This is a genomic window from Bacillus sp. AFS031507 (assembly GCF_002584635.1).
GTDB lineage: Bacteria > Bacillota > Bacilli > Bacillales > Cytobacillaceae > Neobacillus.
The window spans coordinates 230,685-273,717 of the sequence record NZ_NUOW01000012.1; the positions used below are offsets into that span (position 1 = coordinate 230,685).

Annotated in this window: 46 protein-coding genes, 1 tRNA gene and 1 other annotated feature (1 of these 48 running past the window's edge); of the genes, 35 read left to right on the plus strand and 12 right to left on the minus strand. The window is 36.9% G+C overall.

The window, feature by feature from the left end; translation table 11 throughout:
* The 8 genes from fabF to COE25_RS12455 all read left to right on the plus strand — a co-directional run.
* Positions 1-310 carry the final stretch of a beta-ketoacyl-ACP synthase II gene (gene fabF / locus COE25_RS12420; protein WP_098932866.1) on the plus strand. The gene continues 929 nt to the left of window position 1, outside the view, so only the last 310 of its 1,239 coding nucleotides appear in the window; its start codon lies off the left edge, out of view; it ends in the stop codon at positions 308-310.
* A gap of 133 nt (positions 311-443) precedes the next feature.
* Entirely contained in the window at positions 444-1,244 is an 801-nt protein-coding gene (locus COE25_RS12425; protein ID WP_098932867.1) for a DUF2268 domain-containing putative Zn-dependent protease, read from the plus strand.
* Between the two features lie 139 nt (positions 1,245-1,383).
* Entirely contained in the window at positions 1,384-2,409 is a 1,026-nt protein-coding gene (locus tag COE25_RS12430) for an ABC transporter ATP-binding protein (RefSeq protein ID WP_098932868.1), read from the plus strand.
* Positions 2,406-3,416 (plus strand): ABC transporter ATP-binding protein, encoded by a 1,011-nt coding sequence (locus COE25_RS12435; protein ID WP_088086067.1) that lies wholly within the window; start codon positions 2,406-2,408, stop codon positions 3,414-3,416. The genes COE25_RS12430 and COE25_RS12435 overlap by 4 nt, the downstream gene beginning before the upstream one ends.
* A 75-nt stretch (positions 3,417-3,491) precedes the next feature.
* Complete coding sequence (gene opp4A, locus COE25_RS12440; RefSeq protein ID WP_098932869.1) at positions 3,492-5,207, plus strand: oligopeptide ABC transporter substrate-binding protein; 1,716 nt, start codon at positions 3,492-3,494, stop codon at positions 5,205-5,207.
* A gap of 164 nt (positions 5,208-5,371) precedes the next feature.
* Positions 5,372-6,337, plus strand: coding sequence for an oligopeptide ABC transporter permease (gene opp4B, locus COE25_RS12445; RefSeq protein ID WP_088086069.1), 966 nt, complete (start codon positions 5,372-5,374; stop codon positions 6,335-6,337).
* Between the two features lie 11 nt (positions 6,338-6,348).
* A complete protein-coding gene (gene opp4C, locus COE25_RS12450) occupies positions 6,349-7,260 on the plus strand; it encodes an oligopeptide ABC transporter permease (RefSeq protein WP_088086070.1) in 912 nt (303 codons plus the stop codon).
* Positions 7,261-7,474: 214 nt separating this feature from the next.
* Positions 7,475-8,221, plus strand: a complete 747-nt coding sequence (locus COE25_RS12455) for a YjbA family protein (RefSeq protein ID WP_088086071.1) — start codon at positions 7,475-7,477, stop codon at positions 8,219-8,221.
* 56 nt (positions 8,222-8,277) lie between these two features.
* Here COE25_RS12455 and trpS read toward each other — a convergent pair whose 3' ends face one another.
* Positions 8,278-9,270, minus strand: a complete 993-nt coding sequence (trpS, locus tag COE25_RS12460) for a tryptophan--tRNA ligase (protein WP_098932894.1) — start codon at positions 9,268-9,270, stop codon at positions 8,278-8,280.
* A gap of 49 nt (positions 9,271-9,319) precedes the next feature.
* Positions 9,320-9,561: a binding site (T-box leader), on the minus strand.
* 634 nt (positions 9,562-10,195) lie between these two features.
* On the opposite strand from trpS, the gene COE25_RS12470 reads away from it, so the two are divergent.
* From COE25_RS12470 to COE25_RS12490, 5 genes are all read left to right on the plus strand, one after another.
* Positions 10,196-11,890 (plus strand): peptide ABC transporter substrate-binding protein, encoded by a 1,695-nt coding sequence (locus COE25_RS12470; protein WP_098932871.1) that lies wholly within the window; start codon positions 10,196-10,198, stop codon positions 11,888-11,890.
* 115 nt (positions 11,891-12,005) lie between these two features.
* Positions 12,006-12,938: an oligopeptide ABC transporter permease gene (gene opp3b, locus COE25_RS12475; RefSeq protein WP_088086074.1), complete on the plus strand. Its 933-nt coding sequence runs from the start codon at positions 12,006-12,008 to the stop codon at positions 12,936-12,938.
* Positions 12,935-13,963 carry an oligopeptide ABC transporter permease gene (gene opp3C / locus COE25_RS12480; protein ID WP_098932872.1) on the plus strand — a complete coding sequence of 343 codons (1,029 nt, stop codon included), beginning with the start codon at positions 12,935-12,937 and terminating at the stop codon, positions 13,961-13,963. The genes opp3b and opp3C overlap by 4 nt, the downstream gene beginning before the upstream one ends.
* A 17-nt stretch (positions 13,964-13,980) precedes the next feature.
* Positions 13,981-15,075, plus strand: coding sequence for an ABC transporter ATP-binding protein (locus COE25_RS12485; RefSeq protein ID WP_098932873.1), 1,095 nt, complete (start codon positions 13,981-13,983; stop codon positions 15,073-15,075).
* Positions 15,076-16,014: an ABC transporter ATP-binding protein gene (locus COE25_RS12490; RefSeq protein ID WP_088086077.1), complete on the plus strand. Its 939-nt coding sequence runs from the start codon at positions 15,076-15,078 to the stop codon at positions 16,012-16,014. It abuts the gene before it with no gap.
* Between the two features lie 45 nt (positions 16,015-16,059).
* Here COE25_RS12490 and COE25_RS12495 read toward each other — a convergent pair whose 3' ends face one another.
* Positions 16,060-16,245 carry a hypothetical protein gene (locus tag COE25_RS12495; RefSeq protein ID WP_088086078.1) on the minus strand — a complete coding sequence of 62 codons (186 nt, stop codon included), beginning with the start codon at positions 16,243-16,245 and terminating at the stop codon, positions 16,060-16,062.
* Between the two features lie 587 nt (positions 16,246-16,832).
* Between COE25_RS12495 and spxA the strand changes: the two genes are divergently transcribed.
* The 5 genes from spxA to pepF all read left to right on the plus strand — a co-directional run bounded on the left by spxA (position 16,833) and on the right by pepF (position 23,065).
* Complete coding sequence (gene spxA, locus COE25_RS12500; protein ID WP_026566143.1) at positions 16,833-17,228, plus strand: transcriptional regulator SpxA; 396 nt, start codon at positions 16,833-16,835, stop codon at positions 17,226-17,228.
* 304 nt (positions 17,229-17,532) lie between these two features.
* Entirely contained in the window at positions 17,533-18,204 is a 672-nt protein-coding gene (gene mecA / locus COE25_RS12505) for an adaptor protein MecA (RefSeq protein ID WP_088086079.1), read from the plus strand.
* 79 nt (positions 18,205-18,283) lie between these two features.
* Positions 18,284-19,795: a cardiolipin synthase gene (cls, locus tag COE25_RS12510; RefSeq protein WP_088090336.1), complete on the plus strand. Its 1,512-nt coding sequence runs from the start codon at positions 18,284-18,286 to the stop codon at positions 19,793-19,795.
* Between the two features lie 103 nt (positions 19,796-19,898).
* Entirely contained in the window at positions 19,899-21,095 is a 1,197-nt protein-coding gene (locus COE25_RS12515; RefSeq protein ID WP_098932874.1) for a competence protein CoiA, read from the plus strand.
* A 146-nt stretch (positions 21,096-21,241) separates the two neighbouring features.
* Entirely contained in the window at positions 21,242-23,065 is a 1,824-nt protein-coding gene (pepF, locus tag COE25_RS12520) for an oligoendopeptidase F (protein ID WP_088086081.1), read from the plus strand.
* A gap of 602 nt (positions 23,066-23,667) precedes the next feature.
* On the opposite strand, the gene COE25_RS12525 is transcribed toward pepF, so the two are convergent.
* The 3 genes from COE25_RS12525 to COE25_RS12535 all read right to left on the minus strand — a co-directional run bounded on the left by COE25_RS12525 (position 23,668) and on the right by COE25_RS12535 (position 25,734).
* Positions 23,668-24,537, minus strand: a complete 870-nt coding sequence (locus COE25_RS12525; RefSeq protein ID WP_256942279.1) for a ClpXP adapter SpxH family protein — start codon at positions 24,535-24,537, stop codon at positions 23,668-23,670.
* The gene (locus COE25_RS12530; RefSeq protein WP_098932875.1) at positions 24,530-24,937 is read right to left on the minus strand and encodes a globin domain-containing protein; all 408 of its coding nucleotides are present in this window, start codon (positions 24,935-24,937) and stop codon (positions 24,530-24,532) included. The genes COE25_RS12525 and COE25_RS12530 overlap by 8 nt, the downstream gene beginning before the upstream one ends.
* A 206-nt stretch (positions 24,938-25,143) precedes the next feature.
* Complete coding sequence (locus COE25_RS12535; protein WP_098932876.1) at positions 25,144-25,734, minus strand: CYTH domain-containing protein; 591 nt, start codon at positions 25,732-25,734, stop codon at positions 25,144-25,146.
* A 120-nt stretch (positions 25,735-25,854) separates the two neighbouring features.
* Between COE25_RS12535 and COE25_RS12540 the strand changes: the two genes are divergently transcribed.
* From COE25_RS12540 to COE25_RS12555, 4 genes are read left to right on the plus strand one after another with little or no spacing between them, the layout of a single operon-like run.
* The gene (locus tag COE25_RS12540; RefSeq protein ID WP_098932877.1) at positions 25,855-26,220 is read left to right on the plus strand and encodes a UPF0738 family protein; all 366 of its coding nucleotides are present in this window, start codon (positions 25,855-25,857) and stop codon (positions 26,218-26,220) included.
* A gap of 19 nt (positions 26,221-26,239) precedes the next feature.
* A complete protein-coding gene (gene yjbM, locus COE25_RS12545; protein ID WP_098932878.1) occupies positions 26,240-26,878 on the plus strand; it encodes a GTP diphosphokinase in 639 nt (212 codons plus the stop codon).
* Positions 26,879-26,931: 53 nt separating this feature from the next.
* Complete coding sequence (locus tag COE25_RS12550; protein WP_088086086.1) at positions 26,932-27,726, plus strand: NAD kinase; 795 nt, start codon at positions 26,932-26,934, stop codon at positions 27,724-27,726.
* 18 nt (positions 27,727-27,744) lie between these two features.
* A complete protein-coding gene (locus COE25_RS12555; RefSeq protein ID WP_088086087.1) occupies positions 27,745-28,650 on the plus strand; it encodes an RluA family pseudouridine synthase in 906 nt (301 codons plus the stop codon).
* 49 nt (positions 28,651-28,699) lie between these two features.
* Here COE25_RS12555 and prpE read toward each other — a convergent pair whose 3' ends face one another.
* A complete protein-coding gene (prpE, locus tag COE25_RS12560) occupies positions 28,700-29,440 on the minus strand; it encodes a bis(5'-nucleosyl)-tetraphosphatase PrpE (protein WP_088086088.1) in 741 nt (246 codons plus the stop codon).
* Between the two features lie 94 nt (positions 29,441-29,534).
* Between prpE and COE25_RS12565 the strand changes: the two genes are divergently transcribed.
* The 3 genes from COE25_RS12565 to COE25_RS12575 all read left to right on the plus strand — a co-directional run bounded on the left by COE25_RS12565 (position 29,535) and on the right by COE25_RS12575 (position 32,926).
* Positions 29,535-31,394, plus strand: coding sequence for a monovalent cation:proton antiporter family protein (locus tag COE25_RS12565; protein ID WP_098932879.1), 1,860 nt, complete (start codon positions 29,535-29,537; stop codon positions 31,392-31,394).
* Positions 31,395-31,515: 121 nt separating this feature from the next.
* On the plus strand, positions 31,516-32,286 hold the full coding sequence (gene fabI, locus COE25_RS12570; protein ID WP_088086090.1) for an enoyl-ACP reductase FabI: 771 nt from the start codon (positions 31,516-31,518) through the stop codon (positions 32,284-32,286).
* Positions 32,287-32,416: 130 nt separating this feature from the next.
* On the plus strand, positions 32,417-32,926 hold the full coding sequence (locus tag COE25_RS12575) for a CotO family spore coat protein (RefSeq protein WP_180247497.1): 510 nt from the start codon (positions 32,417-32,419) through the stop codon (positions 32,924-32,926).
* Positions 32,927-32,969: 43 nt separating this feature from the next.
* On the opposite strand, the gene COE25_RS12580 is transcribed toward COE25_RS12575, so the two are convergent.
* Positions 32,970-33,482 carry a CotY/CotZ family spore coat protein gene (locus COE25_RS12580; protein ID WP_088086092.1) on the minus strand — a complete coding sequence of 171 codons (513 nt, stop codon included), beginning with the start codon at positions 33,480-33,482 and terminating at the stop codon, positions 32,970-32,972.
* A 137-nt stretch (positions 33,483-33,619) separates the two neighbouring features.
* On the opposite strand from COE25_RS12580, the gene COE25_RS12585 reads away from it, so the two are divergent.
* From COE25_RS12585 to spoVIF, 8 genes are all read left to right on the plus strand, one after another.
* Complete coding sequence (locus tag COE25_RS12585; protein ID WP_098932881.1) at positions 33,620-33,976, plus strand: DUF1360 domain-containing protein; 357 nt, start codon at positions 33,620-33,622, stop codon at positions 33,974-33,976.
* A gap of 82 nt (positions 33,977-34,058) precedes the next feature.
* Positions 34,059-34,220 carry a hypothetical protein gene (locus COE25_RS30730; RefSeq protein WP_179195738.1) on the plus strand — a complete coding sequence of 54 codons (162 nt, stop codon included), beginning with the start codon at positions 34,059-34,061 and terminating at the stop codon, positions 34,218-34,220.
* 147 nt (positions 34,221-34,367) lie between these two features.
* A complete protein-coding gene (locus tag COE25_RS12590) occupies positions 34,368-34,838 on the plus strand; it encodes a sporulation protein (protein ID WP_098932882.1) in 471 nt (156 codons plus the stop codon).
* 16 nt (positions 34,839-34,854) lie between these two features.
* Positions 34,855-35,334 (plus strand): stage V sporulation protein AC, encoded by a 480-nt coding sequence (spoVAC, locus tag COE25_RS12595; protein WP_088086095.1) that lies wholly within the window; start codon positions 34,855-34,857, stop codon positions 35,332-35,334.
* Positions 35,335-36,360, plus strand: coding sequence for a stage V sporulation protein AD (gene spoVAD / locus COE25_RS12600; protein ID WP_088086096.1), 1,026 nt, complete (start codon positions 35,335-35,337; stop codon positions 36,358-36,360). It abuts the gene before it with no gap.
* Positions 36,361-36,364: 4 nt separating this feature from the next.
* Positions 36,365-36,721, plus strand: a complete 357-nt coding sequence (gene spoVAE, locus COE25_RS12605) for a stage V sporulation protein AE (RefSeq protein WP_088086097.1) — start codon at positions 36,365-36,367, stop codon at positions 36,719-36,721.
* A gap of 109 nt (positions 36,722-36,830) precedes the next feature.
* On the plus strand, positions 36,831-36,953 hold the full coding sequence (locus COE25_RS12610) for a YjcZ family sporulation protein (protein WP_088086098.1): 123 nt from the start codon (positions 36,831-36,833) through the stop codon (positions 36,951-36,953).
* A 176-nt stretch (positions 36,954-37,129) separates the two neighbouring features.
* Positions 37,130-37,384 (plus strand): sporulation-specific transcription regulator SpoVIF, encoded by a 255-nt coding sequence (spoVIF, locus tag COE25_RS12615; RefSeq protein ID WP_098932883.1) that lies wholly within the window; start codon positions 37,130-37,132, stop codon positions 37,382-37,384.
* Between the two features lie 25 nt (positions 37,385-37,409).
* Here spoVIF and COE25_RS12620 read toward each other — a convergent pair whose 3' ends face one another.
* The 5 genes from COE25_RS12620 to COE25_RS12640 form a co-directional block, all read right to left on the minus strand.
* Positions 37,410-39,716 carry a UvrD-helicase domain-containing protein gene (locus tag COE25_RS12620; protein WP_098932884.1) on the minus strand — a complete coding sequence of 769 codons (2,307 nt, stop codon included), beginning with the start codon at positions 39,714-39,716 and terminating at the stop codon, positions 37,410-37,412.
* A 137-nt stretch (positions 39,717-39,853) separates the two neighbouring features.
* Positions 39,854-40,276 (minus strand): GNAT family N-acetyltransferase, encoded by a 423-nt coding sequence (locus COE25_RS12625; RefSeq protein WP_098932885.1) that lies wholly within the window; start codon positions 40,274-40,276, stop codon positions 39,854-39,856.
* 5 nt (positions 40,277-40,281) lie between these two features.
* On the minus strand, positions 40,282-40,794 hold the full coding sequence (locus tag COE25_RS12630; protein WP_098932886.1) for a YjcG family protein: 513 nt from the start codon (positions 40,792-40,794) through the stop codon (positions 40,282-40,284).
* A 121-nt stretch (positions 40,795-40,915) separates the two neighbouring features.
* Entirely contained in the window at positions 40,916-41,638 is a 723-nt protein-coding gene (locus tag COE25_RS12635) for an alpha/beta hydrolase (RefSeq protein WP_098932887.1), read from the minus strand.
* Between the two features lie 114 nt (positions 41,639-41,752).
* Entirely contained in the window at positions 41,753-41,977 is a 225-nt protein-coding gene (locus tag COE25_RS12640; protein ID WP_098932888.1) for a hypothetical protein, read from the minus strand.
* A 192-nt stretch (positions 41,978-42,169) separates the two neighbouring features.
* Here COE25_RS12640 and COE25_RS12645 point away from each other — a divergent pair.
* Positions 42,170-42,241: transfer RNA gene (locus COE25_RS12645), tRNA-Val, on the plus strand.
* Positions 42,242-42,613: 372 nt separating this feature from the next.
* On the plus strand, positions 42,614-42,967 hold the full coding sequence (locus COE25_RS12655) for a DUF6054 family protein (protein ID WP_098932889.1): 354 nt from the start codon (positions 42,614-42,616) through the stop codon (positions 42,965-42,967).
* Positions 42,968-43,033 lie beyond the last annotated feature (66 nt).

The window sequence follows — 43,033 nt, forward strand, 5'->3', positions numbered from 1 at the left end:
TGACAAGTTTGAAACCCTTGCGGTTAAGGAAGTATTTGGCGAACATGCATATAAATTAGCAATCAGCTCAACTAAATCTATGACAGGACACCTTCTAGGTGCAGCAGGTGGTGTAGAAGCGATTTTCACTGTTTTAGCAATAAGAGACAGCATCCTTCCTCCAACTATGAATTATGAAACACCAGACCCTGAATGTGACTTAGATTATGTAGTCAATAAAGCACGTTCGAAAGAAATTAAGGCAGCCATGAGTAATTCGCTAGGCTTTGGCGGCCACAACGCAACGATTGTTTTCAAAAAATATGAATAAGAAAAAAATTCGGCCGGAGATGATTTCTGGTCGAATTTTTTTTGAGATATAATACCTCAGAATTACATGAACCACTTTTGGTTACATTTAATAAACTGATCAGAGGGTGAGTGAAGTTAAATGGGGTGAAGTAATGGGAATCATTCGAACAGAGCAATGGTTAGAGGTGGAGATTGACAGACCAGTTAAGATTTGTGAAAGATTAGAGCCATATTTTAAAAAACAAACCGCAAAGGAAATTTATAATCAATTGATGGATTTTGGGATGTATCGGGCGTCTAGGGCCGCAAGGAACAATCTTGTTCAGATGAAGGAACAAAAAGCATGGGATAAAGTAGAGCGTCTATTTAATAAATATAAACATAAATGGAATGGCCCTGACATACCAATTTTTCTCTTTCCAGTAGCACAGTCAGGAGGTTTTTTTATCAGAGAAGTTAAAAGCAAGGCTGGTGTTTCGTTCCCAGATAAAATGTTTCTTTTTCTCTCTACCTATGATGACCCAAAAGAAGTAGAGGCACTTATGATTCATGAATACCACCACGTCTGCCGGCTTAGGTTGTTAGATAAAAAGCTGGAAGACTATACTTTGCTTGATTCCATTATCATAGAAGGACTGGCAGAATATGCAGTTTTAAAAAATTGTGGACGGGAATATTTAGCACCATGGTGCCGTATGTATAAAGAAAAAGAGTTATTAAATTTTTGGGAGAAATATTTGAAAGAACAGCTAAACACAAAAAAATTTGAAAAGAAACACGATGAATTACTTTATGGTGGAGGAAGACTGCCAAATCTATTAGGTTATGCTGCAGGATATCATTTGGTTGAACATTTTTACAAAAACAATAATTATTCTACAAAACTATCTTTTATAAACCCTGCAATAAAATATCTAGAATACTATAATAAAACCTTCGAAAAAAGCCAGTAAAATAAGGCTTTTTTTAATGGTGAAATAACATATATTAGGAATTGTGCAAAAAAATCTTGCAATTGTAACAATTCTGTAATAGAATTTTATTGAATATATAGAATAAACTGAATAATTCAAAAAAATTGGAAGGTGTACTATGAGCGCAAAAAAATCGCTGCACAAAGAGGCACCATTGCTTGAAGTGAAAAATTTACAGACCGCTTTTGATATTGACGGAAATGATTATAATGCAGTAGAAAATGTTTCTTTCCATGTAATGCCAGGGAAAATTATCGGTATTGTTGGAGAATCTGGTTGTGGTAAGTCTGTTTTGAGCCTTTCCATTATGAAGTTACTACCGAAAGGAAGTGGAAAAATAAAATCAGGAGAAGTCATTTTTGATGGAGTAAATCTTGAGAAAATGTCCGAATCACAAATCAATAAAATTCGCGGGAAAGACGTCTCCATGATTTTCCAAGAACCAATGACCTCATTAAATCCAGTCTTTACAATTGGATATCAACTCCAAGAAGTCCTTTTTAACCATACAAAGATTACTAAAAAAGAGGCTCGGTTAAAATCGATCGCCTTATTGAAAAGTGTTGGCATCTCTCGGCCAGAAAAACTCGTTGATGAGTATCCGCACCAATTATCAGGCGGGATGAGACAACGCGTCATGATCGCCATTGCCATTGCTTGTCAACCCAGATTATTAATTGCTGATGAACCAACCACTGCCCTCGATGTTACCGTTCAAGCCCAAATTCTCGAACTTTTAAAAGATATACAAACCGTAAATGATATGTCTGTTATTTTGATTACACATGATTTGGGTGTAATTGCTGAAATGTGTGACGAAGTAATGGTGATGTATGCTGGAAGGATTGTAGAACGGACCGATGTGGATACACTTTTCCATAATCCTAAACATCCATATACAAGTTTGCTCTTAGGGGCAATCCCGAAAATGGATGGACAAGAAGAACGGTTAAGTTCGATTAAAGGTATCGTCCCATCGCTTATAAATATGCCGAAAATTGGCTGCCGTTTTGCCCATCGATGTCCAAACTCCATGCCTGAATGCACTAAAATTACCCCTTTGCTTGAAGATGTTGAACAAGGCCATGAGGTTGCCTGTTTGCTCTTTGAAACTAGCAAGCCAAGAGAAGGGGTGAAAAAATGAGTACCATTTATATACATAAAAAGGAACCCCATTCTTCCTCTCAATCTGAAAATCTATTAGAGATTAAAAATCTTAAAACCTATTATCCAGTCAAAGGTGGGTTCTTCAAGCGCACTATTGGAAATGTAAAAGCGGTAGATAATATCTCTTTTGAGATAAAAAAAGGAGAAACTCTTGGACTAGTAGGTGAATCCGGATGTGGAAAATCTACGGCAGGGAGAACCATTCTTCGTTTACTTAAACCAACGGGGGGACAAATTCTCTTTAATGGAAAAGACATTACCAAAGTAACTGGTAAATCACTTCGAGAGATTCGAAAAGATATGCAGATGGTCTTTCAGGACCCCTATGCTTCTTTGAATCCCATGCAAATGGTTGGAGATATAATTGCAGAGCCCATTTATAATTTTTCAAAAAAAGATAAAGCTGAGTTAAAACGGGAAGTCATGGATTTGTTAGATAAAGTAGGCTTGCCGCCCGATGCCTATTACAAGTATGCCCATGAATTTTCTGGGGGACAGCGCCAAAGAATTGGAATAGCAAGAGCTCTAGCATTAAAACCCAAATTAATTATTGCCGATGAACCGGTTTCAGCACTAGACGTATCAGTCCAATCACAGGTATTAAACCTGTTAAAGGACTTACAGGAAGAATTTGATCTTACTTTTCTTTTCATTGCGCATGACTTAAGTGTTGTTAAACACATGAGTGACCGAATAGGTGTTATGTACCTAGGGAATATGGTTGAGGTTTCGGATAAAGACCACCTATACGCTGAACCTCTCCATCCATATACACAGGCATTAATTTCAGCTATTCCAACTCCAGATCCCAGGGTGAAAAAGGAGCGGGTCATATTAAAAGGTGATGTGCCAAGCCCTATCAATCCTCCTTCTGGATGCACATTCCATCCTCGCTGCCCAATGGCAATGGAGGAATGTTCTAAAAGTAAGCCAGTATTAAAGGAGGTGAAGCCCTCTCATCGAGTAGCTTGCCACCTTTACTAGAAAAGTGAAAGTGCTTAGGGGCTGGAGCTAGTCATTAGCAAAAGGAAAAATATAAAACAATTAGGGGGGAAACAAATGAAGAAGAGAAGTATGCTTATGTTAGCAGCATTAATGCTGGTTCTTTCCGCATTTTTAGTAGCTTGCAGCGGCGGTGAAAAAGCGGGTACTAAGAAAAATGAAAATGAAGGTAACAGTGGCGAAACATCCGAAAAGCCACAGGATGGCGGCACACTTGTATATGCACTGGATTCGGCACCTGAAGGTAAATTTAACTACTCTTTTTATGGTACACAAACTGATGCATATGTAATTGATTTCTTTGATGAAAACTTAATTGATTATGATGAGAACCTCAAGGCACAACCACATATAGCCTCATGGAAAACAGCAGACAATAAAGTGTTTGACTTCGAAATCAAACAAGGTGTTAAATGGCACAACGGGGACGAATTATCAGTTAAGGATTGGGAATTCGCTTTGAAAGTTGTTGCTGACAAGGATTATGAAGGTCCGCGCTTTGATAACGTAAGAAACATTATGGGTGCACAAGATTATCATGATGGTAAAGCAAAGGAAATCGCTGGTATTAAAGTAGTCGACGATTACCACATTCAAATTACATTCGATAAGGCCCGTGTAAACAACTTGGATAATCTTTGGACATACCCTATGAACCGTACTGCATTTAAAGGAATTGCTGTAAAAGATATGATGGGGTCTGAACAGGTTCGTACAAAGCCAGTTGGTTTAGGACCATTTAAAGTTTCTAAAATTATCCCCGGTGAATCAGTTGAAATGGAGCGCTTTGATGATTACTTCGGAGGCAAACCGCATATCGAAAAAGTCGTTGTTAAAGTGATCGACCCATCTCTTTCCGTAGGAGAACTTAAAAATGGAACGCTTGATATGACTTCTTTCCATCCTAGTATTATTGATCAAGTTAAAGCGCTTGATAATGTAAACGCAGTAACTTATCCTGGCGTAAGCTATTACTATGTTGGTTTCAGATTAGGTACTTGGGATGGCGAGAAAAACGTCATGAACGAACCAAAATACCAAGAGAAAAAGCTTCGTGAAGCAATGTATTATGCAATCAATCGTGAGGAATGGGTTAAGGCGTTCTTCTTTGGTGTAGGTAAGCCTGTAAACCGTCCAATCCCGACAAACCATTGGATTGCAGCACCTAATGAAGATTTAGAGCAATACAAATATGATCCGGAAAAAGCTAAATCACTATTAGATGAAGCAGGCTACAAAGACGTTGATGGCGATGGATTCCGTGAAGATCCAAACGGTAAGAAATTCGTTGTAAACTTCAGCCACTATGCAACGGATAACCCAACTTTTGAATCTCGTGCCAAAGCAATGACTCAATATTGGGAAGCTGTTGGATTGAAAACTAAATTAACGATGACTGATGTAAATCTTTACTATGAAATGCTTGAAAAAGCGGACAAATCAATGGAAGTATTCTTCGGAGGCTGGTCAACTGGTGCAGATCCAGATCCAACTCCACTTTGGGGCTCAAAAGCACTTTGGAACTATCCACGCTGGGTAAATGCGGATAGTGATAAATTGTTGGATCAAGCACTTGATATCAGTGTTGTTGGAACAGATAACGAAAAACGTAAGGATCTATATGTACAATGGCAAAAACTATTCATGCAAGATCTTCCGGCATTACCAATTGCTGAACTAGAAGAAACAATGGCTGTTAGCAAGCGAGTGCAGGAAGTTAAATTTGACGTATCTGGTATGAACCGTCCAAATGAATGGTGGATAAAACAATAGAACAGTTTTCTAAAAAGTTAATACAATTTGTTTTAAAGGCTTACTAATACTGACAACTCAATTTTGAACTTCAAATGGGAGAAGACTTTGCTTCTCCTATTTGAACAAATTAGGCGAGATATACAGCTTGTGGTTACCAAAGCTTATAGACAAGGAGAATGCACATGTTGAAATATGCATTTCGTAGAATATTGGGAATGATTCCAATGTTACTCCTTACTTCCATAGTAGTGTTTTCCTTGGCAAAATTAATGCCGGGGGATTCTCTTAGTGGAGAGATTGATCCAAGAAATACAAATCCAGAATACATCGCAGAAATGCGTGAGAAATTGGGATACAATGATCCGATGCCTCAGCAGTATTTCCGTTGGATTAGTGGTTTCGTGGAGGGGGATTTTGGGAAATCAACACGATTCAAAATTGCTGTATCTGAGGTTATTGGAGAACGTCTCCCTAACACCATACTATTAGGCCTTTCAGCTATCTTAATAACCTACGTCCTTGCATTTTTTATGGGTTCATATGCAGGTCGAAAGCCGTATACCTTAATGGATAACCTAATAGGAGGATTAAACTACATAGGCTTGGCCATTCCATCCTTTATTGCAGGGGTATTCGCCATCTTTTTCTTTTCATTTAAGTTAGGCTGGTTTCCATCTAATGGCTCAGTAGACATTGGTGTTACAGATGGAACATTAGAATGGTGGCTAAGCCGTTTTCACCATGTTTTTTTACCTGCTATCGTACTTGGATTATTAAGTACAGCAAGTTATACGCAATTTTTACGTAACGATATTATTGAAAATAGCCGTAAAGATTATGTTCGTACTGCTCGTGCAAAAGGGACTCCGGAAAGTAAGATCTACAATGTTCATATTTTAAGAAACTCAATTATCCCACTTATAACCTTTTTAGGCTTTGATATTGTCGCCATTATTAGTGGTGCTATTATCACCGAGACAATTTTTACATATCCAGGTCTTGGACAATTATTCCTGCAGTCTGTCGGGACAAGAGATTATCCGGTATTAATGACATTGACCATGTTTTTCTCTTTCTTAACACTTATCGGCAATTTAGTAGCAGATGTATTATATGGTGTTGTAGATCCGAGAATTAGGCTAGATTAGGGGGAGAAAAAATGAAAGTTGTAACACAATACGAAAAAAATGTTACCGTCACACCCCCGAAAAAAAGTTTATCTCCTTTTGCCATTGCTAGAAAGAAATTTGTAAAAAATAAATTAGCAATGGTCAGCTTTATCTTTTTATTAATTGTTACTATTGTTTCGATACTAGCTCCTTTTATTACAACTGCAGATATTACTAGAATTAATATTGGTCAAATGTCGTTAGAACCATCGGGTGATCATTGGCTTGGAACGGATAAAGCCGGTCGGGATGTTTTTACAAGATTACTCTATGGGGGCCGCATATCGTTATTAGTTGGAATGAGTTGCACATTATTTGTCATTATACTTGGGACATTGATCGGCTCTATTTCAGGTTATTTTGGTGGAACAGTAGATAGTATATTAATGAGATTTACTGATTTTATCTTAAACTTTCCATTTCTAGTATTTGTAATAGTCCTTAATGCCATTCTTTTTGGAAAAGTAAATGGGTTATGGGTATTAATCGGCACCATTAGCTTGTTAAGCTGGGGGGGAATCGCCCGGATTGTCCGTAGTAAAATCCTCGCCGAAAAAGAAAATGAATATATTACGGCTGCTATTTCAATTGGTTGTTCACCAGCCAAAGTAATTATGAAACATCTATTACCAAACATTTTATCTACCATTATCGTGCAAGCAACAATTACATTTGCGACAATGATTGTCGCTGAAACAGGATTAAGTTTTCTTGGCTTTGGTGTGCCTCAGGAAATTCCAAGTTGGGGAAATATGTTGAATTCGGCAAACGAGCCGGATGTTCTCCAATTTAAGCTTTGGATATGGGTACCGCCGGCATTAATTATAACGATTACTATTTTATCGATAAACTTTATCGGAGAAGGACTAAAGGATGCTTTCAATCCAAAATCAAAAAGATAAAATCTGCCATTCATGTGGTGGATTTTTTTGTGATTCTTTTCATTCGGGAATAACCAATATCATTTACCCATATACATTAAGATATATAATAGGACAGGTTCTAAAAAAGTAGGTCAATCATTGAAATTGGAGCAAAATATATATAAAGGAATAATTTAACTAAGGTCTGCCCATACTGATTTACAAACAGTTTCTTGAAGTGAGGGGTTGTAAAATGTTGTATCTTCATGATGTATGGGTAAATTGGTTTGAAGGGGAAGAAAACGGTTATAATGTATGTCACTTTCATGAATGGCGTAAGGATGACGGGGTGGAACTGTTAGATCAGGTACCACTTATAAAAGTTGAGCCTGTTTTGTTTAAGTACATTGAAAACGATTTGTCGGAATTACCTCAACAACTACTAGATGATATTTATCAGAAAGCCTATTTAAGAAAAAACCATGAAAGAGTTCAACTTGACTATTGCTTCGTGGTAACTGATGGAATTGGGATCTTAGCAATTGATACCATTGGCTATAATATCCCGATTCGAAAAAGTCGGTTAATACCTAGACAAGAGCAATTGGTGTACGAAATGATTGCTCAACATGAGGCTACTAAATATCATTTTTATGAACATGAAAAAATGAAGGACTATCATATTCTCTCACCTGAACCAGAACTAATGAGAGGTTTAACAAGAAAAGAGCGTCAATTAAAACAACTGTTATTTATGGCTTTAGATCAATTGCTCTCATCTAGTAATGAAGCAGAAGTTAGATATTGGTATACCGAATGGTGCCCAGAGCATTATTCAACCATTCAAGAATTAAATTTTGAAGCTGCATGGGAACAATTGTTTGAGGAAACAAAGTATGGGTGGTCTAAGCGCCATGAGACATTTTGTGAAAATTTAATAAAAGGACAGCCGTTTTTTGAAAAGCTTTGGGAAATGGAGCACGGTCCGAAAGTAAATTAAAAGCCTGACCCAAAAGATATGTATTCCATATCTTTTGTGGGTCAGGCTTTTTGTTGTTATCTTTTTTTTCTACCAAGTCCCATTGCATTTTCCATTTTTTTAAGGGTTTTTGCTGCCACTAGATTTGCCTTTTGTGCACCTTCATCTAGAATCCGGTCGAGTTCTGATGATTCGAGTAAATCATAGTATTTTTCTTGAATAGGCTGAAAGAAATTTACGACGACATCTGCTAAATCGCCTTTAAAATCACCATATCCTTTCCCTTCATACATTCCTTCAATTTCTGATACTGATTTACCACCTAGGATAGAATAAATCGATAATAAGTTAGATATACCAGGTTTGTTTAATTTATCGAATTTAACAATTCCTTCTGAATCGGTGACAGCACTCTTAATTTTCTTCTCAATCTGTTTTGGGTCATCCAATGGTGTGATAATTGCCTTTTTATTTGGATCTGATTTGCTCATTTTTTTTGTTGGTTCTTGCAATGACATAATTCTAGCACCAATTTTAGGAATACTAATCTCAGGGATAGTCAACATGTCCCTGTATTTTTTATTAAATCTTTCAGCTAAATCTCGTGTTAATTCTAAATGTTGCTTTTGATCTTCACCTACAGGTACAAGATTCGTGTTATATAAGAGGATATCCGCAGCCATGAGTGGCGGGTAAGTTAAAAGACTTGCCTGCACAGCCTCTTTACCAGTAGATTTATCCTTAAATTGTGTCATTCTTTCAAGTTCTCCAATATAGGCAACACATTGCATAATCCATCCTGCCTGGGCGTGAGCAGGGACCTCTGATTGAATAAATAAAGTAGCTTTTTCTGGATCAATTCCAACTGCTAGATACAATGCCGCTAAACTTCGAATATTTTTGCGAAGTGTTATTGGATCCTGTGGAACCGTAACGGCATGCTGGTCAACGATACAAAAGAAACAATTGTATTCGTTTTGCATTTCAACAAACTGTTTTAATGCTCCGATATAGTTACCAAGTGTTATTGTTCCACTCGGCTGAATACCAGAAAAAATCGTTTTCATGATTAATTTCCTCCTAAAAATATATAAAAAAACCATTCATCCCCATAAAACTAATAGGGACGAATGGTTCCGCGGTACCACCCTAAATTACTCAATAAAGAGTCACTCAATTCCACAATCATCCACAATGACGAACGGGAGTCCTTTTAACGCAAGGAAAACGTCAAATCCTACTTTTATATGTTCAGACAGAGGCTCCAAAGTCCATTCCGTATTTATTCGTGTTTGTTTACACCAGCCACAAACTCTCTGAAACGAAGGAAAATACGTACTACTCTTTATCATAGCCTGTTAAGCAACTATACAATTGTTCTTATTATAAATGAACTGTATATTTAATTTCAAGTCCGTAAAAAATAATATAGGCAGCAGGAGATTAGCATTAGGAGAAAGTTAGCTAATCCATGAAATAGAAGGGGGGATTGATTGAATGTAATGAGCTCAGATAATGCAGGAATATCTTCGAACTTTCTATTGTTTTGCCCTCTTGAAAAAGCCAAATTAAATGATTTACCAATACCATCGTAAAAGCCAGAATTTATCGTATAAAGAAGTAAGAAAGTAAGAAGGAGCAAAGAAGAAACATAAAACGATATATCGATATAACTTAATAAAGAAAATCCTTTTTTTGAAAGTGAAGAAATTATTAGTATAAGCAACTGTGTTAGTGCCAATATTAAAAGTCTTTTCCTTAATCTGTAATTCACAGTATAACCTCCAAAACATAGATTTAATAAGGGTAGATACTTAATATTATACAAAAAAATTAGTATAAGTGTAAATTATAACACAGGAATTTGTAACCAATACGTAACGAATGTTTCAATACTGTAAATAAAATTGTAAAAAATAATGTACAATTAATTTAAAATATGTATAATAGAGAATGTAGTAATTTTTCAGAATAATAGAAAAGGGAGGTCTACTAGTGAAGAAATCAAAACTTTCACTACTTTTAGTACTATCACTAGTTCTAAGCATGTTTCTAGCAGCATGTTCAGGCGGAGACAAGAATGAAGGCAAAGGAACGAATGAAGGCAATAAAGATGCTGGCACTGAGGAAACAACTCTAGCAGATGAACAAGTTCTTAATGTTCTTGAAACTGCAGAAATTCCATCAATGGACAGCGTAATGTCCCAAGACGTATTAAGCTTCACAATGTTAAATGCTACAAACGAAGGTTTATATCGTTTAGATCCTGACCAAAAAGTTATCCCTGGCGTTGCTGAGGGTGCACCAACATACAATGATGACAAAACTGTTATCACAATTAAACTAAAACAAGATACAAAATGGTCAAACGGTGACCCGGTTACTGCTCATGATTTTGTGTTTGCATGGCAACGTGCAATTGATCCGAAAGTTGCTGCTCCATATGGCGCATACTTCATGGAAGGCAAAATTAAAAATGCATCTGAAATTGTTGCTGGTAAAGCGAAACTGGAAGATTTAGGTATTAAAGCATTAGATGATTATACTGTGGAAATCACTTTAGTGAGAGCGCTTCCATACATCGAATCTTACCTAACATTCCCATTGTTCTACCCACAAAACAAAAAGTTTGTTGAAGCTGAAGGCGCTAACTTTGCGAAAGATGCTACTCACCTACTTTACAATGGTCCATTTAAAATGACTAAGTGGGATGGCCCAACTGGAACTGAATGGGTATTAGAAAAGAATGCTGATTACGTAAATGCTAAAGACGTTACTTTAGAGAAAATCAACTTTAACGTTTCTAAAGATCCACAAGCTTCTGCAAACGCATATACTGCAGGCGAAGCTGATATCACAGGGAAGCTTGCACAAGCTGCGATTCTTTCTCAATTTGAAGGACAAAAAGATTTACTACGCTACCAAGAGCCATCTATCTGGTGGTTAAAAATGAACGAAAAGAATAAAGCATTGAAAAATGTTAACATCCGTAAAGCAATTGCTTTATCTGTTGACAAAAAAGCTTTAACAGAAGATGTATTAGCAAACGGATCTATCCCAGCTGATTTCCTTGTACCAAAAGGTTTCTCATTCTTAGATGGTAAAGATTTCCGTGATACTGCTGGAACTTACCTAAGCACTAACAAAGAAGAAGCTAAAAAGCTTTGGGAAAAAGGTCTTAAAGAAACAGGCCTTAAAGAAGTAGCATTTACTTATGTTGGTCAAGATACTGAAACTTCAAAATTAACTGACGCTTTCGTTAAGGACCAATTAGAGAAAAACTTACCTGGACTAAAAATTACTGTCGAGGCTGTACCATTCAAAATTCGTATTGCTCGTGAAGACGCTCAAGATTACGATCTATTAATGGGTGGTTGGGGACCTGACTACGCTGACCCTATGACATACATGGATCTATGGGTTACTGGCGGCGGACAAAACCACATGGATTATGGTAATCCAGAATTTGATAAGTTAATTAAATCAGCTAGTGAAGAACTTGTAGCTAAGCCACAAGATCGTTGGAAAGCTCTACAAGATGCAGAAAAAATCTTGTTAGAAGATGATGCGGCAATCGCACCACTTTACCAACGTTCAGTTAACCTGCTTATCAATCCGAAGGTTCAAGGCTTTGCGCACCATGCATTCGGTCCAGATTATAGTTACCAGTGGATTAAAATCACAAAATAGTAGCTATACTAATCAAATAGAAAGAGAGTATATTTCTTCAATATACTCTCTTTTTACCTGTATGGGAATTGTCAAAAAACGTCGAATATTTAGAAAAATATTAGGAGGTGTAGTCATGGCAAAATATATCTTACAACGAACTGGCTATATGATAATTACACTTTTAATCGTAACATCACTTACATTTTTCCTCATGAAGCTAATTCCAGGTAGCCCATTTAATAACTTCGAAAAGCTCTCAGAAGTTCAGCGCGATATTTTGCTGGATAAATATGGTTTAAATGAACCTCTGCCTGTTCAATATTTTAATTATATGAGGAATTTGGTAAAGGGTGACTTAGGAGTATCCTTTCAATTTGACAATACCCCTGTAACAGAACTTATTGCTAACCGCATTGGGCCATCTGCACAATTAGGTTTGCAAGCTATGATAGTTGGTGCAATAATTGGCATATTCTTGGGTGTAATTGCTGCCTTAAAGCAAAATACATGGATAGATTATGGGTCTACATTTATTGCTGTAGTTGGAAAATCAGTACCGTCATTTATATTTGCTGGATTGCTTCAGTTTTATATTTCTGTTAAATTGCATTGGCTTCCTGTTATGTTATGGAAAGGACCAGAATATACCATTTTGCCTACCATTGCACTAGCAATGTTTCCGATATCAATTGCGGCACGGTTTATGCGTACTGAAATGATAGAGGTATTAGGATCTGATTATATTACTTTGGCGAGAGCAAAGGGAGCAAGCCGTTGGCAAATTAGTCTAAAGCATGCACTAAGAAATGCATTAATACCTGTTGTGACTGTATTAGGACCCTTAGCTGTTAGCTTAATGACTGGTTCATTAGTTATTGAACAAATTTTTGGAATTCCAGGACTAGGGGAACAATTTGTTAAATCAATTAATATGAATGACTACCCTGTCATTATGGGAACCAATATTTTATTTGCTGTATTATTTGTTGTTGTTATCTTGATTGTTGATATTCTATATGGAATCATCGACCCACGTATTCGTATATCGGGGGGGAAAACTAAATGAGCAACAAAGACATTACAATTTCAAAGGATATGTTTGCTCCTGCCCATATTGACCCATCAAAAAGTGAAAAAATCTCCAAAAAGAGCCTGAACTTTTGGCAGGATTCATGGCTAAGAGTTCGGAAGAATAAAGGTGCGGTTGTTAGTTTAGTGATCTTAGCAATCATGCTTATTTTGGCATTTGTTGGTCCGATGATTACGCCGTATGATTTCGATACACAAAACACTAAGCATAATAACTTGCCGCCGCGTATTCAAGGTTTAGAGGATGTAGAATGGCTTCCATTTGATGGAACCTTATCCAGGAGAGACGGCACAGTATATAACGCATATGAAGTTCGGAAAATTGATGCCTATTACTGGTTTGGAACTGATAATTTAGGCCGAGACCAGTTTGCACGAATTTGGAAAGGTACACAAGTATCGTTATTTATTGCCTTCATGGCAGCATTAATTGATATGGCCATTGGAGTTGCATATGGAGCTGTATCTGGTTATTTAGGCGGAAAAATTGACGGTGTTATGCAACGTATTATAGAAGTTATTGTTGGTATTCCCAACCTGATTGTTGTTGTATTAATGATTTTGGTGTTAAAGCCAGGTATTATTCCAATCATACTTGCCTTAACTATAACCGGTTGGACAAGTATGGCCCGAGTTGTTCGAGCACAAGTGTTGAAATTTAAAGGTCAGGAATTTGTTTTGGCTGCCAAGACACTAGGTGCTTCCAATTCTTCAATTATTTTTAAACATATGATTCCGAACATGTTTGGTGTCATTATAATAAATACGATGTTTTCAATCCCAAATGCTATTTTCTTTGAAGCATTTTTGAGCTTTATTGGGTTGGGATTACAAGAACCAAATGCATCTTTAGGAACATTAGTCAATTCAGGATTTAAATCTATGATTGCATTTCCTTATCAAATGATTATTCCTTCCATTATGATAGCTATTATTATGGTTTGCTTTAACTTAGTGGCGGACGGATTACGAGATGCGTTGGATCCAAAAATGCGTGATTAGAAGGCAGGTGTATGTAAATGGAGAAAGTTTTACAAGTAAAGGATTTAAAAATATCGTTTCATACATTTTCTGGAGAAGTACAAGCGATTCGTGGTGTAAGCTTTGATTTATATAATGGTGAAACATTAGCGATCGTTGGTGAATCAGGTTCTGGAAAATCAGTTACAACAAAATCAATCATGCGGTTACTTCCTGAAAACAATTCAGAAATTAAAAGTGGTGAAATTCTTTTCGAAGGAAAAGACCTAACAAAACTTAAAGATAAAGAAATGCAAAAAATCCGTGGAAAAGATATTTCAATGATTTTCCAGGACCCAATGACTTCACTAAATCCAACAATGAAAATTGGCAACCAGATTATGGAGCCTCTTATTAAACACCAAAATATGAGCAGACACGCTGCAAAGGAAAGAGCAGTTGATTTATTAAAACTAGTTGGTATTCCAAAGGCAGAGATACGTGTAGATCAATACCCGCATCAGTTCTCCGGTGGGATGAGACAAAGGGTTGTTATCGCTATTGCCTTGGCATGTAATCCTAAAATTCTTATTGCCGATGAACCGACAACTGCTCTAGACGTTACAATTCAAGCACAAATTCTTGAATTAATGAAGGATCTACAAAAGAAAATTGATACATCGATAATATTCATAACGCATGACCTTGGGGTTGTTGCCAATGTAGCGGATCGTGTAGCAGTTATGTATGGTGGGAAAATTGTTGAAATTGGGACAGCCGATGAGATTTTCTATAATCCACAACATCCATACACATGGGGCTTAATCAGTTCAATGCCTGACATGGATACACATGACGAGGAGTTATTCTCGATTCCTGGGACACCACCTGATTTATTAGATCCTCCAAAAGGTGATGCGTTTGCACCGCGTAACCCATTTGTTATGAAAATTGATTTAGAGCAAGAGCCGCCTTTCTTTAAAGTTTCTGACACACATTATGCAGCTACATGGCTGTTACATCCTGATGCACCAAAGGTTAACCCACCTGAGGCTGTAAAAAGACGCCAAAATCAATTTGCAGGAAATGCTCCAGTAGCTACTCTAGTGAAAACGAATCAAGGTCAATTCCCTGGAAAAAAGGAGGGAAAATAAATGGCTCAGAATGAAAAATTACTTGAAATTAAAAATTTAAAGCAATATTTTAATGAAGGTAAAGTGAACGAAGTAAAAGCAGTAGATAATGTCTCTTTTGATATATTTAAAGGTGAAGTAATGGGATTAGTAGGAGAGTCTGGTTGTGGCAAATCAACAACAGGGCGCACCATAATCCGTTTATACGATGCTACTGGCGGCGAAGTATTATACGATGGAGTTAACGTTCACGGTAAAAAGTCAAAAAAACAATTAAAAGATTTTAATCGGAAAATGCAAATGATATTCCAAGATCCATATGCGTCATTAAATCCGAGATTAAAAATAGCTGATGTTATTGCCGAGGGAATTGATATCCATGGCTTGGCAAATTCAAAAAAAGATCGGATGGAGCAAGTATATGAGCTCTTAGAAACCGTTGGCTTGAATAGAGAGCATGCGAACCGCTATCCACATGAATTTAGTGGTGGTCAGCGTCAGCGAATTGGTATTGCACGTGCCCTTGCTGTTCAACCAGAATTTATCATTGCTGATGAACCTATTTCAGCGTTGGATGTTTCTATCCAAGCGCAGGTTGTTAACTTAATGAAAAAACTTCAAAAAGAGAAAAACTTAACCTATCTCTTCATTGCCCATGATCTTTCAATGGTAAAATACATTAGTGATCGTATTGGTGTTATGTATTTTGGTAAAATGGTAGAACTTGCACCTGCCGATGAACTTTATAAAAATCCACTACACCCGTACACACAATCACTATTATCAGCGATTCCTGCTCCAGATCCAATCAGTGAACGGACACGGAAACGGAAATCATATGATCCAGCTAGTCATAACTACGAGCCTAATGAATCAGTTGAATTTAGAGAGGTGACTCCTGGTCACTTTGTTCTATGCTCGGAGAAAGAGTTCAAACAATACAAAGTACAATCTAAATAAAACAAAAAAACGATCTCGCTGCGAGATCGTTTTTTTGTTTGTTCATTATTTCTTATTGCCCCCGACAGTTTTCCATCCAGTCTGGTATTTAGCACTTTCGTCGACAAATTCACTTCGATTTTTACCACCAAACACTTTTTCACCAAAACTGTTTGTAATAACACCCATTAGGGCAGTAATTCCTACAATTAGTAAAGCAACAATAGTTAAATCCAATATGTATGCTCCCATAATATTAACCCCCTTCATTATCAGCTGTTTTGAAAATTCGTAGCGCGATTTTAATATCCCTCCTTTATTGTAAAAGAACTTACCTTTTATTTAAAGAGGAATTTAAATAACTTTCGATTTGATTTTCAAAAAAATGAATGCGTTTTCATTACAAATTTTTAATTGAGAATAGAATATTGATTTATCGTTTTTTACCGTAGATAAATAAACTGTAAAAGTAGTGAAAACAATTTATTTCTTGGTGACCCTCACTTTATTACACAGTATAGACGAACATTATAGGAAGATGAATAATGATTATAAAAAAATTTCAAGATGAAATTATTAAAAAATATGAAACTTTTAGGAGAATTATTCGTCTAATATAGTGATACAAATAATTTTTGAATTGTTTTTCTTCTTACAATATTTTTTGAAAAAAAGATACCCTTTTAAGAAACAGTGGTGTATAATCAATGATATAAATTACTTATTTATAATGATTATTGAAAGATGTTTTATCTTGATTATAATAAATTGGTTTAATAATTCAATATACGGGATATATCAATAAATAGACGCAAATAAAAGAGGAGTGTGAAGATCGAATGGTTACACTATACACTTCACCAAGTTGTACATCATGTAGGAAAGCCAAATCATGGTTAGAAGAACATGAAATACCATACACAGAGAGAAATATTTTCTCCGAACCATTAACCATGGAAGAGATAAAAGAAATACTTCGAATGACTGAAGATGGTACGGATGAAATTATTTCAACAAGATCAAAGACATTTCAAAAATTAGACGTTAACTTAGATGCAATGCCGCTTCAGGATTTATTTGGATTAATAAAAGAGAATCCTGGTCTCTTGCGCAGGCCGATTATAATCGATGAAAAACGTTTACAAGTTGGATATAATGAGGATGAAATCAGACGATTCCTCCCAAGAAGAGTCAGAACGTTTCAGTTGCGCGAAGCACAGCGTATGGTTAATTAAATAAATAGGCCTTCTTTCGGAGGTCTTTTTTTGTATATAAAAATAATATCGTTGTGATTTCTATCCCACTTTGCTACAATATAATGAAAATCTTAACAAAGTTGAATAGGTATTAACACTGTTTTTTAGATTTCAGCCTTTTTTATTTCCCTTATTAGTACTTTTATCATAAAATAAAAGTACACGAGTATTTACTTTTTTACACCCTATGATAATTTTTTTGAAATTAAGTAAATGCTAAGGCAGTATCTGCTTGGGGGTATTTAGTCCCTTCAATCTGGAAAACGGAAGGGAGAGGTTTTTAATGGAGATTGAACGCATTAATGAATATACAGTGAAATTTTACATTTCATATGGAGATATAGAGGAAAGAGGCTTTGACCGTGAAGAGATTTGGTACAATCGGGAACGTAGTGAAGAACTCTTTTGGGAAATGATGGATGAAGTCCATGATGAGGAAGAATTTGTTATTGAAGGTCCTCTTTGGATTCAAGTCCAAGCACTTGATAAAGGATTAGAAGTTCTGGTAACCAAAGCACAGCTGTCAAAAGATGGAGAAAAGTTTGAACTCCCCATTCCTAATGAAAAAATAAAAGATTTTCCTGCTGATGATAAGATTGAAGATCTTTTGGATCATCATTTTAATCGAAATCATTCTGATGAGGAAGATATAATTCTTGAGGAAGAAACGTTAGAATTCCTCATTGGCTTTAATGACTTTGAGGATGTTATTAGCTTATCTAATCGTTCAGGATTGGATGATTTAGTGACAATGCTGTATCATTTTGAAGGAAAATACTATTTATATATTGAATTTCCTGAAGACTTATTTGCAGAAGATGAAATTGACGATATATTAAGTATTTTGCTTGAGTACGGTTTTGAAACACAACTTACCATTCATCGTATTCAAGAATATGGTAAAGAAATAATTTCTGGAAATGTTTTTACTGAATTACGAAAACATTTTCGCTAATTAATGTACCGATTTCAATATTGAAATCGGTATTTTTAACATTAACTGTTTCCTGAAAAAACTCAGGTAGGTGAGGGCACTGAAAAACACAGTAAGGGTTATTATATTTTTGGCGGTATTATCCGTACTATTGTTTTTCTTTAAGGATCAATTAGCAAGTGGGATCTTTGGATTCCTAAGTGTTTTGGTTACACTGTCAGTTATTTTTATTGGCTTTGTTATTTTCCTTGAGAACCGCCACCCAACTCAAACGATCACCTGGTTAGTAGTTCTAGGTAGCTTTCCTTTGGTTGGTTTTATTTTTTACCTCCTTTTTGGCCGAAATTATCGGAAAGAGAAGATGTTTAGGAAGAAATATTTCTTAGATAAACAAGCGTTTTTGACAGTTGAAGGTGAGGATGATCCAAGAAGTGATGAAAAGCTTAGCTTAATGGGGGAACACCAAGGTAAATTATTCAATTTGGCTCAAAAACTGGGGAATAGTCCAATTTCCTTTGATACCTCCACAAAAATCTTAACAAATGGAGAAGAAACATTTCACCATATCTTAGAACAACTAAAAAAAGCTAGGCATCATATCCATCTTGAATATTATATTGTTCGTCACGACCATATTGGTCAAGAAATTAAAAATATTCTTATTGAAAAGGCCCATCAAGGTGTAAAGATTCGTTTCTTATATGACGCAGTGGGTTCATGGCAGTTGTCCAAGTCTTATATAAACGACCTAAGAAATGCCGGGATCGAAATGGTGATTTTCGGGCCAGTAAAACTGCCTTTTTTAAATAATAAATTTAATTTCCGTAATCATCGTAAAATGATCATAATAGATGGGACGATTGGATTTGTTGGCGGGCTCAATATTGGGGATGAATATTTAGGAAGAGATAAGAACATTGGTTTTTGGCGTGACACGCATTTAATGCTTCGTGGGGAAGCTGTTCGAACACTTCAGCTAATTTTTTTACAAGACTGGTATTATATGACTAATCACAGTTTCCTAACAGCCGAATACTTATCACCCCAAAATGATAATGAAAATCACGGTGGTGTTCAACTCATCGCTGGAGGGCCTGATAACGAATGGAGTGTTATCAAAAATATCTTTTTCTCAATGATTGCAAGCGCGGAAAAATCAGTTTGGATTGCTTCACCGTATTTTATTCCAGATGAAGATATCTTTTCAGCAATAAAAGTTGCAGCCTTAAGTGGTATAGACGTACGGCTCCTTGTACCCAATAAACCAGATAAACGGATCGTCTTTCATGCATCAAGATCTTATTTCCCAGAGCTTTTAGAAGCAGGCGTTAAGGTATATGAATACCAACGGGGCTTTATGCACAGTAAGATTGTTATCGTTGATCATGAACTAGCCTCGATTGGAACATCCAATATGGATATGAGAAGCTTCCATTTGAATTTTGAGGTAAATGCATTCTTATTCCGTACTAAAAGTACCCAGAAGCTAGTTGATGAATATATTAATGACCTTGAATATTCTAAACAGCTGGATAAAACAATTTTTCATGAAAGACATCTGGGTTTAAGAGTACTTGAATCAACAGCTCGGTTACTATCTCCCTTGCTCTAAAAACCTTGATGAAAAACTCGCCAATTGGCGAGTTTTTTTTGTTATTCAAAGGAATTAATGATAATTATAGCGAATTATGATAGATGAAGGAGGCGAGAAATAATTGTTAACAGCACAAACAAAAATTGGTGAAAAAATCTGTCTAGGGCTTGATTACAAAAAAGACACTCTTTTGGCCCTCCGTAGCAAAGAAGAATTTTTTTGCCCTATTTGTGGGGAAAGTGTTTTGCTTAAGTTAGGAGATCAGAGGATTTTTCATTTTGCCCATAAGCAGGGGGGAGCTTGCCGTGATTTTTATGAGAGCGAATCGAATTACCACATGGAGGGAAAACGTCAACTCTATCAGTGGCTGATAAGACAAAAGATTCCTTCCGTTTTAGAGTACTATGATAGGGATATTCAACAGCGACCTGATATCATGTTTAATTATAATGGAAAGAAATACGCGTTAGAGTATCAATGCTCAACCATTCCAGAGAGCATTTTTATTAAGCGGACGAATTCATATCTTCAGAAAGGGTACATACCACTATGGATTCTTTCTAGCAACAAAATACGCATTAAAAAGAGGAATATCGTTGCATTGTCAAACTTTCAGTACTTATTTTTACGGACCACTACTTCTGGAAAGTTCTATATTCCATCATATTGCCCCGAAAAACAGCAATTTCATATGGTTGAATCAATCACTCCCTATTCCACAAAAAATGCCTTCGCCAATCATTCCTTTTATCCTATAAAAAAAATAGACTTACGTGATTTATTGGAACCCAAGACGGGCAATCAGTTTAATCTATCAAGCTGGAATAGTGAAAATGAAAAATTTAATCTAAATTGGGCTCTTCATCCAGGGAATCAGCATAAATCATTTTTTCATGAAATATATAACAAAAATCTTAATCTTTTCTTATTACCGCCAGAAATTGGTCTTCCCGTCCATCACTCACTACTTCTCCAAACACCACCGATCATTTGGCAAACGTATTTTTTTATAGATATAATCGCCGACAAAAGCCCGGATGATTTAATATCCCTACATGAAATTAACTGCAATTTAAATAAGAGAATTAAGAAAAAAGAAATCGTTGTAAGAAATTTATCACTGCTTGAAAAAGTTAATCCGTTTTTAGCTATTTTCGATTACCTTTTACTGTTAGAGCAATTGGGTATGATATCAAGAAAAGGAGATACTAGTTACCAATTGATACGGAAGATATCGATTCCAAAGTCCAATCGAGAAAGAGAGGAAGCGAAGCTGATATTTTTTCAAAAATACCAGCGAATCCTTTTAAATAAATAAATGAAAATATGTATAAGGGCATACTATATAAAAGTGTAAATAGTTTCCTAGCTGCCAATTGTGAAAAGGAGTTTGAAAAGATAAGGAGAATATAATGTAATGATCATTTCTTTACGTAGGGCGAATAAAAGAATGGAGGATGAAGGATGGCAAATGAAACTGCAGTAAAATCGCTGCCAGCACGAAGTGAAATTTCTGAGCAAGATACATGGAAATTAGAAGATATTTTTTCGAGTGACCAGGAATGGGAAAAAGAGTTTCAAGAGGTAAAAGCTCAAATCCCGGGGATTAAAGAATTCGAAGGAAAATTAGGGGAAAGTGCAGAGACACTGTATCAAGCTCTTCAGTTCCAAGACAAGCTGTTAGAACGAATTGGAAAGCTTTATACATATTCACATATGCGCTATGACCAAGACACGACGAACTCTTTTTATCAGGGCTTGGATGACAGAATGAAAAATCTGTATTCACAAGCATCCAGCCAGTTGGCTTATATTGTTCCAGAAGTTCTCTCTCTAGACGAGAGCAAAGTAACTAGCTTCTTAAATGAGAAATCAGAACTAAAATTATATGAGCATGCTCTAGCTGAAATTAATTTGCAAAGACCGCATGTCCTAACAGCGGAGCAGGAAGCATTGCTAGCTGAAGCGAGTGAAGTGATGGATGCTTCTAGCAATACGTTTGGAATGTTAAACAATGCGGACCTTCAATTTCCATCTATCAAAGATGAAAATGGCGAAGAAGTAGAAATTACTCATGGCCGTTATATTCGCTTTTTAGAAAGCTCAGATCCAAGGGTAAGACACGATGCGTTTAAAGCTGTATATAAAACGTATGGTGAATTTAAAAATACATTTTCAAGTACATTAAGTGGAAATGTGAAGAAAGATAATTTTAATGCACGAGTAAGAAAATATGATTCAGCTAGACACTCAGCCCTTTCCGCAAACAATATACCGGAGAGTGTTTATGATAACCTTGTAAATACTGTTACCGATAATCTTCATTTATTACGTCGCTATGTGAAGCTTCGTAAAAAAGTGCTTGGGCTTGATGAGCTTCATATGTACGATTTATTTACTCCGCTTGTGAAGGATGTAAAAATGGAAATCAAATACGATGAGGCTAAGGATTTAGTCATTAAAGGGTTAGCCCCATTAGGCGAGGAATATTCGAAAATATTAACAGAGGGCTTTGAAAATCGCTGGGTTGATGTGCATGAAAATAAAGGAAAGCGGAGTGGGGCTTATTCTTCAGGAGCATACGGTACACATCCGTATATTCTGATGAACTGGCAGGATAATGTAAATAATTTATTTACACTTGCCCATGAATTTGGCCATTCTGTTCACAGTTACTATACACGGAAATCACAACCATATCCTTACGGTAACTATTCTATTTTCGTTGCTGAAGTGGCTTCAACCTGCAATGAAGCACTTCTAAATGACTACTTATTAAAAACAATTGATGATGAACAAAAACGAATATACTTACTCAATCATTATTTAGAAGGCTTTAGAGGCACCGTGTTCCGTCAAACCATGTTTGCGGAATTTGAACACATGATCCATCAAAAGGCACAAAATAACGAGGCATTAACAGCGGATGCATTAACGGAAAGCTATTACGAATTGAATAAAAAATATTTCGGTGATGAGGATATTGTGATTGATGAGGAAATCGGATTAGAATGGGCGAGAATTCCTCATTTTTATTACAATTATTATGTTTACCAGTATGCAACTGGTTTTAGTGCAGCCACTGCATTAAGCAAGCAAATTTTAGAAGAGGGCGAGCCAGCAGTCAAAAGATACATTGACTTTCTAAGTTCGGGAAGTTCAGATTATCCTATCGAAGTGCTGAAAAAAGCCGGTGTAGATATGACAAGTGCAGAGCCAATCAAAAATGCTTGTAAGGTATTTGAAGAGAAATTGAATGAATTAGAACAATTGTTATCAAAAGCATAAATAAAGGGGATGGTGCCTATTGGCATCCATCCCTTTTAAAATCCTCTAAATCGTTTTCTGTCATTAAGATAAAAAATGAAAATAAAAATGGATACAAACAATATTGGTGTACTAAGCAATAGAGGGAAGATCTTTAATAATGCGAGTATTTGGAGGAAAAAGCCAAACAAAATAAACAGTACCATAATAATGAAAGGGAATTTTCTCATCGAACATGGCCACCCTTTTAAAAAGTAGTTTTCATTCTTCGTACTATTATGTCTATTGTCCATTCCATGAAATTATGATTTTTGACAATTATGTGAAATAAAGCACAAACTTATTGTCAATATCATTTACCCCATGCTATATTATATACGTGAAGTTGATCACAACAAACATATACCCCTTTGTTTGAACCGTGAAAAATTTCTCCCATCCCCTTTGTTCGTATAATAGAAAAATGCCTTGCAGTATAAAAGCTGCAAGGCATTTTCGTTTTTTTCATAGGATCTGTTAAACGAGGCTGTTGATTTCAGCTCCAATCAACTTAGCCTATAAAACCAACAATAACCCTTTAACATGGCCTTAAATTAAAAAATGCCGTTTGCAAACGACATTTTCTATTCTTCGATATATCTCCAAAAGGTTCCATATTTAGCGGGGATTTGTTCGACTACTTGCTTTAATAGTAGTTTCTTCATCTCCCGTTCAATTTGCGAAATAGACATATTATAAACAACAGCAATTTCCTTTGAGGCAACAAATTTAAAAAATTTCATAAACGTTTCTAACGGAGGCGGGGGAGATTGCACTGGCTTTTCAGAGAGCATTTCCTCTAAAATTTGGACATATACCTCATATGGATAAGAACCAGTTATCTTAATTCCTTCATCCTCTACATTTTCATTGAAAAATACTAACGTAGGAATTTCTTGTACATCCATTTCAGATGTGATCTTCAAATCACATTGGAAGGCTTTCGCAGCACTTTCGGAATGGATATCATACATGAATTCCTCCACATCTAAACCTAAACTCTTAGCGCAATCCTTTAACACTTCAAGATTAGAAACATTTAGTTTTTCTAAAAACAAGCCCTCTTGTATTCTTCGCAGGAAACGAAGACCAGCACGTCTCCCTTGCAATTCAGCTGCTTTTAGAGCTATGGAAACTGTAAAAGGAGAATCGACGGGATTCTCTAACCATAGGCTTCCATCACATGACATTCCTGACCTGCTAGCAGTCTTTTCCCAAACTTGAGCGAGATTCTCAAATTTCTTTTTCTTACTCAAATTTAAATCAGCTAATCGACCACTCAAAATATGCTTAATTGAAAAATAACGGCCATATTCGATTTGAAGCTTCTTTAAAATGGGCTCTAATGCCCAACATTCCGGGCATAATGGGTCAATAAACATATAAATCTCAATTGGCTTTTTCTCATTTCCGCCACATTGTTGCTTGGAGCGAGAAGATCTTGAACTATTCACTATCTTCACCTAATACCTCACCATCAGGCGTGTTAATCATGTGTTGGGCAGTAAGATGAAGTCTTGAATAAAATTCGTCCCTTATTGGACCATTTAAGCCAATTTTGTCCATTGCTTGAGTCATGCAAGATAACCATGCTTTCGCACGTGTTGGAGTAACTGGAAATGGCAAATGGCGAGCACGCATCATTGGATGGCCATGTTCTTCTGTATACAATGCAGGGCCGCCTAAATATTGAGTTAAGAATTGCTTTTGTTTACGAGCAATTTCTGTAAATTGATTTGGGAATATTGGAGCAAGATCAGGATGTTGTGCAACAAGTCCATAAAAAGTGTCCACAAGATGGTGTAATGTATCTTCACCAATGGATTCAAATGGTGAAAGCTTTCTCTCAATCATGTTGACAACTCCTTTAAAGTATTATGTAGATTTATTTTAACAATGCCTATTTCATATCTCAAATTAATTGCTTTGAAAATGTGAATTTGTCACTCTGAACACATTATTAATGTGTACCAAGTGAGCAATTCTTAATAGGAGAATGAGGCAGTAGTATGTTGGAAAAAACTCCAAATTGAAACTTCCCTTTAGCTAATTTAAAGAATTTAATCACGTTTTGTTTGTTGGTATTTTTTGTTATAGAAACGGCGAATTTTATTTTCTGTTTTTCGTGTAGGAATCTTAAATTGTTTAAGAAATTCAAGAAAATTTTTTTCTCCAACCTGATAGTTTTCAACCTCATATTCTAATTCATAATCCTCTTCACTTAGATAAATACTATGGTCCAATACCAGTAAGCCTTGTTTGTAATTGAATTCTACTCGCTCCGTAATTAATGATCCAAAATATTCAATAGTTGAAAAAGAAATTTGGTAGTCTTCGATAAGACGCTGAATGATCCCTGTTGGAAGTCTCCCATGGTGAATTGCGGTAGAGGCTTCTTCTTCCCCTATTATCTGATTTGTCTCTAGCAGCCCTACAGATGCCGGCTGTTTTAAGGTCATTTCGTAGGCCCCTCCCTTTTTACGAATTCTTAGTGCAGAGTCTTTACTTTTTAAAGCAAAATCAGGTGTATCAAAGTAGTGGTTTTCTTGTGAAAATAATTGGTTTTTGTCTATCTTGAAATACTTAAGGAGGCTTTCATATTCTATTCTTGTTAGCATATTTTTAAATTCGATTTCAATATTTTGCGTCATGCCGAACTTCCTTTCAACTGAGTGTTTTCTTTATTATCTCACGTCCAACTTAAACATCAATCCTTGGGAGAAATGGATGAATTATGCTAAAATAGGTAGGTAGACAATGGAGGTAAAGAGATGAAGAAAAATATTGCAATCCTAAAGGCATACATAAATGAAGATAAACTATTGTTAGAAACAAATGAGCCAATTCTGGAATTGGTTCCTGGGGAACAGATTCTTGTAGACTCTGCCCAATACTCTTTCATTTACTTAATGGAAGATAAAAATGATTATACATATATCGTTTTACATGAACAAATCTGGCCGCTTTTAAAAAATGCCAAGGAAAAAAAGTTGCCTGTCTGGGTCACCTTTAATGATGAGCAAAAAGAACTAATAAATTTTCATGAGGAATTTGATTATCTCTTAACAAATATTAAAGGTAATAGTAATTATGGAAAAGAATTGGTTACAAAAGTAGAGTGTATTTTCTTAACATAATTTGTTTTGAGGTGAAATCATGAAGCATTGGGACCAATTTTTAGCTCCATATAAACAGGCTGTTGCAGAATTAAAAGTAAAATTAAAGGGGATGAGAGGTCAATTTGAACTCGATGCTACTCATTCACCGATTGAATTTGTGACGGGAAGAGTTAAACCAATCGCAAGTATTCTTGACAAAGCGAATCAGAAAGGAATACCACTAGAAAGATTGGAAGAAGAAATGCAGGATATTGCAGGTATGCGTATTATGTGTCAGTTTGTTGATGACATTCATACGGTTGTCGATTTATTGCGAAACCGGAATGATTTTGAAATCGTAGAGGATAGAGATTATATTTCCCATAAAAAGACAAGCGGGTACCGGTCCTATCATGTTGTCATAAGCTACCCCGTTCAAACGATACATGGGGAAAAGAAAATCTTAGCGGAAATTCAAATACGAACTTTGGCAATGAATTTTTGGGCGACAATTGAACATACGCTTAGCTATAAGTATAAAGGTGTTTTTCCAAGTGATATTCAAATGCGTTTGCAAAGAGCAGCTGAAGCGGCATTTCGGTTAGATGAGGAGATGTCATTGATTCGTGGTGAAATTCAGGATGCTCAGGCCTTTTTTACAAGAAAGAAAGAATTAAAACAAGAAGAAAAGGATTAATTGTCATAACCGTCTTTTGAAAAGCCATTCAAGTCACAAGGAGCAAAAATACTATGAAATTTGCGATAACATCAAAAGGAGATCAAAAATCAAATATTTTAATGCACAAAATGAGGACCTATTTACTTGATTTTGATCTTGTGTACGATGAGGACCAACCAGATATAGTTGTTTCAATTGGTGGTGACGGGACACTCCTTTATGCCTTTCATCGCTATAGCAGCCGTTTGGATAAAACAGCCTTTGTAGGAATTCACACAGGCCATCTCGGCTTTTATGCAGATTGGATCCCAGATGAAATTGAAAAGCTAGTGATTGCGATTGCTAAAACACCCTATCAAGTCGTGGAATACCCATTGTTAGAAGTGATTATCCGTTACTCACATGCAGGGAAGGAATCAAGGTATCTTGCCTTAAATGAGTCAACTGTAAAAAGTGTCGAGGGGACACTCGTCATGGATGTGGAAATCCGCGGACAGCATTTCGAGCGGTTCCGTGGGGACGGCTTATGCGTTTCAACACCATCGGGTAGTACCGCCTATAATAAGGCACTTGGCGGGGCGATTATCCATCCGTCGATTTCTGCCCTCCAAGTGGCTGAGATGGCATCGATAAATAACAAAGTCTTTAGAACAATAGGCTCGCCGCTTATTCTCCCTGAACACCATACATGTATGCTTAAACCGGTGAATCGGTCTGATTTTCAAGTGACCATCGACCATCTGACCTTGCTTCATAAGGATGTAAAATCAATCCAATTTAGGGTGCCAGAAGAAAAAATCCGCTTTGCCCGTTTCCGGCCGTTTCCTTTTTGGAAAAGAGTTCATGATTCCTTTATTTCAGATTGACGAGAAGGGGCCATTATAATGACTTCCCCGTTTCAAATGAAGTGGAAAATTAGTGAAAGCGATAGTGGAAAACTTTTAAGAGAATTTTTAAAGAAGGAAGAAATTTCCAGAACGGCCTTAACGGATATTAAGTTCAAGGGCGGCAGTATCCAAGTAAATGGAGAAGAAGTAAATGTTCGATACAGGTTGGCATTTGGGGATGAAGTAATGGTTATTTTCCCCATGGAGAGTCCTAGCGAGGGACTAAAGGGCGAAGAAATCCCGTTAACGATTTTATATGAAGATAAGTATTTGTTGGTTGTCAATAAACCCGCAGGAATGAATACGATTCCGTCTCGAGAACACCCCGTACACAGCTTGGCAAATGCCCTTGTAGGCTATTATCAGCGCAGTGGGCTGCAGGCTACAACCCACATAGTAACTCGGCTTGACAGGGATACTTCAGGGATTGTTCTAATTGCTAAGCATCGCCATGTCCATCACTTGTTCAGTTTGATGCAACGGGGTGGGCAGGTGAAAAGGACATATGAAGCTTTTGCTGGAGGCTGGATTTCACTAGATAGTGGCACGATTACAGCGCCCATTGGCCGCAAAGAGGACAGCATTATTGAGCGGGAAGTTCGTGCGGATGGTCAATATGCCTGCACTCATTATCAAGTGATCGAGAAACATATTGCATTTACCTATTTGGAGCTCACACTTGAAACCGGACGAACCCATCAAATTAGAGTCCATATGTCTTATTTAAACCATCCTTTGCTTGGTGACGATTTGTATGGGGGAGATCTAACATTAATTGCTAGGCAGGCTCTTCATTGTAAAAGAATAAAATTTATTCATCCGTTTTCAGGAGAGGAAATGATTTTTACTGCACCATTACCGAGGGATATGAGTGAAATTTTAGAGGCTGACTCGCTTTTATAGGAGGCAGCCTTTTTAATTTGAGCTTGCGTGCGATCCCGCTTTTTCAATTTCAATCAAATTGCTTAAACTTTTCCTCTACATATGGCATAGTAGATTTAATCGAAACCAATTCCATTTCAGGATATCTTAAGGCGGTTAGGTTTCCTCCGAAGACTGCCCCAGTATCAATATTATAGGTATTATTGATGATTCTTGGCTCATTCACAGGAGTATGTCCGTAAACGATACATGCTTCACCGTGATACTCTTTGGCCCAATCTCTTCTAATCGGTGAACCGTCAGGGTGTTTTTTACCTGTTATATCGCCGTAAAGGACAAATTCTTTGACCTTAGTATGCGATTGTCCGATAAATTCCTCCTTAATCCCTGCATGGGCAATAACAAGCTTTTTGTTGTCTATTACTAAATATAATGGAGCCCTTTCATAAAGTTCGGTGAATTTTTTTCGAATGGATTGCTGCTCTTTTTTATATAATGATTCATATTCGGCAACTGTTGTTTCTAACCCGTGGGCAATCTGAACTTTGTTGCCAAGGAAGAAACGGTATAACTTATTACAATGATTCCCTGGTGTGTAATAGCCTGTTTTTTCTTTAATGACTAACTGCCATACAATTTCGATTACGTTAAGTGAAGCAGGTCCCCGGTCTGTTAAATCACCGAGAAATCCCAGCACTCTATTATTGGGATGTCTCGGGATACCGTTCTCCCATTTATAACCAAGTGAAATGGTCAGTTCCTTTAATTCCGTTAAACACCCATGAATATCACCGATTATATCAATTTTCATAAATTCAACTCCCTTATATCGATATTTTTTGCCTTAGAGTTAGTTTTTATAAAAAGGATTCTAATCTAAAACTTTTTTGAGAGGAGTTACATGAATGGAGCAGCAGGTTTCAGTTATTTCTTTATTAATTGTTGTTACGATGGCATTTTTAACACCGATTCTTTTACATCGGTTTAAATTGAATTATATCCCTGTGGTCGTCGCTGAAATTATTATGGGATTGGTCATCGGTAAAAGCGGTATTGATGTGGTCCACGAAGATATGTGGCTCTCAACCCTATCGACCTTAGGGTTTATTTTTCTCATGTTTTTAAGCGGACTTGAGATAGACTTCACGGCCTTTGCTGGGAGGAAATTGGGTAAAAAGCTTCCAAATGGAAAAAAAGAGCCTAATTCATTTGTAGTTGCGGGGCTAATCTTTGCAGGTATCTTTATTTTCTCACTTGGTTTATCCTTTTTGTTTGTGATAGCTGGTTTTATTGAGAATGCCTTTTTAATGACGCTGATCATTTCGACCATATCATTGGGTGTTGTTGTGCCTACTTTGAAAGAGGCACATCTGATGAAAACCGTCATCGGACAAATTATCTTATTGGTTGCGGTCATAGCCGATTTAGTAACGATGATATTGCTTGCTGTCTTTGTATCGCTATATGAATCAGGACATGGAAATACGTGGCTGTTACTTATTTTATTTGCCGCAGGTATCGTTCTTTATTTTCTTGGCAAAAGATTTAAAAATCGAACTTTTATAGAAACACTTTCAACGGGAACCGTTCAAATAGGGACGAGGGCAGTGTTTACACTGATCATCGTATTAGTAGGGCTTTCTGAAACAGTGGGTGCAGAAAATATCTTAGGAGCGTTTCTAGCAGGTGTCCTTGTTTCGTTGTTATCTCCGAACCAAGAGCTTGTACATAAGCTAGACTCATTCGGGTATGGATTTTTGATTCCCATCTTTTTTGTAATGGTGGGGGTAAAACTTGATATTTGGTCCCTTTTTAATGAAAAAAAACTCTTATTATTGATACCGTTGCTATTACTGGGGCTGCTTTTATCAAAACTAATCCCCGTGTATATTTTGAAAATTTGGTATGAGTTGAAAACAGTCATTGCAGCGGGTTTTTTACTCACTTCTACTCTTTCACTGGTCATTGCGGCAGCGACAATAGGAGAAAGGTTAGAAATCATAACACCGCAGATGAGCGGCACATTAATATTGGTTGCTGTAATTACGTCTATTTTTACACCGATTGTTTTTAAAAAGTTATTCCCTAAAGAAGTGGTTGCTAATAAAAGGGTAAACGTGGCATTCTTAGGTGCCAATCAGACCACATTGCCCGTCTCACGAGAATTAAAATCAGGCTTGTATGATCCAATCTTGTATCATACACAAATGGAGAAATCAGAAAAGCAAATTGCTAATTCTCTTTTTGACATAGTTGAAATTCCCGATTATTCCCTTGAAACGTTGGAGAATACAAACGTCTTTCAATCAGAAGTTGTAGTGATTTCAACAGGTGATGAAAGAGTAAATGCTACACTTTCTGTAGCTTCGAAAGAAAAAGGAGTTTCTAGGGTCATTGCCCGAATAGAAAGTCCTGAATTAGAGGAAAGCTTACGGGAGAATAATATAGAAGTGTTTTCTGCCTTTATGTCAACCAAAGTATTGCTTCGGGCCTTAATTGAATCGCCAACCTTGTTAAATATATTAACAAATCAGGAGACAAGACTTTATGAAATTGTTATGCTGAATAGGCAATTTGATGGGATGTCTTTACGGAGATTTCCTTTTACAGGAGATATCATATTTGTCCGAATTTTCCGTGGCAAGGATTCCATCGTCCCACATGGAGATACAGAGCTGCAAATGAATGACCGCTTGATTGTTACTGGATCGAGGGAATATGTGGATGAACTAAAAAGAGAGTTAGAATTCTGCGAAACCTGTTAAAGTATTTTTGAAAAAATGTTGTTTGATGTGTTGAACTTTTCATTTGTCGTAAATTAGTGTAAAATTAGTACCAAGTACTAATAACTAATAACTAATGTAATAGTAGGAGGACTTTTTCAATATGAATCTTTCTTTATCTGGAAAAACTTATGTAGTAATGGGTGTTGCCAATAAACGCAGTATTGCATGGGGAATTGCCCGCTCATTGCACAATGCAGGAGCAAGATTAATTTTTACCTATGCAGGTGAAAGATTAGAAAGCAGTGTTCGTGAACTTGCTAATTCCTTAGAGGCTGAAGGGACACTTGTTTTACCGTGTGATGTTACACGCGATGAAGACGTTGCGAAGTGCTTTGCTGAAATTAAAGAAGCAGTTGGGACTATTCAAGGCGTGGCACATTGTATTGCTTTTGCAAATAAAGAAGAACTAAAAGGTGAATATTTGAATACAACGAGAGAGGGCTTCTTGCTCGCTCATAACATCAGTTCATATTCATTGACAGCTGTTGCCAAAGAGGCAAGAGGATTAATGACTGACGGAGGAAGCATTGTGACATTGACTTACTTAGGCGGTGAGCGTGCCCTTCCAAATTATAATGTCATGGGAGTTGCCAAGGCTTCCCTTGATGCAAGTGTTCGTTACCTTGCAGCGGATCTAGGAAAAGAAGGCATTCGTGTTAATTCCATCTCAGCTGGTCCGATTCGGACTTTATCTGCTAAAGGTGTTGGTGATTTTAACGCAATTACAAAAGTAGTGGAAGAAAGAGCACCATTACGGAGAGCTACCACACCGGAAGAAGTAGGCGACACAGCGCTATTCCTTTTCAGTGAACTTTCACGAGGAATTACCGGCGAAAACATTCATGTTGATTCCGGATATCATATTCTATAAGGATGATGATGAAGGCCCGCATTTGATGCGGGCCTTTTTGCTTGCAGTAAATTTCTTATTTTCCTATGAACGCCTATGGGCCTCTAGCATAAATATAATGTGTAGGATTACGTAAATGGAGGTACAGAGCATGTCGGAAAAGAAAAGTAAAGGTCCATTACTCTATATACACCAGCCGTTTGCAAGGACTCCTGCAACTAACATGCAGGACATTTATACGAGCAGACAGGAAGATGAAGAGCTGGTTGAGGAAGAAAAGCTGGTAGAGGCTGAAAGCAAAAAGAAAATTTCTCTTTTAAAAATGGAAATAGTTCAAGAGCTAATAGGAACGGAAGCATCTAGATCAGATAATCCAGCAACAAAATCAACAACATCGATTCAGGAAAGGAAGCATTCTCCCTTTAACAGGGTGAAACCCTTTAAAGAAATGGATATTAAAGAACGATTAGATTATTTAATCAACTATCCAATAGTCCTTCCGCCTCCACCATGCGTTTTTATTACCGAAGAAAAAAATTATCAGGGATACCTAACAGAGTACGATGGAAACGAAGTAACGATTCGTTTTCATGATAAATCGACTAAAACAGTGCCGGTCCATACACTTAAAGGGGTTATCCTGATTGGACTCAAAAAATAGAGACAACAAAAAAGCCAGCCGATTATACCGACTGGCAATATTTTTAGTTACAAATTCCTAAGTTAACATCCGCAATACATTGAACAGCGCAGAAGCATCTTAAGTCAACTGTAATGCAATCGTTACTTGCGCGGAAACGTTCAACTTGACAAACCTTATCGAGGTTAATACAACACTTATCTCCACCTGAAACTAAGTTTACTGGGCAGAAAGTTCCACCTTCACGGCGACCAGGTACTAATACACGAAGTGTAGCACAGCAGTTATCAAAAACATCTTCGACACGGAAGTAGATGGATACACATGCATTGTTTTCGTTACTAAAGAAAGCGTGGAATGGTGAACCATCCGCAGTACTTAAAACAAAGACACGAGTATCAACTGGATCTCTCCTTGCTGGTGATACCAATGTACCTAGTGGCTCATTGAAGCAACTGGAACATTCAGGACATTCATCTTCTTCTATAGCATTATCTTGGATATCCTTAATTGCACGAACGACTTCGCAAACACAATTACCTTTATGAAAATCATGATCATTATTTCCACAACCCATTTATTTTTCCTCCTTAATCCGATAGATATCTTACATTATTAACATATTTCACAGAGCACTTTTGGGTAACGGACAATAGCCTTGTTTGAGTAAATTAGGCAAAAAAATGTCTCTGAAAGGAAGAAAGGAAACACAACATGAAAATAACTTTATTAAACCTGATTATTCTATCACTTGCGTCTTTTAGGCTAACAAGATTATTTGTTTTTGATAAAATAACCGAATTTATTAGGGAGCCTTTTTTCAATGAAATCAAAGAAGTAGATGATTATGGTGAAATCGAGGTTTATTATGTACCAAAGGAAAAAGGGGTCAAAAAGTTTCTCGGTGAACTTCTTAGCTGTTATTGGTGTACAGGAATATGGACTTCTGTAGGAGTTGTCGGTATATCACTTCTATATCCAATCGTTTCCTACCCTATAATATTAATTTTAGCGGTTGCTGGCATTGCATCAATATTGGAGTTAATTGTACAGTATTTTATCGATAAATAAGATGTTTGCTGAGACAAGACCTACATCTTGGTCATATTCTAATACAAGTAGGAATGAATTGATAGCAAGGGAGAGAGAATTAATGAGTCAGAAAAAAAGGAGAAACCAATATACAAACACAACACAAGGTACAGAAACAACACAAGATATAGAAACAACACAATCCACTCACATGTATCAACCGTCAAAATCCATAAAGCAAAAAGGTTCAGGTTGTGGCTGCGGAAAAAAAACTTCTAAATAGGCTTAAGGGAACTGCCAGATTGACTGGCAGTTTTTTGTTTTACGAAGGAATATAGATAAATTACTCGTAACTAGTCATAATTTTAGACAATATCGAAAAAACTACCTATAGTGATGGTTAAAAAACGGAATAAGGGATGGGAATCAAATGAAAGCTATTCATCATTGGGTATTATTCGCTTGTTTATTAGTACTCTCCTCCTGTAGTCAAAATCCACAGGTTAAGGATAGTCAAATAGCCCTTATGAAAACAACGAATCCTAATCCAATCGTAACCGGGAAAAGCATAAGTAAAAATCATGTAAAAGAAATTGAACATGATGTAAGCGCGTTTCCAGAATTATATGATGTGGCCGTTATAAAAGGGAAAAAGGATACACTAGTGGTATATAAGGTTAAGCATTTGCATCGGTTTAGAATGAAAAAAATTGAAAAAAACATCAACAAAATGCTTGAAGAAAAATATCCCAATGATAACTTTACCATTTCAAGTGACTACAAAATTTTCCTTGAAGCAGTGAGACTTGATGAGAGAATGAAAACCTCCTCTAAATTTTCTCATCAAAGGGCTGAAAAGCGCTTTAACGAAATCGTTAAAATGACGAAAGATATGAAGTAAGAAAGGAAGAATGAAGATGGCAACCAGTAAGCAGAAGAACATGACGCCTCAGCAGCGCAACTATCAACAGCTTCAGCAGAAGCATGAAATTAAAAGGCCTGTTTTGAAGAATTGTATGAAGGCATTTTTTGTTGGTGGACTTATTTGTGTTGTCGGCCAAGCCATCAGTTACTTTTATATTTACTTTTTTGATTTTACCGAACAGAGTGTAGGAAATCCGACCGTGGCAACAATGGTCTTTCTATCAATGTTACTCACTGGCTTCGGAATTTACGATCGTCTCGGACAATTTGCTGGTGCAGGAAGTGCTGTGCCCGTTACGGGCTTTGGTAATGCCGTAATCTCGGCATGTATCGAACATCGAACGGAAGGCTTTGTTTTAGGTGTAGGTGGAAATATGTTCAAGCTAGCTGGATCGGTAGTGCTCTTCGGTGTTTTCTCAGCTTTTGTTGTTGCGCTTGTTAAAACGCTGTTAGTGATTTGGGGGGTTTTGTAATTGCTAAAAGGGCATCAATCTTGGATATTTACAAATCGGCCAATGATCACTGCTACCGGGGTTACTGGTGGACCATTTGAAGCCAATGGAAATTTAGCCAATGATTTCGATTTATTATATGAAGACTTATGGATGGGAAAGGAGTCTTATGAAAAAGCTCACCGTTTACTATTAGAAGAAGCAATTAAAACAGCTTTACAAAAAGGGAATGTTGAAAAAGAGCAGATTCAATTTTTATTTGCTGGAGACTTAATTAATCAAATTACACCAACCAGTTTTGCGGCAAGGACAATGCAGATTCCATACTTTGGTCTGTTTGGGGCTTGCTCAACGTCCATGGAAGGGCTGGCCTTAGCCTCTTTTGTGGTAAATTACCAGGGGGCAAAATACGTGCTTACGGGTGCATCAAGTCATAATGCAGCAGTCGAAAAACAGTTTCGATACCCAACAGAGTATGGAGGTCAAAAGCCTCCGACTGCACAATGGACGGTAACAGGTGCTGGTGTAGCTTTAGTTCAACCAAATGAACCAGGACAGATGCACCCAGTAACAACTTCTGCAACGATTGGAAAAGTCATCGATATGGGATTAACCGATCCGTTTAATATGGGCGGCGCGATGGCACCAGCAGCAGCTGATACAATTATGGCCCATTTCCGCGATCTTCAATTAGACCCCTCATATTATGACTTGATTGTAACTGGAGACCTCGGCCGAGTTGGTCATGATACAGCTTTTGAGGTAATCAATAAGAGTGGACTTCAATTAGAACGAAAACAATTTCAGGATTGTGGTTTATTAATGTATAAGGATGATCAGCCTGTACAATCGGGGGGAAGCGGTGCGGGATGCTCAGCCACAGCCTTATATGGGCATTTACTGAACCAAATGAAAAAAGGTACATATAAACGAATCTTAGTAGTTGCGACGGGGGCTCTGCTATCCCCGCTCAGCTTTCAGCAAAACGAATCGATCCCATGTATTGCACATGCTGTTGCTATTGAAATGAATGGAGATAAGGGGTGATCCTATGCTAGCGATGTTTTTCTGGGCATTTGTTATTGGTGGGCTAATCTGTGTTCTAGGGCAGCTTTTATTTGATGTTGCCAAGCTTACACCTGGTCATACACTAAGTTTGCTCGTTGTCATTGGAGCTATATTAGATGGTTTTGGACTGTATGAGCCCCTAGTTGACTTTGCAGGGGCAGGTGCTACCATTCCAATTACCAGTTTTGGAAATTCATTAGTCCATGGGGCACTTCAGGATGCAGAGAAACATGGGCTGATAGGAGTACTCACCGGTATGTTCCAAGTGACAAGTTCTGGTATCTCTGCAGCTATAATATTCGGGTTTCTTGGTGCACTAATCTTTAAACCTAAAGGATAAATTACTCATTATTAATATCCAATTTACAGAAATGGATGTCGCGCCTACACACAGTATAAAGTAATTTCATATGTTATTAATGAGATTACAGAAGTGAGGTGACATTTCTATGGGCTTTGGTTATGGCGGCTGCGGCTACGGATACGGCGGTGGATACGGGTACGGTTCAACTTTTGTGTTAATCGTAGTATTATTCATCCTTTTAATCATTGTTGGTGCAAGCTTCTATTAATAAACAGTAAGCTTATATTAATGGAAGGGGAAGGGGTTGGCCAAAAAAGTGGCCAGCCCTTTCTTTACTTGTTTAGCGTATGCGCCTAAGGGCGCGTACGCTTTTCCTATTTAATTCACCATTTTCTCTTTCCATCATACAATAAAGTAGTTTATAAAGGAGCGTGATCTTTTACCATGGATAATGGATTTTTTAAAAACATTGAAAAGAAAACGGGCGTTAATATGAAAGATATCTTAGATTTAGCCAATTCATTACAAAATGCGAATTTTAAAGATGAAAAAACAGTCCGTAATGTGATTCGTCGGGTTTCTCAAATTGCCAATAAACCGGTAAGTAAAGAAATGGAAGATCAAATTGTAAAATCAATCGTTAACGATGGAAAGCAGATTGACCTTAATACAATTTCGAATATGATCAATAAAAAGTAAAAGAAGAAGACCACTTTCCTAAGTTTTAGGAATCGGTCTTCTTCTTTTTAGTAAGAGGAATTAGGAACCTTGAGCGATTTGCTTTTTTCCCTCGTCTATTTTGCAGAATAGAAATAAATAGCTGCTCCTTTGCGCGAGTCATCGCCACGTAAAATAGTCTTCTTTCTTCTTCGAGTGCAGTAAAGTCACCATTTCGATAGGCTTCCAAGGCAAAATCATGCGGAAGGCTGCCATCGACTGCGCCGATCATATAAACGGTTTTGTATTCAAGGCCTTTTGAGCGGTGGATTGTACTTAGGCTGATTGCTTCATGAAAATGTTTACTTAAATTTTTGATTTCTTTGTTCATCGCCGACATGTGCTCGGAATGAGCTAGAAATGCTTCAATTTTGTCGAAACTTTTTGCAGCCACCTTTAAATCCTTAAGATCGTCCGATCCTTTTTCAAGTTTATTCGATTCATTTCCGCGTTTTTTCAGAAAATCAAGAAAGCCAATATCTTTCTCGACCTTTTCAATCGCAGTGTGAGGTGAAGAATGCTTTAACCCTCGAATAATCGTGACAGCTTTTTTTAATTTCTTTTCCTGAAATGCATGGGCTGTCGTTAAATGTGCGAGTGCCTCAAGAAGACTGCAGTCTTTTAGGATACTTTGTGCTTTTAATTCTTTTAGGACTGCCTGCTTTAAAAATAATAATGGTAAAATGTCTGACATTGCTTGCGTGTCATCCTCATTTAAACTCACCTTTAGAAATGCCAGGACGCTTCTCACAATATAGCGTTCGTAAAAAGCCTCTGCATCTAAATCAATTTTAAAAGGAAGATTGGAGCCAGCCAGTCTGTCAAACACTGCACGAGAACCTGCATTGGTCCGATAAAGAATGGCAAAGTCTGAAGGATTTGCACCAAGTGAAATCCTCTCCTGTATATCGGTAACAATCATTGTTGCTTCTTCCTCTTCATCATAGGGGAAAAATAACTGTGGGAGTTTTTCTGATGAAAACTGTGCTTTCATTTTCTTTATTCTTCTTATATTATTAGCTGCAATCATTTGATTAGCAGCCGAGACAATTTCATGAGACGATCGATAATTTTGATCAAGTGTGACCATTTTGGCATAGGGAAAATCTTTTTCAAATTCTAGCAAATAGCTTGGGTCACTACCCCGAAACGAATAGATCGCTTGATCATCGTCGCCAACGGCACATACATTTTTGTGTTTTCTGGATAAAAGTTTGATCAGCTCATACTGGACCTTATTAATATCCTGAAACTCGTCAATTAAAAAATAATGAAACCGATTTTGATATTGTTCAAGCAGGGAAGGGGTGGTGGCAAACAGTTGATAGCAGCCAATTAGCATATCGTCAAAATCAAACAGACCTTCTTTTTTCTTATAGGCTTCATATCTTTTATATAAAAAGACTGCTTTTTCTTCCCATTCAGTGGTTGGCTTTACTTCATCTGGCATCAGCAGAGAGTTTTTCCATAATCCGATTTGCTGAAGAGCTAAATCATAGGCAAATTCTTTTTCAGACAAGTCGAGTTCTTTGCCAGCTTCCTTCAGGATTTTGTCTCGCTGCCATTCTTTTTTGAGCAGCTTATTTGAAGACCAATTAATTGAATCATGGAACATAAGAATACGATAAAAAATACTGTGAAAGGTTCCGGTAACAAGCTGATTGATTTTATCTCGTTTCATTTGCGGATAGGAAAGCAGACGGTTTTTCATTTCAGCAGCTGCTTTTGACGTGAATGTAACGAGCATGATTGTCCTTGGGTCGATGTGTTTGTCATCTAGCATAAACGCTGTTCGTGCTGTTAACACCCGAGTTTTGCCACTCCCTGCACCAGCAAGGACTAATAAGGAGCCTTCTGTCTCCATGACAGCAGCAGCCTGACTTCCATCAAGAACAACTCCACTGTCTGCAAGTTGCTGTAAATAAGGTGAGCGCTCCTCATGTTTGTCACTAATTGTCTGTTTAAACGCAACCGTATATTCAATATTTATGGACTTTTTGAAAAGATCCACGCTTTGCGGGGTCTGTGTAATGGTTCTACCCTTTGGGATGCTAAATCCGTTTACTTCGGAAAATTGTTGTGTATCTACTTTTTCTTTTTCCGCTATTATTGTAGGCTCTGGGCAATATATTTCAGGTGAATGTGTATGGTAAAAATGCGGATCCTTCTGAATACCTAAAAACAATCGAACGTTCTCTTTACATGCAGGGCAGCTCAGTTGACCATTTTTTCCGGCAAGGAATATTTTTTGATATTGATCCCTGCTTAATTGTTCAAGGACAATATTCTGATTTTGATAAATTGCTGTTTTCATAATTTTTACCCTCTATATCCAAAAATCAAGACATGTTCTATCATATCAAAACCTGAGGGTAACTAAAAGGGTTTCACCGACATTGCTGGAATTACCAAAAAGCACTTGCCGCATAAAGCGTCAAGTGCCTCCTTCGTTTATATTTCTTTTACCATCGTTTTATGAGGAATTCCAGCATCCATAAATTCCTCTGAAACAATCTCATAACCAAGTCCTGCATAAAAGGGGATAGCATGTGTTTGAGCATTTAGCTTTAATTTATGAATATCTTTTTGAAGCGCATAGTTCTCGATTGCATTCATAATCGTTTTTCCTGCACCAGTTTTCCTTGCCTTGTTCAATACACAAATTCGTTCAACTTTTCCATAGCCATCAACGAAACGAAATCGACCAGCAGCAATTGGAGAACCTTCATCGTACATGACAAAGTGTTCTGCCTCGCCCTCGTAGGCGTCGATTTCCTCTTCGAGAGGTACATTTTGTTCTTCAACGAAAACGATTTTCCTAACTGAATAGGCATCTTCAAGTTCTTTTTGATTTTCTACAATCTTGACTGTCACTTAAACTATTCCTTTCCAAGACGAAATGTTTCAAAAACGGTCCAGGAACCATTTTCTAATTGATAAAGTAGATGGAAACGGTCAACCGTTTCTTCATGATTAATCATAGTCATGCGCAGTGATCCAAATACATCAGAATGCTCATCATTGGATAGCTTTTGACCAATCGTGATATGTGGAACAAATGCATATTCTAAGTTTTGCTCCGTAAATTCTTGATTGACTTCATTATGCAAGGCGGAAAGTTCATCTGTCTTGTCTACTTTGAAATAAATAACATTATTTACAGGCTGAAAAGAGCTGATTTTTGAAGTCTTTAATGTGAATGCATTATGGCTAGCAGCTACTCTCCGTAACTTTTCAGCGTATTCCTTCGCTTCTTCTTCAGTCGCTTCAAATCCAGTTTTCAATGTTAGGTGAGGTGTAATTAAAGCATAATGCGGGTCATAACGTTTTCGATAGGAATTAGCTAAATCCTGTAGTTTTTTTGATGGAAAAATAACAACTCCAAATTTCATACGTATACCTCCGTTTTAATGAACTGACCTTTTTTTTAAAACAAAAAATTAACCTTCCTGATATTATAGCAAATTTTCAAAAAATATTAAACGACTTATCTTGATGTATATTCTAATAAGATTAAAATAGCATTTTAAGAGCCCGTCTTAAATCTGGCTGCCAGTAGGTCCAAGTATGATTCCCGTTAAATTCTTCATAAAAATATGTAATGGGTTTTTCTGAAATTATTTTTGAAAGCTTCCGGTTAGGGGTCAGGAAATCTTCAATTTTGCCATTTGTTGTCTGAACTTCAGTTTCTTGTTCACCTATCACGTGATAGAGTTGTAAAATCTGTCCATCCGAGAAGTTCTGGACCGAATTCAATACATTTTCATCCACATATGGAGATTGTAGAAGGACTTTTCCAAATGTATGAGGATATTGAAGGGCAGCCATTAACGAAACAGTTGCGCCCAGAGAATCTCCAATAAGCGCTCTGGTCAAGCCCATTTGATAAGTTGGAAACTCTTGATCTAAATACGGAACTAATTCATGGGCAAGAAAGCGAATGTATTGCTGATTCTGTTCGCCTTCAGGATGGTATTTCCTGCGGCGTTCTTCTACATTCTTATAGGGTACCCCAACAATAATTAAATTTTCAATTTCCCTTTCAAAAAGATACTCGTCTGCTAATCGGCCAATTCTGCCAAGTTGGAAATAATCCCTGCCATCCTGGGCAATCAGCAGCGAATACTTATATAACGGTGAGAAATTTGCAGGCAGATAAACGAGAAGCTGTAAATCTTCTCCAAGCTCCCTGCTGTGAAAGGTAAGTTCTTTGATTGTGCCTTTTGGAAATTCCATGCAATTATTCCCCCAATAATTCGATCATTACCACTGCATTATAACAAAACTAAAGAGGAAATGCTTTTAATGATCAGAGGGAAGATTGTTATATGAATGTAGGTAGGAAGAGGATTAGTGAAGGTAGCGTTGTTTCGTGCGAGATTCAGGCATAATTGATAATATATTTTCTCGTTTAAAGGTGCGCATTTGTTTGCGCAGCAAACAATACGCACGAATGTATTCGTCGTGAACTTCCTTCACAATCAACTTCCGTTGTGAGAGTTCTTGGTTGTCGGCTAAATAAATCATTTCTAATGGAATATTTTCCTCGATTGAACGGATGAAAAGCCCATCCATGTGAATCACCCCTTTCGTTTTCTTATGTTATTATTATATCCAAACATTTGTTCTTTATTCAATGAAAATAGAACGAATGTTCCTTATTTGGGATGATAAACAATGTCATCAAAAAAAATGTAAGAATAATAATTAAACTATTGACATTATCACAAATTTTTATATAATTATTTATGTAGTTTAAATAAATACGACTTGTTAGCTCAGTGGGAGAGCACTTCCTTGACAGGGAAGGGGTCGTGGGTTCGAATCCCTCACAGGTCATCAAACAAAGCCTTGGTAACGTTGAGTTATCAAGGCCTTTTCTATTGTTACAGAGTCATTATTTAATTAGTACAGATGAATTGGTGGCAGATTAATTTATGAAGTAATTCTTTATGCTTTTTCCTGTTGTTTTTGTTGAAACAAGTAATCAAAGGGTTTTTTTATGTTTTCGACAGGGTTTTCTTTAATGACCCGCCACTCAACAGCTCTATTAAAAATATTTTTCAGGATACGATGGTAAAACTGGATGGTTGCCGATGATAATTGACCTGTTTTTCCATCCGACCTCATCCCATCTTTGCTTAAAGATTCCAAAAAACTTAGTATTTTTGAATTATTCCAAGTCAAAAGGACTGGGGGAGTGGAAAACAAATGAGACATTATCTTGAATTTACTGTGGATGTGAAACCCTTCCAAGCGGTTCAACTTATTTTGGAGGACAAAGATATAAAGTCAACTTTAATATTTGAGGATTATAAAGTTACTGAGAATGTTGAGAAAGAGATTTCAATATTAGTATTTGAACAATTTTTTCTCCGTACTGGTAATACAGCTTCGTTAACTGTCACTGTCGATAATTTTACAGGAGTGACAATTATAAAGTGTATCACAGCAGGAAATGGAGATGGAATTTTGGATATTGACTGGGGGGCAGGAAAAGCTTTATTAAAACCAGTTCGAAAAAAACTGGAATCTAACATTATTGAAATATCGAAGGAGACATAGCACACTATTATCCATTTATTCGAGGAAGATTTGGCTTTTATGCTTAAACTAAACCAGCTAATAGTT

Coding starts and splice junctions, on each gene's coding strand:
- COE25_RS12425 (WP_098932867.1), top strand. CDS start 444: ATGGGAATCATTCGAACAGAGCAATGGTTAGAGGTGGAGATTGACAGA.
- COE25_RS12430 (WP_098932868.1), top strand. CDS start 1,384: ATGAGCGCAAAAAAATCGCTGCACAAAGAGGCACCATTGCTTGAAGTG.
- COE25_RS12435 (WP_088086067.1), top strand. CDS start 2,406: ATGAGTACCATTTATATACATAAAAAGGAACCCCATTCTTCCTCTCAA.
- opp4A (WP_098932869.1), top strand. CDS start 3,492: ATGAAGAAGAGAAGTATGCTTATGTTAGCAGCATTAATGCTGGTTCTT.
- opp4B (WP_088086069.1), top strand. CDS start 5,372: ATGTTGAAATATGCATTTCGTAGAATATTGGGAATGATTCCAATGTTA.
- opp4C (WP_088086070.1), top strand. CDS start 6,349: ATGAAAGTTGTAACACAATACGAAAAAAATGTTACCGTCACACCCCCG.
- COE25_RS12455 (WP_088086071.1), top strand. CDS start 7,475: ATGTTGTATCTTCATGATGTATGGGTAAATTGGTTTGAAGGGGAAGAA.
- opp3b (WP_088086074.1), top strand. CDS start 12,006: ATGGCAAAATATATCTTACAACGAACTGGCTATATGATAATTACACTT.
- opp3C (WP_098932872.1), top strand. CDS start 12,935: ATGAGCAACAAAGACATTACAATTTCAAAGGATATGTTTGCTCCTGCC.
- COE25_RS12485 (WP_098932873.1), top strand. CDS start 13,981: ATGGAGAAAGTTTTACAAGTAAAGGATTTAAAAATATCGTTTCATACA.
- COE25_RS12490 (WP_088086077.1), top strand. CDS start 15,076: ATGGCTCAGAATGAAAAATTACTTGAAATTAAAAATTTAAAGCAATAT.
- COE25_RS12495 (WP_088086078.1), bottom strand. CDS start 16,245: ATGGGAGCATACATATTGGATTTAACTATTGTTGCTTTACTAATTGTA.
- spxA (WP_026566143.1), top strand. CDS start 16,833: ATGGTTACACTATACACTTCACCAAGTTGTACATCATGTAGGAAAGCC.
- mecA (WP_088086079.1), top strand. CDS start 17,533: ATGGAGATTGAACGCATTAATGAATATACAGTGAAATTTTACATTTCA.
- pepF (WP_088086081.1), top strand. CDS start 21,242: ATGGCAAATGAAACTGCAGTAAAATCGCTGCCAGCACGAAGTGAAATT.
- COE25_RS12530 (WP_098932875.1), bottom strand. CDS start 24,937: ATGATTGAGAGAAAGCTTTCACCATTTGAATCCATTGGTGAAGATACA.
- COE25_RS12535 (WP_098932876.1), bottom strand. CDS start 25,734: ATGACGCAAAATATTGAAATCGAATTTAAAAATATGCTAACAAGAATA.
- COE25_RS12540 (WP_098932877.1), top strand. CDS start 25,855: ATGAAGAAAAATATTGCAATCCTAAAGGCATACATAAATGAAGATAAA.
- yjbM (WP_098932878.1), top strand. CDS start 26,240: ATGAAGCATTGGGACCAATTTTTAGCTCCATATAAACAGGCTGTTGCA.
- COE25_RS12550 (WP_088086086.1), top strand. CDS start 26,932: ATGAAATTTGCGATAACATCAAAAGGAGATCAAAAATCAAATATTTTA.
- COE25_RS12555 (WP_088086087.1), top strand. CDS start 27,745: ATGACTTCCCCGTTTCAAATGAAGTGGAAAATTAGTGAAAGCGATAGT.
- prpE (WP_088086088.1), bottom strand. CDS start 29,440: ATGAAAATTGATATAATCGGTGATATTCATGGGTGTTTAACGGAATTA.
- COE25_RS12565 (WP_098932879.1), top strand. CDS start 29,535: ATGGAGCAGCAGGTTTCAGTTATTTCTTTATTAATTGTTGTTACGATG.
- fabI (WP_088086090.1), top strand. CDS start 31,516: ATGAATCTTTCTTTATCTGGAAAAACTTATGTAGTAATGGGTGTTGCC.
- COE25_RS12575 (WP_180247497.1), top strand. CDS start 32,417: ATGTCGGAAAAGAAAAGTAAAGGTCCATTACTCTATATACACCAGCCG.
- COE25_RS12580 (WP_088086092.1), bottom strand. CDS start 33,482: ATGGGTTGTGGAAATAATGATCATGATTTTCATAAAGGTAATTGTGTT.
- COE25_RS12585 (WP_098932881.1), top strand. CDS start 33,620: ATGAAAATAACTTTATTAAACCTGATTATTCTATCACTTGCGTCTTTT.
- COE25_RS30730 (WP_179195738.1), top strand. CDS start 34,059: ATGAGTCAGAAAAAAAGGAGAAACCAATATACAAACACAACACAAGGT.
- COE25_RS12590 (WP_098932882.1), top strand. CDS start 34,368: ATGAAAGCTATTCATCATTGGGTATTATTCGCTTGTTTATTAGTACTC.
- spoVAC (WP_088086095.1), top strand. CDS start 34,855: ATGGCAACCAGTAAGCAGAAGAACATGACGCCTCAGCAGCGCAACTAT.
- spoVAE (WP_088086097.1), top strand. CDS start 36,365: ATGCTAGCGATGTTTTTCTGGGCATTTGTTATTGGTGGGCTAATCTGT.
- COE25_RS12610 (WP_088086098.1), top strand. CDS start 36,831: ATGGGCTTTGGTTATGGCGGCTGCGGCTACGGATACGGCGGTGGATAC.
- spoVIF (WP_098932883.1), top strand. CDS start 37,130: ATGGATAATGGATTTTTTAAAAACATTGAAAAGAAAACGGGCGTTAAT.
- COE25_RS12620 (WP_098932884.1), bottom strand. CDS start 39,716: ATGAAAACAGCAATTTATCAAAATCAGAATATTGTCCTTGAACAATTA.
- COE25_RS12630 (WP_098932886.1), bottom strand. CDS start 40,794: ATGAAATTTGGAGTTGTTATTTTTCCATCAAAAAAACTACAGGATTTA.
- COE25_RS12635 (WP_098932887.1), bottom strand. CDS start 41,638: ATGGAATTTCCAAAAGGCACAATCAAAGAACTTACCTTTCACAGCAGG.
- COE25_RS12640 (WP_098932888.1), bottom strand. CDS start 41,977: ATGGATGGGCTTTTCATCCGTTCAATCGAGGAAAATATTCCATTAGAA.
- COE25_RS12655 (WP_098932889.1), top strand. CDS start 42,614: ATGAGACATTATCTTGAATTTACTGTGGATGTGAAACCCTTCCAAGCG.